This window comes from Streptomyces sp. NPDC048295, assembly GCF_040652135.1.
Classification (GTDB): domain Bacteria; phylum Actinomycetota; class Actinomycetes; order Streptomycetales; family Streptomycetaceae; genus Streptomyces.
The window spans coordinates 166203-223352 of record NZ_JBEZLL010000006.1; the positions used below are offsets into that span (position 1 = coordinate 166203).

Genomic DNA, 57150 nt, shown 5'->3' on the forward strand with positions numbered 1-57150 from the left:
CGATCTCCGGCTCCTCGCACGGACCGGCATCACCGTGGTGTGCGCGGGAGTGAAGTCGATCCTGGACGTCCCGGCGACGCTCCAGCGCCTGGAGACGCTGGGCGTCACGGTGCTCGGTTACGGCACCGGCCGCTTCCCCGGCTTCTATCTGACCAGTTCGGGCGAGCCGGTCGACTGGACGGTGCGGACGCCCGAGGAGGTCGCGGCGGTGATGCGGGCCCAGGACGAGCTCGGAGGCACGGGCTCCGCGCTGGTCGTCGCCAACCCGGTGGCCGCGGCGGACCAGTTGGATCCCGCGCTCCACGACCGTGTGCTGGCCGAGGCGCTGGAGGAGTGCCGGGAACGCGGCATCGTGGGCCAGGCCGTCACGCCGTTCCTGCTGGACCGGCTGATGCGGGGTACCGGGGGCGCCTCGCTGGAGGCCAATCTGGCGGCCGTGCGCGGAAACGTGTCGCTCGCCGCGCGGATCTCCGGCGCGTGGGCCGACGCGCCCCGGGACCCGGCGGCCGGACGATGACCGGGGGCGGACTGCTCGTCGTCGGGGACGTGGTCACGGACGTGGTGGCCCGGCACGGAACGGCACTGGTCCACGGTACGGACACCGTGGCCCGGATCCGTACCCTGCCCGGCGGCGCGGGGGCCAACGTCGCCTGCTGGGCGGCCCGTTCGGGGTGTGCCGACGTACGACTGCTGGCCAGGGTCGGCGCGGACAGTGCGGACTGGCACCGGGACGCGCTGCGGCGGGCGGGGGTGCGCTGCCTGCTGGCGGTGGACCACGACGTGCCGACCGCCACCGTCGTCGCGCTGGTCGACTCCGCGGCCGAGCGCACCTTCCTCACCGACAGCGGCGCCGTGCTCCGCCTCTCCCCCGACGACTGGTCGCCGTCGATGCTGGACGGCGTCGCCCATCTCCATCTCTCCGGCTACCTCCTCTTCGCCGCGACGAGCCGTGCGACCGCCCTGCTCGCCCTGCGGGAGGCGCGGCGGCGACGGATCCCGGTGAGCATCGATCCGGCATCGGCCGGCTTCCTCGCCGAGCTGGGCGCCGACCGGTTCCTGGCCGCCGCGGAGGGCGCCGGTCTGCTGCTGCCCAACGCGGACGAGGCCCGGCTGCTCACCGGACTGCCCGAACCGGCCGACGCGGCGGCCAAGTTGAGCCTCCAGGCCGGCCGGGTGGTGGTCACGCTCGGCAAGGGCGGGGCGCTGCTCGCCGCCGGCGGCGCGGTGACCCGGCGCGTCCCGGCCGTCCCGGTGCGCGGGGCGGTGGACTCGACCGGCGCGGGCGACGCCTTCACCGGCGGCTTTCTCGCGGCGTACCTGGCGGGGGCGGACGACGCCTCGGCCGTGGCGGCGGGCTGCCGGGCGGGCGCGGAGGCGGTCACCACCATGGGCGGCCGCCCCGGCCCATGACGAGGACACGGGCCCGCCGCCCCGGGCCGTGCCGGCGGCACCGGCCCACAACCCGGCCCACCCACCACCACACCGGCCCACGACCCGGCTCGTGATCAGGCGTCGGTTCGCGGCCCCGCCCACCCCGTCCAGGCCGGGTGCAGCGGATCGTCGGCCCGTACGACCGCGTCCGCGCGGTCGCCGGGGGCCGCCTCGTCCTCGTACCGCGCGAAAGCGGGCAGGGTCCACTGCTCGCTCTCCTCGGTGCGGCGCCGCAGCGCGCCCGGCGACAGCCGCAGGTGGACACTCAGATCGAACGGGAACCAGTGCCCCAGCAGCAATGGGCCGTGCACCACCAGCACTCCGCCCTCGGGCAGCGGCCGGTACGGGCTGCGGGTGGCCCGGTCGGTCGCCGGATCCCAGAGGTCGGGCAGCACCCGCCCGCTGCCGCCGGCCTCCAGCGGTCCGAAGACCTCGCGCCACAGCGCGCCCGTGTCGAACCAGCTGTCGTAGTACGAGTCGGGGTCCTCCTTGCCGTACTCGTACCGGAGGCTCGCCGGGCGCAGGAATCCCGCGGTGGACACGACCAGCACCGCACGGCCGCGGACCCGCAGCGCCTGCGCGACGCGCCCGGCCAGTTCCCCGGTCCGGGCCGCCGGAGCGCCGTCGACGGCGACCTTCAGCCAGGGTCCGCCGTCGGCGGCGTCGAGGGCGTCGGCATGCGCGGCGAAGGCTTCGGCCAGCCGCTCCCAGGTGATCGCTTCGAATCGCACCCCACCATCATCGCCTCGGGCCCGGCGCTCAGTCCCGGCCGTCCCACCAGCGGGGAGCGTCCTCGTCCGGTTCACCGGGGCTCGCGAAACGGAACGGGACACCCAGCCGCTCCGCCAGTTCGCGGCCCGTCCGCGCCGCCTCGCCGCTCCCCTCCGCACCGATCCGGAAGCGGGCCAGGGCAACGCCCTCCCACGGCCGGGCCAGCACGGCGGTCAGCACCACGGTCCAGCCCCGGGTGTCACCGTCCCAGACCGCCTCGACGGCCACGGGGTCGCGGGGCAGGGCGCCGGCCATGGCGGCCAGGGTGTCCACGTCGTGGCGGGGCGGGGGCGGCATGCGGTCCGCGAGCGCACGGTGGCGCCAGTCCAGCAGTTCCACGCACACGTGCAGCCCCGGACGGGGTTCGATGCCGCTCTCGCGCATCGCGTGGACGGCCTGGATGTCCCGGCCCGCCAGGACCAGTTCGTCGACCCGCTCAGGTACACCGGCGGGGAGCGCCCACCACAGGAGCTGTGCGTGGTGGCTCTCGGCGAGGCGCAGCACCCGGTCGGCGAGCGGGCGCAGGCCGGGTTCGCGGTCGGCCGCCGTCCCGGCGAGCCGGCGGATGTCGGCGGACCACTGTCCGGACAGACGGTCCGGCGCGTCGATGCGGCGGAAGCCGCGCTCCAGCAGCCCCCGGGCGTTCTCCGGCTGCCCGCGCAGTACAGCCTTCGTCGCGGCGACCGCGTTGGCCAGCGCGCTCGCGTACGGCGACCAGTCGTCACCGTGCGCCGCGACATGTCCCCGGCCGTCGGCGGCCGGGGACGCCACGATCTCCAGGTCCACCCGCCAGAACAGCGGAAGCCCGCGGAATGCGGCGAAGACCAGCCGCCGCTCCCGTGAGTTCCGCGACTCCGGGTCCGTACGCAGGGAGTCCAGCGGCCGCACCGCTTCGAGTACCTCGCGGACAGCGGCGAGGCAGTCGTCGAACCGGTCGCCGGGCACGGTCCAGGCGAGGTCGATGTCGCTGTACGGGTCTGCCGTCCCGCGGGCGAGCGAGCCCCGCAGTTCCACCCGCGAGCCGGGGCAGTGCGCGGTGAGCGCCCTCATCAGCTCCCGCGCGAACGCGGCGCGCCGCGCCGGGTCGAGTGCGCACGCGCCGTCCCGCGCGTCCTGCCCGTTCATGACCCCGTTCCCTCCCGTCGTCCGGAAAACGCTCCGCTCCCGGCGCGTCCCCCTCCTACGATCTTCCCCATGGATCTCGAATTCGCCCGGACGTTCGCCGCAGAGTGGCTGGACGGCTGGAACTGCCATGATCTGGAACGCATTCTGACGCACTATCACGAGGACGTGACGTTCAGCTCGCCCGTCATCGCGCAGATGACCGGTGACACCTCGGGCACGGTGCACGGCAAGGATGCTCTGCGCGCGTACTGGGCCACCGGACTGGCGCGCATCCCCGAGCTGCGGTTCGAGCTGGTGGACGTCCGGGTGAGCGTCCATGCCCTGGTGATCGACTACCGCAACCAGATCGGCGGCCGGGTCAGCGAGGTACTGACCTTCCGCGACGGGCTGGTGATCTCCGGCTTCGGGGCGTACGGGGAGACGCTCGCCAACTGACGTACGACCGACCGCCGCCGGTGGCCGAACGGGAGCCGGCGGCGGGAACCCCGCCGGGCCGGACCGTCACTCGCCGCGCAGCTCGACGGCGGGAACCCCGCCGGGCCGGACCGTCACTCGCCACGCAGCTCGGCGGCGAGCGGCCCGTCGCCCGACACCTCGACACGCCCTTCCTTGACGGCCTCGGCGAGGGTCAGCCCGCCCCGCGCCAGTTCCAGGCAGACCTCGACATCGAGTGCGATACGGGCATCGGCGCGGGCGGCGGGACCGTCCCCGTAGACCGCCGTTCCGCCCTGCGCACCACCGGCACGTACATGGAACTCGCCCTCGTCCAGGTGGACTTCGACGGTCCCCGCATGGGTCAGCCCGTCCAGCGCCCGCAGCAGCGGCAGGGCGAACCAGTGGGCCCGGACCGCGTCGGTGGCCCGCCGTTCGGCCAGCGCGGGCGCACCCCACTCGGCGAGCGCGGCGAGCACCGGCATCAGGCCGTGGCCGCGCGCGGTCAGTTCGTACACCGAGGCGGCGGCGGGCGGCGGGAGCCGGCGGCGGGTGGCGAGACCGTTCTGCTCCATGTCCCTGAGCCGGGAGGCGAGCACATCCGTGCTGACACCGGGCAGGTCGGCGTGGAGGTCGGTGTAGCGGCGGGGGCCCGCCAGCAGTTCACGGACGATCAGCAGGGTCCACCGGTCGCCCACGGAGTCGAGGGCACGCGCGGTGGCGCAGAACTGGTCGTAACTCCGGCGGCGGACCGGGCGCGTTGCGGGCTGTTGCTGACGTGGCATGCGACGCAGTCTAGACATGTTGTTGGACTTTCCAAGCCCGAGCTTGGTAAAACCAAGTATCGCAATCAGGTCGGGGAGGCCACCGCATGGAATTCCGGCAGTCCAGCAAGCTCGACGAGGTCTGTTACGAGATCCGGGGCCCGGTCATCGAGCACGCCAACGCCCTGGAGGAGGCGGGCCACAGCGTGCTCCGGCTCAACACGGGCAACCCCGCGCTCTTCGGTTTCGAAGCGCCGGAGGAGGTCGTCCAGGACATGATCCGGATGCTTCCGCAGGCCCACGGCTACACGGATTCGCGCGGCATCCTGTCCGCCCGCCGGGCGGTGGCGCAGCGCTACCAGGCGATGGGGCTCACGGACGTCGGGGTCGACGACATCTTCCTCGGCAACGGCGTCTCCGAGCTGATCTCGATGGCCGTGCAGGCGCTGCTGGAGGACGGCGACGAGGTGCTCGTCCCGTCCCCCGACTACCCGCTGTGGACCGCGGTGGTGACCCTCGCGGGCGGCAAGTCCGTGCACTACACCTGCGACGAGGCCTCCGACTGGAACCCCGACCTCGCCGACATCGCCTCGAAGATCACCGACCGCACCAAGGCCGTCGTGATCATCAACCCGAACAATCCGACCGGCGCCGTCTACCCGCGCGAGATCCTCGAAGGCATCCTCGATCTGGCGCGCAGGCACGGCCTGATGGTGTTCGCCGACGAGATCTACGACCAGATCCTGTACGACGACGCCGAACACCACGGTGTGGCGGCCCTCGCCCCCGACCTGGTCTGCCTCACCTTCAGCGGCCTGTCGAAGACCTACCGCGTGGCGGGCTTCCGCTCCGGCTGGATGGTGGTCTCCGGACCGCAACAGCACGCCCGCAGCTATCTGGAGGGGCTGACCACGCTCGCCTCCATGCGTCTGTGCCCCAACGCGCCCGCGCAGTACGCCATTCAGGCGGCGCTCGGCGGCCGGCAGTCGATCCGGGAGCTGGTCGCGCCGGGCGGCAGGCTGTACGAGCAGCGCAACCGGGCCTGGGAGAAGCTGAACGAGATCCCCGGGGTGTCGTGCGTGAAGCCGAAGGGCGCGCTGTACGCGTTCCCGCGCCTGGACCCGAAGGTGCACCGCATCGTCGACGACGAGAAGTTCGTACTGGATCTGCTGCTGCGGGAGAAGATCCAGGTCGTACAGGGAACCGGCTTCAACTGGCCGCGGCCCGACCACTTCCGCATCCTCACCCTCCCGTACGCTGACGACCTCGACGCGGCGATCAGCCGCATCGGCCGCTTCCTGACCGGATACCGCCAGTGATCGGATCCCCCGGTGACCTGCTCCACATGCAGCTTTCCCGTCCATACCCAGTTCGCCTCGTCCGAGCTGGTCGGCCCGATCGTGGAGGACGGGCTCGATCCGGCCACCGACCCGGCCTGGGCCGAGTCCGGGGCACGGTCACCCGCCGAGTACGCGCGCTGGGCCGGTCATCTGTGCGGTATGACCTGCCTGCGCATGGCGCTCGGGGCGGGGGCCCCGTCCCTGTTCGCGCTGCGCGACGGGGCGCTCCGGTACGGCGCGTACACCGAGGACGCGCAGGACGGGATCCGGGGTCTGGTCTACGCCCCGTTCGCCGCGTACGCGCGCGAGGTGCACGGCGTGGACGCCGTGGTGCACCGTCATCTCGCGCCGGAGGAGATCCTCGGTCTGCTGGACGGCGGCCGTACGGTCATGGCCTCGGTGCACTACGGAATCCGGTACCCCGGACAGCCCGCTCCGGGGCGGGGCGGGCATCTGGTGCTGCTGACGTCCCGTACGGCCGACGGCACGGGCGTCCACTTCCACAACCCGTCGGGCACGACGGCGGGGACGCGGGCCGCGGAGCTCGCACTGTCCGACTTCGAGCGCTTCTTCGCGGGGCGCGGGGTGTCGCTGCCCGCGCGGGTGTGAACGGCGCGCCGTGAGCGGTGCGTCGTCCGGAAAGGGAGCGGGCCCGGGGGTGTAGCCGACCCCCGAGCCCTGGTGTGCCACCCATACGGCACGCCGACACTTTTAAGGACCCGTGTCAGGTTGATGTCGCCGCGTCCTGCCTTTAGACGACCGCAGATCGAAGCTCCGCGGGCCGGAGTCGAACCGGCATCTCGACGCCCGTGGGCACGGGCCCGTTCGATTCGGCGATGGGTGGCGAATGCTGAGTCTGGAGCAAGAGTCTGAGATTGATCGCGGTCTGCCTCTTCCATTTGGGCTACCCCGGCCCGTTCGTGTGCGGGAGGCACTGAATGCCGGGGGGAGGACTCGAACCTCCACTGGAACCGCGTCGTCACGACAAGCTTCAGTTTCAGCTTGCGCTCCTCGCGCACCCCGGCCGAAATGAGTCGGCCGGGGAATCAATGGTCGGTCACCCGAAGAGGTAACCGAATACCGCATCACCCACCCGCTGGTCGGTGACGTCCGCGCCGTTGGCCTCCTCGCGGGCGTACTTCACGGCCTGCTGGAGCTTCTCCACCCGGTCCAGCAGTTCGTTGACGCGCCGCGCGGGAAGGGCGCCGGAGAACTTCACCGTCGTCCAGTACCCGATCGGGACGTCCTCGTAGTACACCTCGACCTGCGCCGGGTGCTTGTCGGTGGCCTCCGCCTTCACGTGGTTGCGGGGCACCTTCTTCGTACGGAGGGTCCGTACCGGCTCGGTCTTCCAGGAGTCCGTCGACGGGTCCTGGGTCCAGGCCTCCGCGGCGTCGAGCACCGGCAGCTTGCGGACAAAGGTGTTGAGGTCCGTCAACTGCTTCTCCAGGAAGAGCAGATACGAGACCGGAACGTCGCTCACGAGCACCCGCCCGTCGACCTTCACGTCCGCGCGGGCCGCGCAGTTGGCCCAGTCCTTCGTGGCGGTCACGTCGAAGAGCCGCGTCAGGGTCGCCGCGGTCTCCCGCAGCACGTCCTCGGCCTTGATCTGCACCAGCGTCGACTCGGGCGGCAGCTGCTCGCCCTCCTCGTCCTTCGGCTGGTACGTCCGGGAGATCCCGGCCAGCAGACCGGTCTTCTGGAGGCCGTGATGTGCCGCTGTCAGGTCCTGGTGGGCCTTGGACTTGACGCCCTTCTCCACTGCGATGATCTGATTGAGTTTCGCCACAACGAGGAAGCTAGCAACGCCGATCCGGCCAGGACAAACGCTTTTACCATCGTCCTATTCTTCCCGTACGGGTGGATTCCGCAGGACGCACCTGTCCTTGCCGCCGCCCGGCGGGAACCGCTTGCGACAGTGAGGCCCGCGCATTCGCGCCACCGGCCCGCAGGCTCCCTCGCTCGCGCACGGGCTCCGCCCGTGCGGGCTTCTCCCCGCCCGCGGCCGGACACCAGCCGTCACCGCCGTTCCCAGGCGCCGAACGAAGGTCCCCGCCGTGCCTCGTCTCCCCCGTTTCACCGTCCCGAAGGGTCTCACCGGCCCGAAGAAGAAGCGCACCGCGCTCACCACTGCGGCCGTAGCCCTGGCCGTACTGACCGTGTCGACGCCCGTCGCGTCCGCCGCACTCGGGGACGAGGCGCCCGCGGCATCGCGGTCCACGGCGCAGGCCGTCGCCTCGCGCGGGAAGGCGTACATCGAGACCCGGCTCCTCTTCGGCACCGAACGCCCGGACGGCGGACCTGCTGTGACCGACCGGCAGTTCCTGGCGTTCATCGACGAGGAGGTCACGCCGCGCTTCCCGAACGGGCTGACCATCCAGGACGGCCGGGGGCAGTGGCGCGACTCCCACGGGGTCATCGAACGGGAGCGCAGCTACGAACTGACCCTGCTCTACCCCGCGTCCGAGGCGCGCGTGCGCGACATCCGGATCGAGCGGATCCGCGACGCCTACGAGAAGGCCTACGCCCAGGACTCGGTGGCCCGGATCGAGGAGCGCACGACCGCCGACTTCTGACACCCGGGAGCAAACCGTCTGCCGCCGGCTTCCGACACCCGGGCACAGCCCCTCGGCCGCCGGCTCCTGACACCCGGGCACAGACCCTCGGCCGCCGGCTTCCGGCGCACGGCGGCCGCGCGGCCGTTCCTTCGGCCGGTCCGTCGGCCGGTCACGCCGCCGCGCGGGCCCTGCGCCCGCGCGGCCGGTTGATCCGGTGCGCCAGCGCGTGAACTCCCGCCACCGTCACCGGAAGAAGCGCCAGTGCCGCAACCGTCGCGCCGGCGCCGCCGCTCCTGATTCCGGCCGCCTTCAGCCGCCGCACGGCCCAGACCGAGTACGGGATGACGACCGCCGGCGCCGTGACCACCCCCGGCGTGTAGCCCCGGTACGCCAGCGACTGCGCCAGGTGCGCGGCACCGTGCACCCCGAAGCCGAGCAGCACGCTCCGGAAGAACGGGCTGCGGCCGCCGGTCCGCGCCCCGTCCGCCGACGCCGCCGCCATGACCCCGCCCATGAGGCCGATAGCGACACCGACGTCCCGCTGCGAGAGCTCCGTCCGCTTCCAGAGCGCCTCGGGCACTCGCGGGAGCCGCTCCTGAAGTCCGGGGCGGGCCGCCCGCGCCCAGCCGGCCATGGTGGCCAGCTCCTCCAGGTCATGGGCCACCCAGGCGGCGAACAGCCCCCAGGTCACCGCCTTGGAAACCGTTGCCTCCGCCATACCGGGCCCCCTGCGTCGCCGTACGAAGTACGATGACCGCACCTTACAACGCAACGTTGCGTTGCTCTTCCCGGGAGTACCGATGTCCGACCCGACCGTGAACCGCCGCCCGGGCCGGGGCCCCCGCGCCGCCGAGGCGATCTTCGACACCACGCTGCGCCATCTCGCGGAACGCGGCTACGCCCGGCTCACCATCGAGGCCGTCGCCCAGGAATCCGGGGTCAACAAGACGACGATCTACCGCTGGTGGCCCTCGAAACCGGCGCTCCTGCGGGCGGCCCTGATCCATGCCCGGGTCCTCGACATCGACATCCCCGACACGGGCAGCCTCCGCGGTGATCTGATCTCCCTCACCGAACAGATCACCCGCCTCCTCACCGACGGGCGTACCGGACCCGTGGCCCGCGCGATGACCTCGGGCACCGGCCTGCCCGACGACGAACTCACTCTCCTCGCCCACGACTTCTTCGCCGACCGCTTCTCCCGTGAACAGCCGGTCTTCGTCCGCGCCGCCGCCCGCGGCGAACTCCCCGCGGACGCCGACCCGATGCTGCTGCTGGACCTGATCGCGGGGGCGGTCTGGATGCGGGTGCTGCTCCGCCGCGAACCGGTGCCGCCGGACTTCGCCCGGGATGTCGTCGATGCCGTACTGCCTCGCTGACGGCGCCCGGAGCGGCTGCGACCCGGTCGGGTACCGTGCCGCGGCCGGGTACGGGACCGTACACACGCACCGAACGGGGAACGATCCACATGGGCACGCCAGTACGTCACTTCACGGCCACGGCACCGGACGGCCAGGTGTTCACGGTCAATATCGAACGGGACTTCCGGTACGACCCGTACCGCGACTTCCTTGTCTGCACCCACTGCGACTGGTCGCCGTCACTGCTGACGACGGAGCGGATCACCGACATGGCCTGGGAGCATCTGGCATCGGTGCACGGCGCCGACCGGGGCCGGACCGACCAGGAGGACGAGGGGTTCCGCAAGGCCCGGCTGATCATGCTGCCGATCGTCGCCGTGTTGCTGATCGGCCTCTTCGTCTATCTGCAGAGCTACTGAGGCAGAGCTGCTGGGCCCGGACCGGACCGGCGGGGGATCAGCCCCCGCTGAGCTCCATGAGCGCGCTCACCGGGTCGGGGTCCGGAGTGGCGCGGGGCCACCAGTCGTCCTCGCCGGGCTCGGACTCGTAGCCGTACCAACGGCCGTCGTGGCCGAAGCGGAGCTGGAGCGCGCCGCCGGGGTGGGTGAGGTGGTTGCGCCGCGGCTGGAAACGGGGGAAGCCTGCTGCCGCGAGTGCGGGGCGGGCCCGGTCGAAGGGACCGGCCGGGGGGTCCCAGGGGGTTTCGAGGACGGCCAGCCCGCCGGCGCCGCCCTGTCGCCAGGCCGCGACCGCCCTGGCCAGGTCGGTGGTGGTGCGGCCGGTGGCGTACGCCAGCTCGCGGTAGAGGGCGCGGGTGGTGGCGGTGAGCCCGGCGGTGGGACGGGACGCGGCCAGACGTACCGCGTCCTGCCAGGGGGTGAGTCCGGCGAGCGGGTCGGCGCCGGTGGTGAGGAGCGCGTGCGCGCGGGCCGCCGCGTCCGTGGCGAGGTGATCGAGGGCGAGCGGGTCCCCTGCACCGGGCAGGCCCGGGTACGAGGGTGGCTGTGCGGGATGCGGCAGCACCGGCAGCGGGGCGGGGAGCGGCGGGAGGTAGCGCCGGGCGAGGGCTTCGCGCGCCGGTACGGAAGGGGTGGCGGGGGCCGTGGGACGTTCCCGGGCGGAGTGCGCGGCGTTGCGGCGGCCCAGCTCTTCGAGGAGTTCCCGTTCGCCCCGGCCGCGCAGCAGCAGCAGGACGAACGGGTCGGCGTCCAGGAGCCGCGCCATCTGGTAGCAGAGCGCGGCCACGTGCTTGCAGGGCCAGCCGTGGTCCGGGCAGGAACAGACGGGGTCGAGGTCCCCGGCGGCGGGCAGCAGCCCGATGCCGGCCTCGGCCGCCGTGTCGGCCAGCGAGTGCGGCATCTCCTTGGTGAGCAGCGCGGCGAGATGACCGGGCCGGGCCGCGACCGCGTCCAGGAAGGTGTCCCAGTCGGGGTCGGCGAGGGTCCGCAGCCGCAGCTCGCAGCGGTAGGGGCGGGGGCGGCTGCCGTGGACGTAGGCGACGACCCGGCCGGGGGTGACGGTGATCGCGGCGACCTTGCCGCTGTCGGCGTACGCACGGCCGCGGGAGAGCCGGCCCTCGTCCATCGAGAGGGACTCCAGGGCGGCCACCCAGGCACGGCCCCACCAGCTGTCCGCGAAGGATCCCTCGCCGTCGCCGGTGCGGGGCGGCACGGCCTCGAAGGTGCGCCGCAGGTCGTCGGGGCCGGGGCGCGGGCGCGCCACCGGGCGCGGGTCGGGGCCGGTGTGCGGGCGGGGGCTCATGTTGGCCTCCGGAGCGAGACGAGATCGGCCAGGTCGCGGTCGCTGAGCTCGGTCAGCGCGGCCTCGCCGGTGCCGAGGACCGTGTCGGCCAGGGCGCGCTTCGCTTCCAGCAGCTCCCCGATCCGGTCCTCGACGGTGCCTTCCGCGATCAGCCGGTGGACCTGCACGGGCTGCGTCTGGCCGATGCGGTACGCCCGGTCCGTGGCCTGCTCCTCGACGGCCGGGTTCCACCAGCGGTCGTAGTGGATGACGTGGGCGGCCCTGGTCAGATTGAGTCCGGTGCCCGCCGCCTTGAGGGAGAGCAGGAAGACCGGGATCTCTCCGGACTGGAAGCGGTCCACCATCCGTTCCCGCTCGGCGACCGGTGTGCCGCCGTGCAGGAGCTGGGAGGGGATGGCACGCGAGGCGAGGTGGGCGGCGAGCAGCCTGGCCATCGTCACGTACTGGGTGAAGATCAGGACGGAGCCGTCCTCGGCGAGGATCGTGTCGAGGAGTTCGTCGAGCAGGGCGAGCTTTCCGGAACGGCCGACGAGGCGGGTCGGCTCCTCCTTCAGATACTGCGCGGGGTGGTTGCAGATCTGCTTGAGCGAGGCCAGCAGCTTCATGATCAGGCCGCGGCGGGCGATGCCCTCCGACTCCTCGATGAACGCCATGGTCTCGCGGACCGCCGCCTCGTAGAGCGTGACCTGCTCGCGGGTGAGGAAGACGGGGTGGTCGGTCTCCGTCTTGGGCGGCAGTTCGGGGGCGATGCCCGGGTCGGACTTCTTGCGGCGCAGGAGGAAGGGCCGCACCAGGCGGGCGAGCCGTTCGACCGCTTCGTCGTTGGCGAGCCCGGCGGCCGATCCGGTGTTCTCGACGATACGGGCGTGCCGGGCCCGGAATGCCTTGAGGGGGCCGAGCAGTCCGGGAGTGGACCAGTCGAGCAGGGCCCACAGCTCGGAGAGGTTGTTCTCCACCGGGGTGCCGGTGAGGGCGACCCTGGCCGGGGCCGGGATGGTGCGCAGCGCCTTCGCCGTGGACGACTGCGGGTTCTTCACGTGCTGGGCCTCGTCGGCGACGATCAGCCCCCAGCCGTGGCCCGCCAGTTGCGCGGCGCTGGAACGCATCGTGCCGTACGTGGTGAGGACGAAACCGCCGTCGGGCCCGGCGAGCGAGCGGTCGGTGCCGTGGAAACGGCGCACGGGGACACCGGGTGCGAAGCGGCTGATCTCGCGGTGCCAGTTGCCCAGGAGGGAGGCGGGGCAGACCACCAGGGTGGGTTCGGGGCGGGCCCGGTGCAGATGGAGGGCGATGAGAGTGATCGTCTTGCCCAGGCCCATGTCGTCGGCGAGGCAGCCGCCGAGGCCGAGCGAGGTCATCCGGTCCAGCCAGGCCAGGCCGCGCAGCTGGTAGTCGCGGAGCGTGGCGTCCAGGCCGGGCGGCGGGGCGATGGTGGTGTGGTCGGCGGTGATGCGCTCGCGGAGTGCGGCCAGCGCGCCGACGGGCACGGCTTCCACCTGTTCGCCGTCGACCTCGGCGGTGCCGGTCAGTGCGACGGCGAGGGCGTCGACCGGATCGAGCAGGCCGAGGTCGCGCTTGCGTGCCTTGCGTACGAGCGCGGGGTCGACGACGACCCATTGGTCCCGCAGGCGCACCACCGGCCGGTGGGCCTCGGCGAGGGTGTCCATCTCCGCCTCGGTGAGCCGCTCGTCGCCCAGCGACAGCTGCCAGTTGAAGGCGAAGAGCTGCTCGGCGTCGAAGAACGAGGTGCCGTCGGTGGCCGAGCCGGGCGCGGGCCGCACGACGGCGGAGGCGGTGAGCGAGCGGACGAGCTCCCTGGGCCAGTGGACGCCGACCCCGGCCGCCGCCAGCCGGGCTCCGGCGTCGCCGAGCAGCTCGTACAGCTCGTCCTCCGTCAGCGCGAGCACATCGGGCACCGGCTGGTCCAGCAACCGCTCCAGCGGCACCCAGACGCGGGCGGCGCGGCGCAGGGCGAGCACGGCGTCGATCCTGGCGCGCGGGCCGAAGGGCTCGCCCGCCCCGCCGTTCCAGAGCGCGGCGGCGTCGGTGACGTAGGTCGGGTCGGCGAGGCTGTGCACCTGTGTGACGGCAGCGGCGGCGTGCCGCGCGGCGGTGGCGTCGGCGGTACCGGTGGCACCGTCCCTGTCGTCGGCCGTGTCGAAGAGTTCGTACGCCGACAGGTCGAGGCGCAGCGACACCCGTACGCCCGCGTCGAGCCCGGCCGCGACCTCGACCGCCCAGTCACGGGCCCCCGGCAGGTGCTGGGCCTCGCGGGCCGCGAAGGGCGCCCCCATCGCGAACGCCGCGGCGGGCGTACGGGGCAGGGTGTCGGCGACCGCGTCGAGGAACGAGCCGAGCAGCCACTGCGGGTCGGGGACCCGGAGCGGGGTGCCGTGCGGGAGCGGGACCGCGTGGCCCTCGGCGGGCATGGCGGCGGCTATCGCGCGGAGGTGGGCGATGTCCTCGGCGTCGCGCGGACCGGCCCGCCAGGCGTCGTGGTCGTCGTCCGTCAGGCCGGGGAGCAGTCTGCCGCGCGCCGCCAGGTTGAGCGCCTGGAGCGCGGCGGCGCCCCAGCACCGCGTGGCGGGGTGGGCGGACTCCTGGTGCCGGGCCCGGACCAGCAGCGGGAGCGCGTCGGCGACGGGCAGCAGGACCGCGGGCACCGTATGCCGGCGGACGCCGTCCCCCTGGCCGTGCCGGCGGACGACGGTGATCTCCCCCGTACGCGCGCCGGGTGCCGGGCTCTCCGGGTCCGCGGGATGTGCGCAGACCGCGCCAGGCTCCGGGAGGGCACCGCCGTCGGGATCCCAGAAGGCGACGCTCCCGGCCCTCGGCAGCGGTGCGGGCAGGAAGACCGCGGCACAGCGCAGGAGGCGGGCAGCGGACGCGTCCTGCTGGTGTTGTGCCGTGGTCATCGGTCCCCCTCCCCTCCCGCGCCGGTCCTCTTGGCCGGCTCGATCCTCATGACTCCTGCGAGTCTAGGCGGGGGGTCCGACAACCGGTCCTCAGTGCTTGGCCAGCGGCTTCGGACGGGATGGCCGTGCGGGAACGGGTGCCGGGGGCGCGGGCATCGCGGCCGGGGGCGCGGGCATGGGCGCCGGTCCCACGGCCGACGGCTGCTGCGGCCCCGGCCGGGCCTGGGCCGCAGCCGGGCGCTGGGCCTGCGCGGGGCGCTGCGAGCGGTCGGCGGGGCGGGACGGCTGCGCATGGCGTTGCGGCGGTGCCGGCCGCGGCGGCTGGGCGCTCTGCTCCGGCGGGGTCAGCTGTTGCTGCGCGGGCTGCTGTGCCCGCTCCAGGAAGCGGAGCAGCTCCACCGGGAACGGCAGTACCAGCGTGGAGTTCTTCTCCGCCGCGACTGCCACCACCGTCTGCAGCAGACGCAGCTGGAGCGCGGCCGGCTCGGCGGACATCTGTCCCGCCGCCTCGGCGAGCTTCTTCGACGCCTGGAGCTCGGCATCCGCGTTGATGACCCGGGCACGCCGTTCACGGTCGGCCTCGGCCTGGCGGGCCATGGAGCGCTTCATCGTCTCCGGCAGCGAGACGTCCTTGATCTCCACCCGGTCGATCTGCACACCCCATCCGACCGCGGGGCTGTCGATCATCAGCTCAAGGCCCTGGTTCAGCTTCTCGCGGTTGGACAGCAGATCGTCCAGGTCGCTCTTGCCGATGATCGACCGCAGTGAGGTCTGCGCCATCTGCGACACCGCGAACCGGTAGTCCTCGACCTGGATCACGGCGCTCGCCGCGTCGACCACCTTGAAGTAGATGACCGCGTCCACCCGCACCGTCACGTTGTCCCGGGTGATCCCGTCCTGCGCCGGCACCGGCATCGTCACGATCTGCATGTTGACCTTGCGAAGCCGCTCGATGCCGGGGATCACCATGGTGAAACCGGGTGCCCGTACGTCGTCACGGAGCCTGCCGAGCCTCAGCACGACGCCCCGCTCGTACTGCTTGACGACCTTGGCCGCCGCAGCCAGGTACAGCGTGCCCACCGAGGCCGCCGCCACTATCGCGATCACGAGATCCTGGACCATGTCGGCCCCCTGAAAGCCGAAAACTGACTGAATCCAACTGAATCAAATGAATTGTACGATTCAGCCGCTAATACCACGGTATGCCCAGTCTCAATCAATAGGAACACGGACGGGACCCCGGTGCTGCGGCCGTCCCCCCGCCCGGCCGTGCCCCGGATGCCGGGGCGCCGCGCAGGGGGCAGGGTGTCCAGCGTCAGCACGTACCCCGTAGACGAGGACCCGCCCATGCCCGTGATCGCTCACCGACGCCGCCGCCTCGGCATCGCAGCCGGGACCGCGCTCCTGACACTCACCGTCGCAGGCTGTTCCGGCCTCGGCCGGACCGCGGTCGGGCCGATCACCTACACGACGGAGCGGGGTGCCGTGATCATGGTCAACAGCCCGTCCGTGAAGGGCTGCCACCGGCTCGCTCCCGCGGGCGCCAAGGCGGTGGACAACGGCACCCTGGTCGACATCATCCTGTATCGCACGCTCGACTGCACCGGTCCGGGGACGACGTACCTCGCGACGACGTTCAGCGATGTCAACGGGCTCTCCGCCCTGCCGTGGCGCAGCTTCAGCACGGTCCACTGACCGGTCACCGCGTCCGGCACGGCCCGCCGTCTACGCGGGCAGGGCGCGCACCCATGTCCCGTCGTCCGTGAGATACCGGTCGACGGTCAGACCAGCCGCCGCCAGATACCCCTCGAACCGATCCCTGGAGAGCTCCCGCGAGCGGAACGTCTGGGTCCAGCGCGCGTCGTCGAAGACGTACTCGACATGCACCGAGTCCACCCCGTCGCCCACGGGCTCCGCCGAGACGATCCGTACGGTGTACCCGCCCGGGTATCCGTCCGGATACGTCCTCTCCCGCGGCAGGTTCCTGCGGTAGTCGGCGCCCTCACGCTGGACGAGCACGGCTCCGTCGTCCTCGACGTGCTTGCGGCAGGTCCGCAGCAGACCTTCACGCACCCGGTCATCGCTCGTGTGCACCAGGAGCGAGGCGAGCATCACCACGTCGAACCTCTCCTCGCCCAGGTCCAGCGACTCGATGGGGCTGCACACGGTGCGGGCACCCCGGATGTGCTCCAGCATCCGCGCCGACTCGTCCACGGCGGTGACCTCGAAGCCGCGCCCGATCAGCGGATGGGTCACCCGGCCCACGCCGCAGCCCAGCTCCAGCACGCTCGCCCCGGCGGGCACGGCGGCGGCGATCACCTCCGGCTCGTCACCGACGGGCAGCCGGCGGTACAGCTCGACCGCGCAGCCGTCCGGCGTGATCTCGCCGGGACCAGTCCCTGAATGACCCTCACGCACCAGGTGTCCGCTCATGCACCGACGAACGAACGGCCGTTGACGGTGGTTCCGGTCATGGACACCGCCCCGCTCCCGTTTCACACCGCACGGCGGGCGACCAGTGCCGCGCTGATGTGCTGGAGATCGGCCGGGCGGGCCGGGGAGAGGCCGGTCAGCCGGTCGATGCGGCGGATGCGGTAGTCGACGGTGTTGGGATGGATGTGCAGCGCGGCGGCGGTGGCGCGCCGGTCCAGGCCCAGTTCGAGATACGTCTCCAGGGTGCGCAGCAGCTCCGGCTTCACCTCCAGGGGCCGCAGCAGCTGGGCGAGCCCGTGCAGGGCCTCGCTGGGCCGGCTGAGCTGGTACTCCAGCAGGACGTCGGCCAGCCGGTACAGGCCGGGCGGCCGGCCCGTACGGGCGATCAGGTCGACGATCTCGGTGTTGCGGGCCACCGCGGCCGGCACCGCCTCCGGCTCCGCGGTCTCCGCCGCGGCGGTGATGGGCACACCCGCCGCGCGGGCCGCCTCCTCGATCAGCGCGCACAGGCCGTCCGGTCCGCGCCACGGCGGTGGTGGTTCGGCGGCGGGCAGCAGCACCGTGCCGCCGGAGGCGTCGAGCGCGGTGAGCGCCGGCGTACCGGCGAAGTGGTCGAGGGCCGTGCGCACGCGGCGGATCTTGCGCCGGGCCGCGACACCCGCGCCCGGCCCCGGTGACTGGCTCAGCTCGTCGGGGTGCGGGGCGAGCGCGAGCGTCATCGTGAGGTAGCGGGCGGCCGGGCGCAGTCCGGTGCGGTGGGTGAAGCGGTCCAGGGGTTCGCCGGTCAGCAGGGCGGCCATCAGGGCGTGCCGGCCGCCGTGTTCCTGGCTGTCGAGGATCCGCCGCGCCTCCAGGTACGCGCTGCTGACGGCGGTGGTCAGCTGCTGCTGGAGGACCATGATCCGGTCCATGATCTCCAGCACGGTGGGGAGGTCACCGGGGAGCGCCCCCTTCGCGGTCTCCTGCCAGCACATCGCCGTGCCTACCTGGTAGGCGGTGAGGATGGCGTCCAGTGGCACACCCTCCTCGGCGCGCTGGGCCGCCGAGTCGCGCTGCTGGGCGAGTTCGGCGTCCGTGGCGGGGCGGCGGTGCTCGACGACGTCGGCGAAGAGCCGCAGGTTGTGCTGGACGATGTCGGCGATGTCGCCGGAGATCTCCTCGTGCGGCAGCCCGGCGTAGACCGGCAGATCGGCCAGCAGCCGGGCGACGACACGGCCGGTCAGGGCCGGGACGCGGGCGCGCAGATGCGCGGCCACCGGGCGTCCGGCGATGGACAGCGGCCGTTCCTCCGGCCCTTCCGGGGCGCCGTGCTCCCCCGTGACGACGAGCGGCCGATTGTCACGCGTCACAAGTTCCCCCGCAGAAGTCTGCGTTACCCACCAGTTAAACGACGGCTGTTGAGTCTGCATGATGACCGGCGTCACACGCCATGCCACGTCCCGCCCCCCACCGTCGGAGGATTCCGTGAACATGCCGCAGCACAAGGGTTTCTGTCGATCCGTCAGGACTGTCGTGGGCGCGCTCGCCCTGGCCGGTCTGGCCGTGGGGACCGGCGCGGTTCCGGCATCCGCCGCCCAGGACGGCACCACGTCCTATGTCGCGCTCGGCGACTCCATGGCCTCCGGGCCGCTCATCCCGGACATCACGGGGCCGGTGGCCTGCGGCCGCTCGACGCACAACTACCCGCACGAGCTCGCCGAGCGCCTCGGCGCGTCGCTGCGCGACGTCACCTGCAGCGGTGCCGCGTCCAAGCACATGACGGAGAAGCAGTCGCTGTCGCTGCTCGACATCCCGATGGGTTCGGCCCCGCCGCAGTTCGACGCGCTGCGCCCGGACACCGACCTGGTGACTCTGACCATCGGCGGCAACGACGCCGGCCTGGTCGGCATCGCGCAGAAGTGCACCACCCTGGACCCGAACGCCACGCCGTGCAAGGAGAAGTACAACGAGGGCGGTGTCGACCAGGTCGGTCAGCGCATCGCGGAGTTCGCGCCGAAGCTGGGCGTCGTACTGGACTCGATCCACCAGCGCTCACCGCACGCCCGGGTGATCGTCACGGGTTACGGCCTGTACATCAAGCCCGGCGGCTGCTGGCCGCTGCAGCCGGTCCTCCCGGTGGACGCCGACTTCCTCCAGGGCAGCGTCGACCGGATGAACGCGGTGATCGCCGAGCAGAGCGCGGCGCACGGCGCCGAGTACATCGACCTCGCCACGCCCAGCAAGGGCCACGACTCCTGCCAGGCCCCGTCGGACAAGTGGGTGGAGGGGTACGTGCCGACGGCGGCCGCCGCCCCGCTGCACCCCAACCGGAACGGTGAGGCGAACTACGCCGCCATCATCGGCGCGCACCTCCAGGGGAGCTGACCGGAGTTGTTCCCCCGCCTGCTGCGCGGGCTGCTGGCGGCGGCGCTCGGCGCCGCCGCCCTGCTCGTCCCGGACGCCCCCGCGGCACGGGCCGCCGGGTCGTCCGGGCCCGGCTGCGACCCGCTCGCGCCCGTCGAGTGCCTGCTCCCGTTCCCGAACGACTGGTACACCCGGGCCGACCCGGCCACCGACACCGGCCGCCGGGTGTCCTTCGGCTCCGCCACGCTGCCGCGCGCCGCGGCCGGCCGGCCCGTCGACCCGACGGCCTGGAACCGGTCCGACGGCTTCTCCCCCGGCTCGACGCTCATCGCGCACGTTCCCGGCCTCGACCCGGCGGCGAGCGGCACCGCCCCGCTCACCGACATCGGCCGCTCCCTCGCCCCCGACGCACCCGTGGTGCTGATCGACACCCGGACCGGGGAGCGGTGGCCGTACTGGGCCGAGGCGGACGCCAACGCCACCGACCCCGCGCGCCGGGCCCTGCTGATCCACCCCGCGCGCAACTTCCGCGACGGCCACCACTACGCCGTCGCCCTGAGGCACCTCGAGGACGGGGCGGGCCGCACGATCCCGGCCGCCGGGCCGTTCGCCGCCGTCGCCGGGAGACCGCTGCCCGCCGGGCATCCGCTGCACGCCCGGCAGCGTCAGCTCCGCCCGGCCCTGAACGCCCTGCGCAGGGCCGGGGTGCGGTCCGAGGAGACGTATCTCGCCTGGGACTTCACCGTCGCGAGCACCCGCAGCCTCACCGGCGACCTCTTCACCGTCCGCGACGACGCGTTCCGCCGGCTCGGCGGCCGTTCGCCCGCGTTCGCCGTCACCGGTGTCACCGACTTCACGGCCGAGCAGGACTCCCGGATCGCCCGGGAGGTGACCGGCCGGATCAGCGTGCCCGGCTATCTGGACCTGCCCGGCGGCCCGCCCGGCTCCGTACTGCACCGCGGCCGCGACGGCCTGCCCCGGCGGCTCCCGGGGAGCAGCCGACCCGCCGAGTTCCGCTGCGAGATACCGCGCTCCGCCTTCCGTACCCCCTCGCACCCCGCGCTCTACGGGCACGGCCTCCTCGGCCGCCGCTCCGAGGTCGGCGCGGGCAATGTCAAGGCGATGGCGGCGGAGCACGACTTCACGTTCTGCGCGACGGACTGGATCGGGATGGCGGAGGAGGACATCCCCGTGGTCCTCGGCGCGCTCGCCGACCCGAACCTCTTCCCCGCCGTTCCCGAGCGCAGCGAACAGGGCATGCTGAACGCCCTCTTCCTCGCCCGCGCACTGATCCACGCCGACGGACTGACCACCGACGCGGCCTTCCGCGACGCGGACGGCCGCCCGCTCGTCGACCTCCGGCACGGCATCGGGTACGACGGGAACAGCCAGGGCGGAATCCTCGGCGGCGCCCTGGTCGCCGCCTCGCCCGACATCCGGCGCGGGGTCCTCGGCGTCACCGGCATGAACTACGGCCTGCTCCTCAACCGCAGCGTCGACTTCGCGCCGTTCCAGCAGGTCCTGGACCTCGCCTACCCGGACAAGCTGCGCCAGCAGATCGTCCTCCAGCTGTTCCAGATGGTGTGGGACCGCGGCGAGACCGACGCGTACGCGAACCACCTCACCGACCGCCATCAGGTGCTGATGCACATCGCGTACGGGGACCACCAGGTCGCCAACGCGGCGGCCGACGTCGAGGCGCGCACCATCGGCGCGCGGCTGATCACCCCGGTACTCGCACCGGGCCGCAGCCCGGACACCGTCCCGTACTGGGGCATCAAGACCGTAGCGTCCGGGCAACTGCCCTACCGGGGCTCCGCGATGACGGTGTGGGACAGCGGCACGCCCACCCCGCCGCTCACCAACACCCCGCCCGCCGGGCCGGTCTACGGCCACGACCCGCACTCGGACCCTCGCAATTCGCCGGCCGCCCGTCAGCAGAAGGCCGCCTTCCTGACCACCGGCCGTGTCATCGATGTCTGCGGCGACACGCCGTGCACCGCCGCCCCCACCTCCTGACACCCCCACCCCCGACAGGGATGCAGACAAGGAGCACCATGCGCACGCACCGCATCACCCAGGCAGCCGTCGCGGCCGTCCTGCTCGCCGGTACGGTCCTCGTCCTGCCCGCCCTCGCCGCCACTCCCGCCGGCGCACCCGCGGCGAGCGCCGAAGCCCGTGCGCGGGCCGCCGCCGTACCGTTCACCGCGGCCACCGCCGCGCGCGCCGCCGACGGCGGCTACACGCTCTCCTGGTCCTCCGCCGCCGGCTCGGTGACCGTCACCGCCGTGACCGCCCCCGACGCCACCACCGGCACCCCGGTGGGCACCGCTCCCGGCACCGGTTCACTGACCGTCCCCGCCGGAACACTCGCCGAAGCGGGACGCTGGTACTTCCGGCTGGTGCCGGACATCGGTTCGCCGCTCGTCGTCGCCGAACGCTCGCTCGGGATCGGGTCGGCCCGCAACTTCCGGGACATCGGCGGCTACCGCACCGCCGACGGGCGCTGGGTGCGCCCGGGGCTGGTCTACCGTTCCAACAAGATCAACAGCCTCACCGACGCCGAGCAGCAGCGCCTGCTCTCCCAGCGGCTCACCCTCGACGTGGACCTGCGCAACGCGGTGGAGCGGCACGACGACCCGGACCGGCTGCCCGCCGGTGTGAAGTACCAGGTCGCCGATGTGGTGTCGCTCAGCCACGGCATCCGCTTCCACGACTCGGCGCTGATGACACTGGCCGAGGCCGTCGCGGCCGGGCTGTTCTCCGGCTCGTCCGACCTCGGCCAGTCCATCGGCTACCCGTTCATGGTCAACTTCGTGGGCGCCGACTACGCCTTCCGCGACCTGCTCACGGCCGTCGCGACGAACGGCTCCGGCGCGACGGTCTTCCACTGCAGCTCCGGCAAGGACCGCACCGGCTGGAGCACGGCCGTCCTGCTCACCCTGCTCGGCGTCCCGCGCGGGACCGTCGAGGCGGACTTCCTGGCCAGCAACGACTACCTGGGCAACCCGAAGGCCGTCGAACTGAGCTGGCTGCGCGCGGCGTTCGACGAGGTGGACCACCTGTACGGCGACTTCGACACCTACGTACGCGAGGGCCTGAAGCTCGACGACGCCACGGTGGCCGCCCTGCGCGACAAGCTGCTGACGGACTGACGCACCGCCGGCACCCGGTGTACTGACGAGCGGTGCTCCCGCCGCTCACCGGCGGGGCCCGCCGTCAGTACGCCGGGTAGCGGTCGGCCGGCCAGGCGACGGTGTGCTCGAACTCCACGCACAGATCGTCGGCCAGCTCGGTGATCACGCCCCGGCCCTCGGTCGCCACCAGCCAGGCCGCCGGAAGGTGCACGTCCCCGTGGCGCGCGCCGAGCAGGTTGCCGCAGATCGCACCCGTGGAATCGCTGTCGCCCGAGTGGTTGACCGAGAGCAGCAGCGCCCCGGCCACCTGATCGGCGCGGGGCAGCACGAGGGCGCTGTACACGGCGATGGCGAGGGCCTCCTCGGCGACCCAGCCCGCACCCAGCGTCTCCACCTTCTCGCCGGCCGGCGCGCCCTGCGCGGCCAGGTCGACGGCGGCACGCAGCGCCGAGGAGGTCTCCTCGTGCCCCGGGTGGCGGCGCAGCAGCTCCATGGCCCGCAGTACGGCGCCCTCCGTCGAGTCTCCCTCCAGGAGGTACGCGACGATCGCGGCGAAGGCCCCGGCGGCGTACGCACCGGTGGGGTGGCCGTGGGTGATCTGCGCGCACCAGTAGGCGAGCCGGAAGGACGCCTCGGCATCCTCCCCCACCAGGCCGAAGGGGGCGGACCGCATCACCGTGCCGCATCCCTTGGACCCGGTGTTGACGGGTCCGGGCTCACCGAGCCGGCCCTTCGGTTCGGGGACGTGACCGGTCGCGAGCCCGGTCAGGCAGGCGTTGCCGGGGGCGCGGCGCGCGTAGAGCCAGGGCTGACGCCTGAGCCGGCCGGTACGCACCGGGTTGTCGCCGCCGCGGGCCGGCGGTGCGGGGTGGTTCTGGGTGTCCAGCCAGCGCAGATAGGCGTTCCGCACGATCCGGGTCTCGGAGCCGCCGTCCTCGGAGCCGCCGTTCTCGGTGCCGCCCTTCGACATCGCCCGGGCATGGGCCCTGATCAGCCCTTCGGCGGTGAACAGGGTCATCTGCGTGTCGTCCGTGACCCGCCCGACGACGCCCTCGTCGTCCGGGACCAGCCCCTGTACGCCGTACTCACCGTGCGCGCGGCGGATACCGGCCAGGGACAGGAACTCCACCGGGTTGCCCAGCGCGTCCCCGATCGCCCCGCCCAGCAGACAGCCCCGGACCCTCGACCTGCGGCCGGTGCGGTCCTCCCACGATGTCCCGTTCACGCACGCTCTCCCAAATCCGGTGTCGACAGGTCGTCCAAAAAACCGCCGCGGGTCCATCCTGGTAGGAGAGGCGATCGCCATGCGTACCGGCAATGAACCGACGACTGCCCGCAGTCCGCTGAGGCTGCGGCTCTGGCTGAGTCTATGGGGGCTGGCCTGGGCCGTCTTCGGCCTGGCCGCCTTCACGATGACCGACCGGCCGGGCTGGGCCGCCGCCTGCGGCCTGCTGCTCGTGCTGGTCCTCGTGGACCTGACGGTGATCGTCCACCACATCCACCAGGGCCCGCACTACCAGCCCGGCCGCGATGTACCGCCGTACGAACCCGACCACGGCGGGCGCGGCAGATACGGGCACTGAACCGGGCCGGGCGCGCGCTCTACCCGCCCGGCGCCGTCCTCTCAGTCCTGGGCGGGGAAGCGGGCCGCCTTCAGATACTCCGGGTTCGGGTCGAGCGCGGCGGCCAGCCGGAAGTGGCGGGCGGCCCGGTCGGTGCGGCCGGCGCGCTCGAAGGTGCGGGCCAGCGCGAAGTGCGCGAAGGCGTTGTCCGGTTCGCGTTCCAGGACGAGTTCGAATTCGAGTTCCGCGGGGCGCAGCTGGGCGGCGGCGAAGAACGCACGGGCGCGCAGCAGCCGGGCGGCGGTGTTCTCCGGATGCGCCGCGATCACCGAATCGAGCAGCTTCACCGCGCCACGGGGGTCGCGCGCGGCCAGCAGGTGTTCGGCGGCGCGGAAATCGATGACGTCGGTCTCCGGGGTCCTCTCGGGCACGGTCTCGTCCTTCCTTTCGTCACCGGGTCCACAACGTCCGGCCGGGGGCCGGTATTCCGCGCCGGGGCCGGCGGACCGGCCGCCCGGGTCAGCCGGCCGCGGCCCGCTCGGCCAGCTCCGCCCAGACCTTGCGGACCTGGGGCTCCAGGCCCTCCAGCGGTCCGTCGTTGTCGATGATCAGGTCGGCCACGGCCCGGCGCTGCTCCCGGCTGGCCTGGGCGGCCATCCGGGAGCGGGCCTCGGGCTCGGTCATGCCGCGCAACCGTACCAGCCGGTCGAGCTGGGTCGCGGGGCTCGCGTCCACGACGACGACCAGGTCGTAGAGCGGTGCCAGGCCGTTCTCGGTGAGGAGGGGTACGTCGTGGACGACGACCGCGTCGGGCCCCGCGGCCCGCTCCAGTTCGGCGGAGCGGGCGCCGACCAGCGGGTGGACGATCGCGTTGAGCGCGGCGAGCCGGTCGGCGTCGGAGAAGACGATCGAGCCGAGCTTCGGCCGGTCCAGGGTGCCGTCGGCGGTGAGGACGTCGGCGCCGAACTCCTCGACGACGGCCGCGAGCCCGGGTGTCCCCGGCTCGACGACCTCGCGGGCGATCCGGTCCGCGTCGATCAGCACGGCTCCGTATCCGGTGAACAGCCGTGACACTTCACTCTTGCCGGCGCCGATCCCACCGGTCAGGCCCACTTTCAGCATGACCGGCAGCCTAGTACGCGCGCGGAGCGGCGGAAGGAGTCAGATGTCTCCCTCGCGCTCCGCGAGGAACCGCTCGAATTCGAGGCCGATCTCGTCGGCGGACGGCAGGTCCACCGGCTCGGCCACCAGATTGCCGCGGGTCTCGGATCCGGCGACCGCGTCGTACTGGTGCTCAAGGCCCTCGACGAGCGAGACGAGCTCCTCGTCCCCCTCGTCGATCTGCCGGTCGATCTCGGTCTGGGTGCGGTGCGCCTCCGTGCGCAGCGCATGGGCGACGGCCGGCAGCACCAGGCCGGTCGCGGCCGTGATCGACTCCAGCGCGGTGAGCGCCGCGTCCGGGTACGCGGAGCGGGCGACGTAGTGCGGCACATGGGCGGCGACACCGAGGACGTCGTGTCCGGCCTCCATCAGCCGGTACTCCACCAGGGCTTCCGCGGAACCGGGCACCTGTGCCTCGTCGAAGGGGCTGCGGTGGCCGGGCATGAGGTCCGTGCGGTTGCCGTGCGGGGTGATGCCCACGGGGCGGGTGTGCGGGACGCCCATCGGGATGCCGTGGAAATTCACCGCGAGGCGGACGCCGAGGCGCTCGACGATCTGCTCGACCGCGGCGGCGAAGCGCTCCCACTCCACATCGGGCTCGGGCCCGGACAGCAGCAGGAAGGGCGCTCCGGTGGCGTCCTGCACGACCCTGACGTCGAGCGTCGGGGTCTCGTAGGCGGCCCAGCGGTCGCGCCGGAAGGTCAGCAGCGGGCGGCGTGCGCGGTAGTCGACGAGACGGTCGTGGTCGAAGCTGGCCACGACCTGGTGCGGCAGCGTTTCGAGCAGGCCGTCCACGATCTGCTCGCCGGCCTCGCCCGCGTCGATGTATCCGTCGAAGTGGTAGAGCATGACCAGGCCGGCCGACTCCTGGGCGAGCGCCATGTCGACGACGGCCAGGCCCTTCGGCTCCCATTCGTACAAACTCTGCGGATCAGCCACGGTTACCGCTCCTCCTCGTGTTCCTGGAGAAGAACGTCCGGCAGGGCACATGCATTCCCGGACTGTGCCCTTTCAGCCACCGGTTCATGCCGGAACGAGTGCGGGAACCCGGGTCCCGTCGGCGGCGGCGGACACCCGCCCGTCCGCCGGGAACACCGGCATCGGCCCCAGGGACACGGGCGTTGGTGTTCACGTCGGTGAACACCCGTGCGGAAAAGCCGAGTTCACGGCAGGTCGGGGACCGCCGGGATCCTCGCCGGGGGACATCACAGGGTGTCGGATTCCCATGCATCCTACAAGCGTTCCCCCGTTCACCCGCCCCTCTCTCCCACGCCTCTCCCCCGCCCGGCGGGCATTGGTCCAGACATTGACACGGCCGCACCGCGTCCCTACCGTCACTGGGCAGCACGTTCAGAGACTCGCCCCACATTCATGTACGAGAATCTCGAACATCTCGACGGGAAGGCACCCCCATGCGCACCCGCACGCTGTTCCCCGCCCTGCTGGCCATCGCGCTCACCACCGGCGGGCTCGCCCTCGCCTCCGCCACCACGGCGGGTGCGGCCACGGTCATCGACGTGAGCACCGCCGCCCAGCTCAAGTCCGCCCTCACCGCCGCGGCCCCCGGCGACACGATCCGGCTCGCCGACGGCACCTACACCGGCAACTTCAAGGCGACCGTCCCCGGCACGGCCTCCGCCCGGATCACCCTCGCCGGCTCCGCCAAGGCGGTCCTCACGGCCGGCGGGGGTTACGGACTGCACCTCAACGGCGCCTCCTACTGGACCGTCGAGGGCATCACCGTCACCGGCGGCCAGAAGGGCATCATGGCCGACACCGCCACCGGCGTCGTCATCGATTCCGTGACCGTGCACGATCTGGACATGGAGGGCGTCCACTTCCGCAAGTCCAGCAAGGACGGCGTCATCAGGAACTCACGGATCTACGACACCGGGCACGACGGCCGCGGCATGGGCGAGGGCGTCTACGTCGGCACGGCCGGCGATCTCTCCGACCGGAGCGACCGGGTCCAGATCCTCGACAACACGATCGGTCCGGGCGTCGGCGGCGAGAACGTCGACATCAAGGAAGGCACCACCGGGGCGAGGATCATCGGCAACACCTTCGACGGCAGCGGGCTGACCGGCGCCAACTACGACGACTCCTGGGTCGATGTGAAGGGCAACGCCGTCCTGGTCGAGGGCAACAAGGGTTCCCGTACGACCAACAACGGCTACGAGACCCACACCCAGCAGAGCGGCTGGGGCTGCGGCACCGTCTTCCGCGACAACACCTCGGACCTGACCGGCGCCAAGGGCGACAAGCAGATCGCGATCAACGTCACCAACTACGGCGCGGGCTGCCCGACCACCGTCCACAGCAGCAACACGGTGACCGGCGGCAAGGGCCTCACCAATATCGCCGTCACGCCGTAGCCGCCCGGCGGAAACGAGTGAGGCCCGCCCCCCGAAGGGAGCGGGCCTCACTTTTCAGCTACTGCGGTCGATCATCGACCGGAGGGGGTGCAGAGCGTCAGCTCTGGCCGCCCGCCAGCTTCTCGCGCAGGGCAGCCAGGGCCTCGTCCGACGCCAGGGCGCCGGAGTTGTCCGCGGACTCCGAGGAGTACGAGCCGCCACCGCTGCCGCCGGAGGCAGCCGGGGCGCCACCGGCCGGGGCGGCAGCGCCCTCGGCAGCAGCGGCCTCGTCGGCCTCGCGGGACTTGATGACCTGGGCCTGGTGCTGCTCGAAGCGCTGCTGCGCCTCGGCGTACTGCGTCTCCCACGCCTCGCGCTGGGTCTCGTAGCCCTCGAGCCAGTCGTTGGTCTCGGGGTCGAAGCCCTCGGGGTAGATGTAGTTGCCCTGGTCGTCGTAGGACGCGGCCATGCCGTACAGGGTCGGGTCGAACTCGACCGAGGCCGGGTCGGCACCGAAGGACTCGTTGGCCTGCTTCAGCGAGAGGCTGATGCGACGGCGCTCGAGGTCGATGTCGATGACCTTGACGAAGATCTCGTCGTTGACCTGGACGACCTGCTCCGGGATCTCCACGTGGCGCTCGGCCAGCTCGGAGATGTGGACCAGACCCTCGATGCCCTCGTCGACGCGCACGAACGCACCGAACGGAACGAGCTTGGTGACCTTACCGGGAACGACCTGCCCGATCTGGTGCGTGCGGGCGAACTGCTGCCACGGGTCTTCCTGCGTCGCCTTGAGCGACAGGGAGACGCGCTCGCGGTCCATGTCCACGTCGAGAACCTCGACGGTGACTTCCTGGCCGACCTCGACAACCTCGGAGGGGTGGTCGATGTGCTTCCAGGAGAGCTCGGAGACGTGCACGAGACCGTCGACGCCGCCGAGGTCCACGAACGCACCGAAGTTGACGATCGAGGAGACGACGCCGGAGCGGACCTGGCCCTTCTGCAGGGTCGTGAGGAACGTCTGGCGGACCTCGCTCTGGGTCTGCTCCAGCCAGGCACGGCGGGACAGGACCACGTTGTTGCGGTTCTTGTCCAGCTCGATGATCTTGGCCTCGAGCTCCTTGCCCACGTAGGGCTGGAGGTCGCGGACGCGGCGCATCTCGACGAGGGAGGCCGGCAGGAAGCCACGGAGGCCGATGTCGAGGATGAGACCACCCTTGACGACCTCGATGACGGTACCGGTGACGATCCCGTCCTCTTCCTTGATCTTCTCGATCGTGCCCCAGGCACGCTCGTACTGAGCGCGCTTCTTGGACAGGATGAGACGGCCTTCCTTGTCCTCCTTCTGGAGAACCAGGGCCTCGATCTCGTCGCCGACCTTGACGACCTCGTTCGGGTCGACGTCGTGCTTGATCGAAAGCTCGCGGGAGGGGATGACGCCTTCGGTCTTGTAACCGATGTCGAGCAGGACCTCGTCCCGGTCGACCTTCACGATGACGCCGTCGACGATGTCGCCGTCGTTGAAGTACTTGATCGTCTCGTCGATCGCGGCGAGGAAGGCTTCCTCGTTACCGATGTCGTTGACCGCTACCTGCGGGGTGGTGGCGGTGGTCTCGGTGCTGCTCGTCATGTGGGAAAGGGCTCCGGTACGGACAGTGAGTCGTAGGTACTGCTACGCCGGGAGCCCGTATCACCTCTGCAGAAGCCGGACAGCTCGGGAAGCGCCGACCCCGTCGGACGGGAGGCGCCTCGTGAACCGAGGGGACATACAACAGATGCGAGCGCGGCCTGCTAGGTCTGAGGCGCGCAGGCTCGCAGCGCAACTTGTAGCATACGGGGGCAGCCGGGCACGGTCAATGCGCGAAGGCGCACACCGGGGGCGCAACGGCTCATATCCGGCGCAACTCGTGTTCCCCGAGGCCAGATCGGCCCAGGAGACATTCCATGGGCACGGGAGCCGTACTCACAGGTGCCCCGAGCCGCATACCGCGCGCGGCGGGGTACGGGCAAACTACAACGACGGACACGATGAGCCAAGAGATCTACGCGGCCGAACCGGAAGCGACCCGTCGCGAGGCGTCGGAGGCCGAGAGCAGCCGCGCCAGTCGCGGCTGGTGGGACCGGAACGCCGACGAGTACCAGAGCGACCACGGCACCTTCCTCGGCGACGACCGTTTCGTCTGGGGCCCCGAGGGGCTCGACGAGGCGGAGGCCGGCCTGCTGGGTACCGCCGCGTCGCTGCGCGGCCTGGACGTCCTGGAGATCGGTGCGGGTGCCGCGCAGTGCTCCCGCTGGCTCGCCGCGCAGGGCGCCCGTCCGGTGGCCCTGGACCTCTCGCACCGGCAGTTGCAGCACGCGCTGCGGATCGGCGGCAGCGATGTGCCGGCGGTCCGACTGGTGGAGGCGGACGCCGGGGTGCTGCCGTTCCGGGACGGCTCCTTCGACCTGGCGTGCTCCGCCTACGGCGCGGTGCCCTTCGTCGCCGACCCCGTGCAGGTCTTCCGCGAGGTGCACCGGGTGCTGCGTCCCGGGGGCCGCTGGGTCTTCTCGGTGACGCACCCGGTCCGCTGGGCGTTCCCGGACGAGCCGGGGCCGGAGGGCCTCTCGGTCGCGGCCTCCTACTTCGACCGCACCCCCTATGTCGAGCAGGACGAGCGGGGCGACGCCGTGTACGTCGAGCACCACCGCACGCTGGGCGACCGGGTGCGGGACGTGGTGGCCGGCGGCTTCCGGCTGGTCGATCTCGTCGAACCGGAGTGGCCCGCCTGGAACCACCAGGAGTGGGGCGGCTGGTCCCCGCTGCGCGGCAACCTCATCCCCGGCACGGCGATCTTCGTCTGCGAACGGGACTGATCCCGTACCGCCACCGGGGTGAGTCGGCGGGCGCGCGCCGTACGAGACTGGGGGCGTGATCCGTACCGACGCCCTGGACCAGTTGCCCGTACGCACCGCTGTGCCCGCCCTGGAGCGGGCGCTCGACGACCGCGGCGTGGCGGTGCTGTGCGCGCCGCCCGGCACCGGCAAGACGACACTCGTACCGCTGGTCCTGGCCGGTCTGGCCGGGGGCGGCCCGGTGCGCAGGGTGGTGGTGGCCGAGCCGCGGCGGATCGCCGCGCGGGCGGCGGCGCGGCGGATGGCGTGGCTCGTCGGGGAGCAGGCCGGCGGCCGGGTGGGGTTCACGGTCCGCGGGGAGCGGGTGGTGGGGCGCGACACGGTGGTGGAGGTGGTGACAACCGGTGTGCTGCTGCAGCGGCTCCAGCGCGACCAGGAGCTGGCCGGGGTCGACGTGGTGATCATCGACGAGTGCCACGAGCGGCATCTGGACGCGGACACGGTCGCCGCGTTCCTGCTCGATGTGCGGGAGGCGATCCGGCCCGATCTGCGGCTGGTCGCCGCGTCCGCGACGACCGACGCGCAGGGCTGGGCACGGCTGCTGGGCGATGCCCCGGTGGTCGAGGCGCAGGGTGTCTCCCATCCGGTGGAGGTGGTCTGGGCGCCGCCGGCCGCCGCGGTGCGGCCGCCGCACGGGATGAGGGTCGATCCGGCGCTGCTGGCGCATGTCGCCGCGACGGTGCGCCGGGCGCTCGCGGAGCGGGACGGCGACGTGCTGTGCTTCCTGCCGGGTGTCGGCGAGATCGGCCGGGTGGCGGGGCAGCTGGCCGGGGTGGGTGCCGAGGTGCTCCAGGTGCACGGGCGGGCTCCGGCGGCGGTGCAGGACGCGGTGCTGGCCGGGTCGTCCGGCGAGGGACGGCGGGTGGTGCTGGCGACCTCGGTGGCGGAGTCGTCCCTGACGGTGCCCGGGGTGCGGGTCGTGGTCGACTCGGGGCTGGCCAGGGAGCCGCGCACCGATCACGCCCGGGGGCTGAGCGCGCTGACGACGGTGCGGGCCTCGCAGGCGGCGGGGAGGCAGCGTGCGGGCCGGGCCGGGCGGGAGGCGCCCGGGGCGGTGTACCGGTGCTGGGCCCGGGCGGAGGACGGGCGGCTCGCCCGGTTCCCGTCCCCGGAGATCAAGGTCGCCGACCTGGCGGCGTTCGCGTTGCAGGCGGCGTGCTGGGGCGACCCGGACGCCTCCGGGCTGGCGCTGCTCGACCCGCCGCCGGCGGGTGCGATGAGTGCGGCGCGCGAGGTGCTGACGGCGGTCGGCGCGGTGGACGCGGACGGGCGGGTGACCGACCGGGGCGTCCGGATGTCCCGTCTCGGCCTGCATCCCCGGCTGGCGCGGGCACTCCTGGACGGCGCCGCCGAGGTGGGCGGGCGGCGGGCGGCCGAGGTGGTGGCGCTGCTGAGCGAGGAGCCGCCGCGGGAGTACGGGGACGATCTGGCGGCCGCGCTGCGCAGCGCCCGGCGGGGCGGGGACGGGTACGCGGCGCGCTGGCGGCAGGAGGTGCGGCGGCTGTCCTCGTCGGTGCGGGACGTGGCCGGGGGTTCCGGGCCGGACGACGCGGCCGTCGGCCTGGTGGCGGCGCTGGCGTTCCCGGAGCGGGTGGCGCGGGCCCGGGGCGAGGGGGTGTTCCTGATGGCGTCGGGGACGGGTGCGGAGCTGCGGGACGGTTCGGGGCTGCGCAGCGCGCCCTGGCTCGCGGTCGCGGTCGCCGACCGGCCCGCGCACTCGGCGTCCGCGCGGGTGCGGCTCGCGGCCGTCATCGACGAGGACACCGCGCGGGCGGCCGCCGGGCATCTGCGGTTCGCGGGCGAGGAGGTCCACTGGTCGGGCGGCGACGTGGTGGCCCGCCGGGTGGAGCGGCTGGGCGCCGTCGAGCTGTCGGTGCGTCCGCTGAAGCAGCCGGCGCCCGGGCTGGTGCGTGAGGCGCTGGTCGAGGGTCTGCGGCGGGAAGGGCTCGGGCTGCTGCGCTGGACGCGGGAGAGCGAGCAGTTGCGGGAGCGGCTCGCCTTTCTCCACCGTGAGCTGGGCGCGCCCTGGCCGGATGTGTCGGGGGACGCGCTGCTGGAGCGTACCGGGCAGTGGCTGGAGCCCGAGCTGTCGCGGGCCCGGCGGCGCTCCGATCTGGCGCGGATCGACGCGGGGCAGGCGCTGCGGCGGCTGCTGCCGTGGGCGACGGGCGAGGCGGTGCGGCTGGACGAGCTGGCGCCGGAGCGGATCGAGGTGCCGAGCGGTTCCCGTATCAGGGTGGAGTACGGCGGGGCGCAGCCCGTACTGGCGGTGAAGCTCCAGGAGCTGTTCGGCCTGCGGGAGACCCCGAGGGTGGCCGGGGTGCCGGTCCTGGTCCATCTCCTCTCCCCGGCCGGCCGTCCCGCGGCCGTCACCGCCGATCTGGCGTCGTTCTGGCGGGACGGCTACCGGGCCGTGCGGGCGGAGCTGCGCGGCCGCTACCCGAAGCATCCGTGGCCGGAGGATCCGACGACCGTGGAGGCGACCCGGTTCACGAAAGCGCGGCTCAAGCGGGAGCGGGGGCAGGAGTAGGGGCGGGGTCCGGTGTTCCGTCCGGGCGGCGGGAGCGGGCCTCCAGCCACAGGGCGAGGGCGAGCAGTCCTGCGCCGAGTACCAGGAAGCCCCATGGCAGGTACGAGGTGAGCAGCAGGACCAGCAGGCGCTGGGACCTGACCAGGTCGACGATCGATTCCACGTAGTCCGGGCGCATCTTCACATGCCCGGCGAACACGGTCATGGTGTCCTGCGGCATTCCCATCTTCCTGGCGTTGCGCAGCTCCTCCTTGTGGATCTCCTCGCCGTTGACCGGTGCTCCGGTGACCGGGTCCACCCAGAACATCCGCTTGGTGGTGTACCAGCGGGTCATGCCCGTCTTCGCGATCTGTTCCGGGGTGACGCCCTTGATCGGCATCTTCTTGGGCATCGGGACCCTGGTCCACGGGATGGTCTGCTCGAAGTAGTAGACGTCCATGCCGTGGAAGGTGCGGGTGCCCTTGTAGTGGATGGGCGAGCTGGTGCGGGCCTGGGCGTCGAAGTACTCGTAGTCGCGCTTCTCGGTGAGGAAGGGCCACTTGAACTCGATGCCCTCGCGCCGGACCGGGTCGCCGTCGACGGATTCGCCGGTGGCGTGGACGGGGGCCTGGCTGTGGGCGTCGAAGATGTAGCGCTCGGGGATCTCGGAGACCATCTTGCCGTCCGGGCCGGCCACGAAGCTGAGGGCGTCCCAGACGACGACGTCGCGTCCGGCGCTGCGTTCGATCTTCTCGGACTCCTCGACGTTGCCCTTGAGGGTCTGCACGATGGTGACCTTGGGGACCTTCTTCACCTTCATGTTGTCGTTGTAGTCGAGGAGGGTGGCGGGCTTCGCCTCCAGCACCGTCTCCTGGTACTGACTGGGCGGGATCTTCGCCAGCCTGGGGAAGGCGTACCAGCGCAGCAGTGGCGACATGGCGGCGAAGAAGACGGCGAACGCCAGGAGTACGAGGCTGGCTCGGCGGCGCATGGTGGTGCCCTCCCTCGGCTTCGGTTGCTTCTTGCGGTGGTCAGTGCCGCAGGGGCCCTAGTTCTTGGGGCCCGGGATGGTGGTCAGCAGGGGTTTGGGCGAGGTCTCTCCCGGCGGGGCGCCGACCGCGCTGATGGTGAGGACGAGCGCGAGGGCTGCGGCCAGCCCGATGGCGGCGGCGACGAGAGCACGCATGCCGGTCCTCCCGGAGAGCATGGATCTGATGGGTCGTCAGGGTTGGGGCACCGTAGCAACGCGGGCGCGAGATGAGAACACGTAGAACAGCCCCTCTGCCGGGTGGTGGCGGAGGGGCTGCTGTTCCGTGCGGTCGGGCGGGGTCAGACGGCGGGGGCCTCGGGGGCCTCGGGGGTCTCGGGGGCCTCGACCTTCAGCTCGATGACGATCGTGGCGCCGCCCTCGGTGGTGAGGCGCAGCTTGTAGGTGCCGGCGTTGTCGTCGGCGTAGATCCTGGGCAGCTTCAGGGTGCCGTCGGCGCCGGTCCTCAGCTCGGTGAGGGTGCGGACCGGCTTGTCGTCGGCGTCCTTGAAGTAGGGGCCCTTGTCGTTCTCGGCCGGTTCCTCGGCGTCGGTGATCATGGTGGCGGTGACGGCGACACCGGCCGCGAGCGCGCCCTTGTAGGTGGCCTCGACCTCGACGGTGTCGGCGAACTCGGTGCCGGGCGCCGCGGTCAGTGCCTTGTCGTCGGTCCTGGTGATCGCGTCGGCCTGACGGGCGGTGACGGTCGCGGTGTAGATGACGGGGGGCAGCGCACGGCCGGTGGCGGTGGCCCGCACCGTGAACTTCCCTGCCTTCTCGCCCGCCTTGAGCACCGGGGCGGTGACGGTGCCGTCGGCCGCGGTGGGAAGGGTGACGGCGGTCTTCCCGCCGTCGAAGGCGGCGTCGGTGTCACCGGCGACGGTGAAGGTCACGGACACCTTGGCGAGCGGGCCGCCGAGGCTGTTCCTGGCCCGCACCTTGATCCGCTCGGCGAAGGCGTCGCCCGCGGTGGCGGTGAGCGTGCCGGTACCGGCGTTCTCCACGCCCGCGAGGGTCCGGGCCGGCGGGGTCGTCGGCGTGGTCGGGCCGGTCGTTCCGCCGCCACCCGGCTTCGTCGGGTCCGGGCTCGGCTCGGGCTTCGGCTTGGTCGTCCCGGACGGCGAGGGGGACGGGCTCGGGCTGCCGGAGCCGTGGTCCGTACCTCCGCCGAGGACGGGCGGCACGGCGCCGGTTCCGTCGGGGATCTCGTGGGTGCCGCGGTTGTAGTAGTCGAACCACGAGCGGACGGTGCGCAGATAGGCGTCCGAGTGGTTGTAGCTCAGGACCGCCCGGTCGAGGTCCGCGGCGAGGGACAGATCGCGGGAACCGGCGCAGAGATAGCGTCCGGCGGCGAGCGCCGCGTCGTAGATGTTGTTGGGGTCCTTGCGGCCGTCGCCGTTGCCGTCCTGGCCCCAGGTCGCCCAGGTGGACGGGATGAACTGCATCGGGCCGACGGCACGGTCGTGGGTGGAGTCCCCGTCGTACTCCCCGTTGTCGGTGTCCTTGATCATGGCGAAGCCCCGGCCGTCGAGGACCGGGCCGAGGATCGGCGAGAACGTGGTGCCGTTCGCGTCGACCCTGCCGCCGCGGGCCTGGCCCGACTCGACCTTGCCGATGGCGGCGAGCAGCTGCCAGGGCAGCCGGCAGGCGGCGTCGGTGTCGGCGACGGTCCGCTCGGCCTTCCTGTACGCGGCCAGGATCGAGGCCGGGATGCCGGATTCCGCGCTGCCGGTGACGGGCAGATTCGTGGACGTACCGGGCTTGTTGGGGGTGTGCAGCGGGGGCAGGTCCGTGTAGTACGGCGAGTTGCCGGTGGCCGCGCTGTCGTCGGGCGGAGGGGTCGTCCCGGTGGACTGCTGGTCTCCGCTGTCGGTGACCAGCGTGGCACCGGGGGCCCCCGATGCGGAGAGCGCCGCCACGGCGACGGCGGCCACAGCGGTGGTGGTCGCCCCCTTGCGAAGTCGGCGACCGAATTGCGCTGCCATAACCTCTGGCCCCTCCCCTTCGTCGACTGTCCGCGCTCCCCAGCAGCAGGACTCAGGCGACCCTACGGCAACTTGTGCCGCCGGGACACTGTGCACTGACCGGTTCTTACCTCTTTTTCACGTTCCGGACGGCAAGTTGTACGGCGGTGGTCGGGCGGGCGACGACGGCTCACCCATACTTGCCGCCATGCCGTTCACACTGAGTCATGCCGCCGCCGTTCTCCCCGGGATGCGGCGGAACGGGACGGCGCGCGGGCCGCTGTTCGCCTCGGCCCTCGTCGCGGGATCGTTCGCCCCCGACATGACGTACTACGCGGACACCGCGGTTCCCGGCGCCATGGAGTTCGGACGGGTCACCCACTCGGTGTGGGGCGTGTTCACGGTCGACGTGCTGATCACCGCGGCCGTGGTGGCGCTGTGGCTGCTGCTGCGCGAACCGCTGGTGGCGCTGCTGCCGGAAGCCTGGCAGGGGCGGGTGCACGCGTTCCTGCGGGGGCGGCCCGGGGCCCGGGGTGTCCGGGAGGCCGCCGGGTTCGTGCTGTCGGCGGTGACCGGGGCCGCCACCCATGTCGTGTGGGACGCCTTCACCCATCACGACCGGTGGGGTGTGCGCCTGGTGCCGCTGCTCGACGGGAGCTTCGGCGGACTTCCGGTGTTCCAGCTGGTGCAGTACGGCAGTTCGGCGGTGGCCCTGGCGGTGCTCGTCTGGTTCACGGCGTCGGGGCTGCGGCGGACCGGGGCGCGCCCGGCCCCGCCGTCCGTGCCGGTGCTGGACCGCCGGGCGCGTCGGTCGGCCGGAGTGCTGCTGAGCGTCTGCGTACTGCTCGGTGTCGCCCACCGGTGCGCACGCTGGTACGCGTACTTCGGGCACATCGACACCCCGCTGGACATCATCCCGACCGCCTGCTTCGGCGCCGGGGCGGGGCTGGTGGTGGGCCTGGTGCTGTACGGAGCGTGGATGCGGCTGCGGCGACCGCGCACAGCCGCACCGGCGACCGCCGGACGGGCGTAGCGTCTTTCGTCCGGATCGGCCCGGCATCATCCGGACGAGAGGCCCTGGCCAGGAGCGGGTGGCGGTCGCGCAGCTGTCGCCCGCGGCCCTCGTGCCGTTGCTCTTGTCGACCGGCTTGCTGCGGTCGTACGGATCGACCCGGTGGGCCCCGTCGGCGGGCTGCTCGTCGGCCGTGCCGAAAGGTGGCACGAAATAGCCGGTCGGTGCGGAGCAGCCGCCGTTGACCATGTCGAGCGCGTACGAGACGAGGGACATCGTGCCCGGTTCGGTGATGACCTCGGCCGGGTCGTCCCGGCTCATCACCACCTCGCGCCGCACGACCGTACGGACGGCCTCGGCGCCCCGCCCGCCGTCACCCCGCCGTCGCCCGCCGGGGTGACCGGGTACACGAAGGTGACATCCGCCGCCACCTCGACCGCCCCCGTTTCCCCTCCCGGTACGTGAGCCGGCCACGTGTCCTGACCACGTCACCGACCAGCCGGGACTGCTCCGGCCGGAAACGGCTGAACAACAGCAGCGGGCCGGTCCTGTCGGTGGGCTCCGCCGACGACAGGGCGGTACGGAGATACTCCTGGACGTCCTGCTGATGCGGGTTCAGCAGCGCGATCGCCTTCGTGGGCCGCTCACCGCGCAGCACACGGGAGTCGAGCCCCGCGGCCACCAGGAAGTCCCGGCTCCGTCGCAGTGCCCGCTCGACCTGGGCGCCGTCCATCCAGCCGGTCGCCTCGGCCGGCGGGACCGTGATCCCTGCCGCTCCGTCGGCCCAGCGGGCGGCGGGCGAACCCCGGAAGGGCTCGGCGAGGGTGGGGCGCAGATCCCGCTCGGCGCCGGGAGCCTCCCGCGGACGTTGCGACTCCGCGGCCAACGGCGCCCTGTCCTGTCCGTCGTCGTCGCCGCCGCCGAACCATCCGACGACCTGCTGCGGGAAGAGCGCCACGACCAGGAGGGCCAGGACCGCCACCAGCCCGGTCACGTACCGGCCCGTCCTGCGCCGGGGCCGGGCCGGTGAGTACGTACCCGGCCTTCCGGCTGCCCCGAACCCTCCCGCAACCGCCGCTCCACCTCACGGGCGCGCGCCGACGGCTCCACAGGAGCCCCGGCCGCACCCGTCACCGATTCACGGAGGAACCGCTCCCACTCCTCGTCGGACAACGACGAGCCGCCCTGCCCCCGGCCCCGCTCACACCGCACCCCCGCTCTCGCTCGATCGCTCGACGGCCCCATCGCCCGGCCGTCCGGTCAACCGACTGTGCAACGGCCCGACGAGAGCCGCCCCCAAGATCGCATGAGCAGGCCACAGGCCCGGACGGGCCCGGAGCACACTGCGCTCCGGGCCCGTCCCACACCTTTGGCAGATCAGTGCGCCGCGGACTCCCAGTCCGCACCGACACCCACCGAGACATCCAGCGGGGCGCGCAACTGCACGGCCGTGGACATCTCGTGGCGCAGGATCTCCTCCACCTGGGCCCGCTCGCCCCCGGCGATCTCCAGCACGATTTCGTCATGGACCTGGAGCAGCATCCGGGACTTCAGCTTCGCCTCGGTCAGCGCCCGGTCGACCTGCAGCATGGCGACCTTGACGATGTCCGCGGCCGTGCCCTGGATCGGGGCGTTGAGCGCCATCCGCTCGGCCATCTCGCGGCGCTGGCGGTTGTCGCTGTTGAGGTCGGGCAGGTACCGGCGGCGACCGAAGACCGTCTCCGTGTATCCCGTGGCCCTGGCCTCCTCGACCACCCGGTGCAGATAGTCACGCACTCCGCCGAACCGCTCGAAGTAGGTGTCCATCAGGCCGCGTGCCTCGCCCGCCTCGATGTTCAGCTGCTGGGACAGACCGAACGCGGAGAGCCCGTACGCCAGTCCGTAGCTCATGGCCTTGATCTTGCGGCGCATCTCCGGATCGACGGCCGACTTGTCGACGCCGAAGACCTGCGAGGCGACCGTCGTGTGCAGGTCCTCGCCGGAGGTGAAGGCCTCGATCAGGCCCGCGTCCTCCGAGAGATGCGCCATCACCCGCAGCTCGATCTGGCTGTAGTCGGCCGTCATCAGCGTCTCGAAACCCTCGCCGACGACGAAGCCGCGGCGGATGGCCCGGCCCTCGTCCGTACGGACCGGGATGTTCTGCAGGTTGGGGTCGGTGGAGGACAGCCGGCCCGTCGCCGCCACGGTCTGGTTGAACGTGGTGTGGATACGGCCGTCCGCCGCGATCGTCTTGACCAGGCCCTCGACCGTGACCCGCAGCTTGGCCTGCTCACGGTGGCGCAGCATGATCACCGGCAGCTCGTGCTCGGTCTGCGCGGCGAGCCAGGCCAGCGCGTCTGCGTCCGTGGTGTACCCGGTCTTCGTCTTCTTCGTCTTCGGCAGGCCCAGCTCGCCGAAGAGGACCTCCTGGAGCTGCTTGGGCGAACCGAGGTTGAACTCACGGCCGACCGCGGCGTGCGCCTCCTTCACCGCCTGCTGCACCGCACCGGCGAACTGCTGCTCCATACCCTCCAGGTGAGCCCGGTCGGCGGCGATGCCGTGCCGCTCCAGACGCGCCAGCAGCGCGGACGTCGGCAGCTCCATGTCGTGCAGCAGCTCCGCCGCACCGACCTCCGCGAGCCGGGTGGTGAACGCGTCGCCCAGGTCCAGCACCGCCCGGGCCTGCGCCATCAACGACTCGGCCTCGGCCTGGTCGTCCGCACCGAAGGCCAGCTGCCCGTCGGACGCCGCGGCGGGCGCCAGCTCACGGCCCAGGTACTCCACCGCCAGCGCGTCCAGCGCGAAGGAACGGCGGCCGGGCTTGACCAGATACGCGGCCAGCGCGGTGTCCATCGTGACGCCGCCGACCTGCCAGCCGTGCTCGGGGAAGACCCGCATGGCGCTCTTCGCGTTGTGCATCACCTTGGGCCGGTCCGCGTCGGCGATCCAGGCGGCGAACGCCTGCTCGTCCCCCCCGTCCAACAGGGCCGGGTCGAACCAGGCCGCCGCGCCGTCCGCCGCGGCCAGCGCGATCTCGGTGACCGCGCCGCTGCCCACCGCCCAGGTGTCGACCGTGGCCACACCGAGCGGCTGCCCGCCGTGCTCGGCGAGCCAGGGCGCGAGCCCGCCCGCGCCCAGCACCACACCGTCCAGCTCGACACCCGCGGCGGGCGCCGGGGCCTCCCCCTCGGCCGCCCCCGGATCGACGGCGAGCAGCCGCTCACGCAGGCTCGGGTTACGGATCTCCAGAACATCCAGCACACCCGTCACCGCGGTGCGGTCGTACGGTGCGCGCTCCAGGTCCTGCGGGGCCTTCGGCAGCTCCACATCACGGACCATCTCGGTCAGCCGGCGGTTCAGCCGCACCGCGTCCAGGTGGTCCCGGAAATTCTGCCCGGCCTTGCCCTTGACCTCCTCGGCACGCTCGACCAGCTCGTCGAACGAACCGAACTGATTGATCCACTTCGCGGCGGTCTTCTCACCCACACCGGGAATGCCCGGCAGGTTGTCCGACGGGTCACCGCGCAGCGCCGCGAAGTCGGGGTACTGCTGCGGCGTGAGCCCGTACTTCTCCTCGACCTTCGCCGGGGTGAAGCGCGTCAGCTCCGAAACACCCTTGGTCGGGTACAGCACGGTGACATTGTCCGTGATCAACTGGAACGAATCCCGGTCACCGGTGACGATCAGCACCTCGAAACCGGCCGCCTCGGCCTGCGTGGCCAACGTGGCGATGACATCGTCCGCCTCGAAGCCGTCGACCGCGAAACGGTCCGCGTGCATCGCGTCCAGCAACTCGCCGATCAGCTCGACCTGGCCCCGGAACTCGTCCGGGGTCTTCGAACGGTTCGCCTTGTACTCCGGGAACTCCTGCGAGCGCCAGGTCTTGCGCGAGACGTCGAACGCCACCGCGAAATGCGTCGGCGCCTCATCACGCAGCGTGTTCGCGAGCATCGACGCGAAGCCGTACACCGCGTTCGTCGGCTGCCCCGACCCTGTCGTGAAATTCTCCGCAGGCAGCGCAAAGAACGCCCGGTAAGCCAGGGAGTGCCCGTCCATCAGGAGCAGGCGCGGTCGGTTGTCTGCCGTCTTCTTCGATGCCGTCTCAGCCACGCCCCCGATCCTGCCACGGACCACTGACAATCCCGACCGGCCCCGCTGGCCGCCCTCCCCGTCCGTGCCGCCCCCCGACACCGCGTGACAGGATCGCACGAGGAACACGGACAGCCTCGACGCACACCGCGCACCGCAAGGCTTCGCAGTCGGCTCGAAGGGGAGCACGCAATGGCCACCAAGCCGCCCACAGGAGATCCGGTCCAGGACGCACCGCGGGTCGAGCCGGCGCACCACGCCGCCGCCGGCCTCCCCGCCGTCGCCCACAGCCTGCGCATCGCCCAGCAGCAGATGGGCGTACGCCGCACCGCAGAGACCCTCCTCAAGGTCAACCAGAAGAACGGCTTCGACTGCCCCGGCTGCGCCTGGCCCGAGGGCGACAAACGGCACACGGCCGAGTTCTGCGAGAACGGCGCCAAGGCCGTCGCGGAGGAAGCGACGCTGCGCCGGGTCACCCCCGACTTCTTCGCCGCACACCCCGTCGCCGACCTCGCCACCCGCAGCGGGTACTGGCTGGGCCAGCAGGGCCGGATCACCCAGCCGATGTACCTCCCCGAGGGCGCCGACCGGTACGAGGCGGTGACCTGGGAACGCGCCTTCGCCGTCATCGCCGAGGAACTCAACGCCCTCGCCTCCCCCGACGAGGCCCTCTTCTACACCTCGGGCCGCACCAGCAACGAGGCCGCGTTCCTCCTCCAGCTGTTCGCCCGCGAATTCGGCACCAACAACCTCCCCGACTGCTCCAACATGTGCCACGAGTCCTCCGGCTCGGCACTGACGGAGACCATCGGCATCGGCAAGGGCAGCGTCTCCCTGGAAGACCTCCACCAGGCGGACCTGATCATCGTCGCCGGACAGAACCCCGGCACGAACCATCCCCGGATGCTCTCCGCCCTGGAGAAGGCCAAATCGGCCGGCGCGAAGATCATTTCGGTGAATCCGCTCCCCGAAGCCGGCCTGGAACGCTTCAAGAACCCCCAGACCCCCCTCGGCATGCTCAAGGGCGCCGCACTCAACGACCTCTTCCTCCAGATCCGGATCGGCGGCGACCAGGCCCTCTTCCGGCTCCTGAACAAAATGATCCTGGAGACGAAGGGCGCCGTCGACGAAACCTTCGTAGAGGAACACACCCACGGCTACGAGGAATTCGCCCGGGCCGCCCGCGAGGCCGACTGGGAGCAGACCCTCACCGCCACCGGCCTCGACCGCGCCGCCATCGAGCAGGCCCTCGCCATGGTCCTCGCCTCGAAACGCACCGTCGTCTGCTGGGCCATGGGCCTCACCCAGCACAAGCACTCCGTACCCACCATCCGCGAAGTCGTGAACTTCCTGCTGCTGCGCGGCAACATCGGCCGCCCCGGCGCCGGAGTCTGCCCCGTCCGGGGCCACTCCAACGTGCAGGGCGACCGCACCATGGGCATCTTCGAACGCCCCGCCCCCGCCTTCCTCGACGCCCTCGACCAGGAATTCGGCATCACCTCACCACGCCACCACGGCTACGACGTCGTCCGCTCCATCCAGGCCCTGCGCGACGGCGACGCCAAGGTCTTCTTCGCCATGGGCGGCAACTTCGTCGCGGCCACCCCCGACACCGACGTCACCGAGGCCGCCATGCGCCGCGCCCGCCTCACCGTCCACGTCTCCACCAAGGTCAACCGCTCCCACGCCGTGACCGGCACCCGCGCTCTGATCCTGCCGACACTGGGACGCACCGACAAGGACATCCAGGCGAGCGGCAAGCAGTTCGTCACCGTCGAGGACTCCATGAGCATGGTCCACGCCTCACGCGGCAACCTCACCCCCGCCGGCCCCCACCTGCTCTCCGAACCCGCCATCGTCGCCCGCCTCGCCCGCGCCGTCCTCGGCCCCGCGTCGACCACCCCCTGGGAAGAGTTCGAGAACGACTACGCGACGATCCGCGACCGCATCTCCCGCGTCGTCCCCGGCTTCGAGGACTTCAACGCCCGCGTCGCACGACCCGGCGGCTTCACCCTCCCCCACGCCCCCCGCGACGAACGCCGCTTCCCCACCACGACCGGCAAGGCCAACTTCACCGCCGCACCCGTCGAGTACCCCGAACTCCCCGAAGGCAGACTGCTGTTGCAGACCCTGCGCTCCCACGACCAGTACAACACCACCATCTACGGCCTCGACGACCGCTACCGCGGCATCAAGGGCGGCCGCCGCATCGTCCTGGTCAACCCCGACGACGCCCGCACCCTCCACCTCCCCGACGGCGCGCACACCGACCTCGTCGGCGAATGGAAGGACGGCGTGGAACGCCGCGCCCCCGGCTTCCGCATCGTCCACTACCCCACCGCCCGGGGCTGCGCCGCCGCCTACTACCCGGAGACCAATGTGCTGGTCCCCCTCGGTTCCACCGCCGACACCAGCAACACCCCGGCCAGCAAGTCCGTCGTCATCCGCTTCGAGAACACCACCGCGGGACCGACCCCGCAGGACGGCCTAAGCGTCCGCTCAGTCGTCTGATAAGAACGACGCACACGGCATCGAAGCCGTGAACCACCGCAGACGATCGGAGCCGGCCCATGGGCGAGCACACCGCACCCAAGTTCCCCCAGGAGATCATCGACGAGTACGCCGCACTCGGCGTCGACCTGCCCGCCCTCTTCTCCGCCGGCCACCTCGGCGAACGCATGGGCGTCACCATCGTCGAAGCCTCCGCGGACCGCGTCGTCGGCACCATGCCCGTCGAGGGCAACACCCAGCCCTACGGACTCCTCCACGGCGGCGCCTCCGCCGTCCTCGCCGAGACCCTCGGCTCCATCGGCTCCATGCTCCACGGCGGCGCCACCAAGCTCGCCGTCGGCGTCGACCTGAACTGCACCCACCACCGCGGCGTACGCAGCGGACTCGTCACCGGCACCGCCACCCCCGTACACCGCGGCCGCTCCACCGCCACGTACGAGATCACCATCACCGACGAACAGGACAAGCGGGTCTGCACCGCACGCCTCACCTGCATGCTCCGCGACGCCCCCCGGCCCGACCCCGCCTGACGGACCCGGACACGCACACCGAACACACCGCGACACCACTGCCCGGCCGGAACACAATCCGGCCGGGCAGTGCCATACCCGCCCGCAACCACGCACCCACGAAAGGGAATTGGCAAAGGAAAACACCAACTCCCTTGACCCCGAACACCGTTGTGTGGCCCACTCGGCACCCCACACACACCGGCCCCGCACTCCACGCACACAACACCGCGTCGACCACATCACCGCCGATGTGACACTGCGTAACCGGCACCCGATCCGCGGACGCCCCCACGCAGCCCCCGAACCCGGCCCCCACAGCCGCCGGGCACCTCGCCATGCCCTCGCACACCACACCCCTCCCCACCAGGCGCGACAGCACCATGATCGGCTCAAGCCCCTTAGCAGAGCTGGGCGTTCTCAGCATGCGGTCACTTCACCGTCCGGTAAAAAGCCGTACATGTCCGCACAGCCACCTCAAGCCTTGCTCAACGGCATAACAAGACAGTCACATCCTGCGGCGGACCCACCCGCGACGCCCGCACCTGCGCCTAGAGTCACGGCCAGTCACCGCGCCGCCGGGCGCGTCTGCAAGCACGGCCCTGTACCAACCCAGTACGGCCCGGCGAACGTCACGGCACCTCAAGCAGAGGAGGCCGCGCCAGGGAAAGGACCTTTCGTGCGACACCGTTCTTTGCTCATACTCACCACCGTGCTCACCACCGGAGCACTGACGCTCACCGCCTGCGGGTCGCGCGACGACAGCAAGAAGGGCGGAGACAGCGGCGGCACCCAGACCGTCGTCATCGGCGTCGACGCGCCCATCACCGGCGACCTGTCCGCCCTCGGCCTCGGCATCAAGAACTCCGCCGACCTCGCCGCCAAGACGGCCAACAAGGAAAACACCGTCCCCGGCATCAAATTCGAGGTCAAGCCCCTCGACGACCAGGCACAGCCCTCCGTCGGCCAGCAGAACGCCCAGAAGTTCATCGACGACGACACCGTCGTCGGCGTCGTCGGCCCCCTGAACTCCGGCGTCTCCCAGTCGATGCAGAAGCCGCTCAACGACGCCAACCTCACCCAGGTCTCCCCCGCCAACACCGGCACCGAACTCACCCAGGGCGAGAACTGGAAGACCGGCGACAAGAAGCGCCCCTTCAAGACCTACTTCCGCACCGCCACCACGGACCAGATCCAGGGCGCCTTCGCAGCGAAGTACCTCTTCAACAACGCGAAGATCAAGCAGGTCTACCTCATCGACGACCAGAAGCCCTACGGCGCCGGCCTCGCCGCATCCTTCAAGAACACCTTCACCACCCTCGGCGGCAAGATCGTCGGCTCCGACCACGTCAACCCCGACGACCGCGACTTCAACGCCGTCGTCACCAAGGTCAAGAAGTCCGGCGCCAAGGCCGTCTACTACGGCGGCGAATACCCCGCCGGCGCACCCCTGAGCCAGCAGCTCAAGGACAGCGTCCAGATCCCCCTCATGGGCGGCGACGGCATGTACAGCGCCGACTTCATCAAGCTCAACAAGAAGGCCCAGGGCGACATCGCCACCTCCGTCGGCAAGCCCGTCGAGGAACTCGACTCCGCCAAGAAGTTCATCGCCGACTACAAGACCGCCGGATACAAGGACGCCTACGAGGCCTACGGCGGCGGCACCTACGACGCCACCTGGTCCATCATCGAGGCCGTCAAGATCGCCGTCGCCGACAACGGCGGCAAGCTCCCCACCGGCGACGACGCCCGCACCAAGGTCCTCGCGGCCATGGCCAAGGTCAAGTTCGACGGCGTCACCGGCCCCGTCTCCTTCGACGAATACGGCGACACCACCAACACCATGATGACCGCCTACCAGGTCGACGGCGGCAAGTGGACCTCCAAGCTCAGCGAGGCCTACAAGCCGTAACAAGCTCCCGGGCCCACGCCTGACCCACCCAGACCGCGCGGGAGCGCCACCAGCGCCCCCGCGCGGTGCCATATCCGAACCACTCCACGGAGGCCCTGCGGTGAACGAACTGCCGCAACAGCTGGCCAATGGACTCATCCTCGGCGCGATGTACGGACTCATCGCGATCGGCTACACGATGGTCTACGGAATCATCCAGCTCATCAACTTCGCCCACGGCGAGATCTTCATGATCGGAGGCTTCGGAGCTCTCACCGTGTACCTCTGGATGCCGGCCGGTGTCTCCCTCCTCGCAATCATCCCCCTCATGATCATCGGCGGCGTCATATGCTCCGTCGCCGTCAGCACAGCCGCCGAACGCTTCGCCTACCGGCCCCTGCGCAACGCACCCCGACTGGCCCCGCTGATCACCGCGATCGGACTCTCCCTCGCACTCCAGCAGGCCATCTGGAAGTGGTACCCCGACGCCAAGAAGGACCGCTCCTTCCCCCAGTTCAAGGGCGAAGCGATCGACATCTTCGGCGCCCACATCCAACGCGGTGACCTCTTCGTCCTCATCACGGCACCCATCTGCATGATCGCCCTCGGGCTCTTCGTCTCCAAGACCCGCTCCGGCCGCGGCATGCAGGCCACCAGCCAGGACCCCGACACCGCCAAGCTCATGGGCATCAACACCGACCGCATCATCGTCATGGCCTTCGCCATCGGTGCCGCGTTCGCCGCCGTCGCCGCCGTCGCCTACGGGCTCAAGAACGGCCAGATCGGCTTCAAAATGGGCTTCATCATGGGCCTCAAGGCCTTCACCGCAGCCGTACTCGGCGGCATCGGCAACATCTACGGCGCCATGCTCGGCGGCGTCGTACTCGGCATCGCCGAATCCCTCGCCACCGGCTACATGAGCAACGTCCCCGGCATGGACCTCTTCGGCGGCGGCGCCTGGAAGGACGTATGGGCCTTCGTCCTCCTCATCATCGTCCTGCTCCTGCGCCCCCAGGGCCTGCTCGGCGAACGCGTCGCGGATCGGGCGTGATACGGATGACCACCAACCACACCACCGCACCCGGCCCCGCCTTCCTGCCGATCCCCGCCGCAGCGGCCCGCATCGGCACCACCGCAGGCGCCACCGTCGCCCTCGCCGGCACCTTCCTCGCCTGGACCTGGACCGACGAATTCCCCGGCGACCTCACCGTCACCGGCTACCCCGGCGGCCTCCAGGTCCTCACCCTCATCAGCGCCGCACTCACCCTGCTCCTCACCCTGTCCGGGTACGGCATCCGAGGCCTGCACTGGCTCACCCCCGGCGGCACCAACAGCCCCGTCCGCCTCCTCGCCCTCGGCACCCTCGGCACCACCGGCTACACCATCGGCGCCATCGCCTACGACCTCGGCGGCATCGTCAACCTGGAACCCGGCGCCTGGGTCAGCGGCATCGGCGCACTCATCGCCGCAGCCGCCGCACTCGGACTCCCCGGCGACCAGCCACTCACCGACACCGAGGCCACCGCCTGGCAGCGCTTCCGCAACAGCCTCGGCGCCCCCCAGGCCCCCCGCCCCAAGCCCCTCCCCTCCTGGGCCGAAATCCTCATCATCGTCGCCGCGTTCGGCATCGGCCTCTACGTCTTCGCCTACGGCATCGACACCGACTACACCGAACTCTTCATCGGCTTCCTCATCACCGTCGGCTTCGCCTTCACCGCACTCCACCGGGCCGGACTCGTCTCCCGCCTCACCGCACTGACCGCGAAGCACCGCAACATCACCCTCGCCGCAGCCCTCGTCGCAGCCGTCTGCTTCCCCTTCACCCAGCAGAAAGAGGAATACGCGCTCATCGGCGCCAACATCCTCATCTTCGGCACCGTCGCACTCGGCCTCAACGTCGTCGTAGGCCTCGCCGGCCTCCTCGACCTCGGATACGTCGCCTTCCTCGGCGTCGGCGCCTACGCCGCCGCCCTGGTCTCCGGCTCCACCATGTCCGCCATCGGCGTCGAGTTCCCCTTCTGGGCCGCAGTCCTCACCGGCGCCGGAGCATCACTCGTCTTCGGCGTACTCATCGGCGCACCAACCCTGCGACTGCGCGGCGACTACCTCGCCATCGTCACCCTCGGCTTCGGTGAAATCTTCCGCCTCACCGTCAACAACCTCAACGGCAACAGCGGACCCGACCTCACCAACGGCTCCCAAGGCATCCCCAGCATCCCCGACCTCGACTTCTTCGGCTTCGACTTCGGCCTCAAGCACAACATCCTCGGCTTCGACCTCGGCAGGTCCGCCAACTACTACCTGCTGATGCTCGTCTTCACCGCCGTCGTCGTGCTCGTCTTCCGCCGCTCCGGAGAATCCCGCATCGGCCGCGCCTGGGTCGCCATCCGCGAAGACGAAACCGCAGCCACCGCCATGGGCATCAACGCCTTCCGGCTCAAACTGCTCGCCTTCGCCCTCGGCGCCACCCTCGCCGGACTCGCCGGAACCGTCCAGGCACACGTCAACTACACCGTGACACCCGAGCAGTACCAGTTCGCCGGCTCCGTACCCCCCAACTCCGCCTTCCTCCTCGCCGCCGTCATCCTCGGCGGCATGGGAACCCTCAGCGGACCCCTCGTCGGCGCCGCACTGCTCTACCTCATCCCGGCCAAACTCCAGTTCATGCAGGACTACCAGCTCTTCCTCTTCGGCATCGCACTCATCCTCCTGATGCGCCTGCGCCCCGAAGGACTGGTCGCCGACCGCCGGAAGCAGCTCGAATTCCACGAGAACGACCAGCCCGACGTACCGGAACCACGACAGTCCGAAGAGACCGGCGCCGGCGTCGCCAAGGCGGGGGCGTGACCACCATGACCACCACGAAGACCGCCACCACCGTCCTCGACGCCAGCGGCGTCACCATGCGCTTCGGCGGCCTCACCGCCGTACGCAACGTCGACCTCACCGTCGACGCAGGCGAGATCGTCGGCCTCATCGGCCCCAACGGCGCCGGCAAGACCACCTTCTTCAACTGCCTCACCGGCCTCTACATCCCCACCGAAGGCACGGTCAGCTACAAGGACACCGTCCTGCCGCCCAAGCCCCACCTCGTCACCCAGGCAGGCATCGCCCGCACCTTCCAGAACATCCGGCTCTTCGCCAACATGACCGTCCTGGAAAACGTCCTCGTCGGACGCCACACCAGGACCAAGGAAGGCCTCTGGTCCGCCCTCCTGCGCCTCCCCGGCTTCACCAGAGCCGAACAGGCCAGCCGCGAACGCGCCATGGAACTCCTGGAGTTCATCGGCCTCGCCGACAAGGCCGACCACCTCGCGCGCAACCTCCCCTACGGAGACCAGCGCAAGCTGGAAATCGCCCGCGCCCTCGCCAGCGACCCCGGACTCCTCCTCCTCGACGAGCCCACCGCCGGCATGAACCCGCAAGAGACCCGCGTCACCGAAGAACTCATCTTCGCCATCCGCGACCAAGGCATCGCCGTCCTCGTCATCGAGCACGACATGCGGTTCATCTTCAACCTCTGCGACCGCGTCGCCTGCCTCGTCCAGGGCGAAAAGCTCGTCGAAGGCACCCCCGACGTCGTCCAGAGCGACGAACGCGTCGTCGCCGCCTACCTCGGCACCCCCTTCGAAGGCGCCCCCGGCGCCGAAGAAGCCGCCGAGGTCGCAGCCGCCGAAGCCGACGCCGCAAAAGACACCGCAAAAGACGCCACGAAAACAGCCACCACCAGCACCGAGGAGGAGGACACCCGATGACCGCACTTCTGGAGGTCGAGGACCTCCGCGTCGCCTACGGCAAGATCGAAGCCGTCAAGGGCATCTCCTTCACCGTCGAGGCCGGCCAGGTCGTCACCCTCATCGGCACCAACGGCGCCGGCAAGACCACCACCCTGCGCACCCTCTCCGGCCTGCTCAAACCGGCCGGCGGCCGCATCGTCTTCGACGGCAGACCACTCACCGACGTACCCGCACACAAGGTCGTCTCCCTGGGCCTCGCCCACTCCCCCGAGGGACGCCACATCTTCCCCCGGCTCACCATCACCGAGAACCTCCAGCTCGGCGCCTACCTCCGCAACGACAAGGCAGGCATCGAGAAGGACATCCAGCGCGCCTACGACCTCTTCCCCATCCTCGGGGAACGCCGCAAGCAGGCCGCCGGAACCCTCTCGGGCGGCGAACAGCAGATGCTCGCCATGGGCAGGGCCCTCATGTGCCAGCCCAAACTCCTGATGCTCGACGAACCCTCCATGGGCCTCTCCCCGATCATGATGCAGAAGATCATGGAGACCATCGTCGAGCTCAAGGCGCAGGGCACCACCATCCTGCTCGTCGAGCAGAACGCCCAGGCCGCACTCTCCCTCGCGGACCAGGGCCACGTCATGGAGGTCGGCAAGATCGTCCTCTCCGGCACCGGCGCGGACCTCCTCCACGACGAGTCCGTCCGCAAGGCGTATCTCGGCGAGGACTGACACACGAGGAAGGCCCGCGCCCCGGACATCCGGGACGCGGGCCTTCCTCGTACTCGCATACGGCCTACTCGGCCGCCTTCTTCTTCTCCTCGGCATCCTCGATCAACGCCTCGGCGAGCTGCTGCATCGACAGCCGGCGGTCCATCGACGTCTTCTGGATCCACCGGAACGCGGCCGGCTCGGAGAGCCCATAATCCGTCTGCAGAATGCTCTTCGCCCGGTCCACCAGCTTCCGCGTCTCCAGCCGCTGCGCGAGATCCGCGACCTCGGACTCCAGCGCCTTCAGCTCCGCGAACCGCGACACCGCCATCTCGATGGCCGGCACCACGTCGCTCTTGCTGAACGGCTTCACCAGATACGCCATCGCCCCGGCGTCCCTGGCCCGCTCCACGAGATCGCGCTGCGAGAACGCGGTCAGCATCAGTACCGGCGCGATGGACTCCTCGGCGATCTTCTCCGCCGCGGAGATCCCGTCCAGGACCGGCATCTTCACATCGAGGATGACCAGATCCGGCCGGTGCTCCCGAGCCAGCTCGACGGCCCGCTGCCCGTCCCCTGCCTCTCCGACGACCGCGTAGCCCTCTTCCTCCAGCATCTCTTTGAGGTCGAGACGGATGAGCGCCTCGTCCTCGGCGATGACGACGCGGGTCGTCAGCGGCGGAACGTGCGACTTGTCGTCGTCGGCGGCGGGCTGGGGCGACTCGGGGGCGGTCACGGGGGACTCCTCGTTCCAAGGGCAGGTACAGCTTCCATGAGCCTACCTAGCAGCGGAGCGGACATGTCACCCGGTACACTTTCCGGCAGCAACCTTGCCGGGTTGGTGGAATGGCATACACGGATGTCTCAAACACATCTGCCCGAAAGGGCTTGCGGGTTCGAATCCCGCACTCGGCACACACAAGGAAAGTGGATGCTCACGTTCTCGTGAACATCCACTTTCTGCTGCTCGCAGTGGTGAATGGTCACCCATAGTGTTCGCATGAACTTCCATGGACCTGAGTTACGGCAGAAGGCACTCACCCTTCTGCGTGGCGGGGCGAGGAACGCGGATGTGGCGCGGAAGCTGAACGTGCCCGCAGGCACGATCAGCTACTGGAAGCACATGGACCGCGCCAAGCGCGGCGAATGCCCCGGGGCGCATCGTTCGCTCTGCCCCCGATGCGACGGTGAACTGGATCAGTCGGCGTACGCCTACCTGCTCGGCCTCTACCTCGGCGATGGATACATAGTCCAGAACAGGAGCATGCGGACTCCGAGCCTGTCCGTCACCTGCGCCGACTCATGGCCTGGCCTCATGGATTTGTGCGAAGAGGCCATGCGCGACGTCTTTCCCGAGAACTCCGTGTGCAGAGTCCGCCGGGCCGGCTGCCGCGAAGTAAAGATGAGCTCGAAACACCTCTGGTGCCTCTTCCCCCAGCACGGCCCCGGCAAAAAGCACGAACGCCCCATCGTTCTGGCCTCCTGGCAGCAGGAGATCGTCGACGCCCATCCCTGGGACTTCGTCCGTGGACTCATCCACTCCGACGGCTGCCGGAACATGAACTGGACCACCAGGGTGGTCGGGGGCGTGAAGAAGCGCTACGAGTATCCGCGGTACTGGTTCACCAATGTCTCGGACGACATCCGGCAGCTCTACACCGACACCCTCGACAAGCTCGGCATCGAGTGGAAACACTGCACCCGCGCCGGAAAGCACTACAACATCTCCGTCGCCCGACGGGCGTCCGTCGCGCTGATGGACGCCCACGTCGGGCCGAAGTACTGACGACCGCCCTACTTCGGGCTGTCGTCCTCACCGATGTGGTGCACCCGCACCAGGTTCGTCGAGCCCGGGACGCCCGGCGGGGAGCCGGCCGTGATGACGACGACGTCGCCCTTCCGGCAGCGGCCGATCCTCAGCAGCTCCTCGTCGACCTGGGCGACCATCGCGTCCGTCGAGTCCACGTGCGGGCCGAGGAAGGTCTCGACGCCCCAGGTCAGGTTCAGCTGGGAGCGGGTGGCCGGGTCCGGGGTGAAGGCGAGGAGCGGGATGGGCGAGCGGTAGCGGGAGAGACGCCGGACCGTGTCGCCGCTCTGGGTGAAGGCGACCAGGAACTTCGCGCCGAGGAAGTCGCCCATCTCGGCCGCCGCGCGGGCCACCGCGCCGCCCTGGGTGCGGGGCTTGTTGCGGTCGGTCAGGGGCGGGAGGCCCTTGGTGAGAATGTCCTCCTCGGCGGCCTCGACGATGCGGGACATCGTGCGGACCGTCTCGATCGGGTGCTTGCCGACGCTGGTCTCGCCGGAGAGCATCACCGCGTCCGTGCCGTCGATGACCGCGTTGGCGACGTCGGAGGCCTCGGCGCGGGTGGGGCGGGAGTTGTCGATCATCGAGTCGAGCATCTGGGTGGCGACGATGACCGGCTTGGCGTTGCGCCTGGCGAGTTTGATCGCGCGCTTCTGGACGATCGGCACCTGTTCCAGGGGCATTTCGACGCCGAGGTCGCCGCGGGCGACCATGATGCCGTCGAAGGCGGCGACGATGCCGTCGATGTTCTCGACGGCCTGGGGCTTCTCCACCTTGGCGATGACGGGGAGGCGGCGGCCTTCCTCGTCCATGATGCGGTGGACGTCCTCGATGTCGCGTCCGCTTCGTACGAAGGAGAGGGCGATGATGTCGGCGCCGGTGCGCAGGGCCCAGCGGAGGTCTTCGATGTCCTTTTCCGAGAGTGCGGGGACGGAGACGGCGACGCCGGGGAGGTTGAGGCCCTTGTGGTCGGAGACCATGCCGCCTTCGATGACGGTGGTGTGGACGCGGGGGCCGTCGACTTCGGTGACTTCGAGGGTGACGCGGCCGTCGTCGACGAGGATGCGTTCGCCGGTGGTGACGTCGGCGGCGAGGCCGTCGTAGGTGGTGCCGCAGGTGTGGCGGTCGCCTTCGACGGGTTCGACGGTGATGGTGAAGCTGTCGCCGCGTTCAAGGAGTACGGGGCCTTCGAGGAAGCGTCCGAGGCGGATCTTCGGGCCTTGAAGGTCGGCGAGGATGCCGACGCTGCGTCCGTTCTCGTCGGAGGCCTTGCGTACGCGGTGGTACCGCTCTTCGTGTTCGGCGTAGGTGCCGTGGCTGAGGTTGAGGCGGGCGATGTCCATTCCCGCTTCGACCAATGCCTTGATCTGGTCGTATGTGTCGACGGCGGGGCCCAGGGTACAAACGATTTTTGCTCGGCGCATGGTTCGAGCCTAGACCTTACCTACGGGTAGTTGATTGGCGTGCGGTGACTGCTCAACGACCTTTGGGTGAAGGGATATTGACAAGTGTTGAATTGTGCGGCGGGGTGCTCGGATGAGCATTTATTTCTGGAGTTTTGGCGGTGACATGAGGAAGCGGGCGTTGACCTGGGCATGGACGGTCTGGCGTTGTGGTTCGAGGTCGAGGGTGGGTGGGGGTTCGGGTGCGGTTGCTCCGTAGGCGGCGCGGCCTCGTGTGGCGCCGGGTGTGGGGAGGGTGGTGGGGGTGGTGTTCTCCGCGCCGAGGTCGGTGAGTTCGAGGAGGGCGGTGAGGTGGGAGCCGAGGGCGTCGGCGTATTCGCGGGCGCGTTGGACGGCTTCGTGGACGGCTTGGCGGCGGGCGGTGGCGTGGGCGGGTGAGTCGGGGCGCAGGCCCCACCAGGGGCCGTTGATCCGGGTCATGTCGAGGTCGGCGATGGTGGTGGTGAATTCGCCCAGTGCGGTGAAGTCGTTGAGGACGGCGGTGATGTGGACGCGGCCGTGGTAGGCGTGGATTTGTTCGTTGCGGCCTTTCTTGGTGAGTTCGGGTGTGATGGAGAATGTGCCGGTTTCGAGTTTTTCTATGGATTGTCCGTAGGTGCGCGCGAGTTCGAGTACGTGGTTGTTGCGGCGGGTGAGGTCTTCGAGGGCGTGGCGGCGGTCCTTGCCGCGGGTGGTGACGGTGATGGTGATGCGGGCGGTTTCGGGGTCGACTTCGTGGTGGGCTTCGCCGCGGACGGCGATGCGGGGGTGTTCGGGGGTGCCGTAGGGCGGTGGGGTGGTGGTCATGGGTTCACTGTCGCATCCGGGTCGGACAGCGGACCGGGCAACGGACCGGACAGCGGGTGGTCATCAGATCGAAACCCGCAGGGGGTGTTGCCGGGTGTGGCTGGTGGGTCATTATCTACGCGCGTTGTGCGTGGTGGTCGTGTTTGTCGGGGTGCCGCGTCGTGCGAGTGCAGAGCTGCGTGAGAACTGAGATGTGGGAGACGAAATGCCGCTGAACCGTAGGACGTTCCTGGGTACATCGGCGGTCGCCGGTGCGGGTGTGGCGATCGCGGGGGGTTCCGCGGTGCCTGCCGTGGCCCAGGGTCATGGCCATGGTCATGGGCACGGGCGTCCGCCGAAGCGGTACTCGTTCACCGTGATGGGGACGACGGACCTGCATGGGAATGTCTTCAACTGGGACTACTTCACCGACAAGGAGTTCGACGACAAGGCGCACAACGATGTCGGTCTGGCGAAGATCTCGACTCTGGTGGAGCAGGTGCGCCGGGAGAAGGGTCGTCGTAACACGTTGATGATCGATGCGGGTGACACGATCCAGGGCACGCAGCTGTCGTACTACTACGCGAAGATCGATCCGATCACGGCGAAGCGTGGTCCGGTGCATCCGATGGCGCAGGCGATGAACGTGATCGGGTACGACGCGGCGGCGCTGGGCAATCATGAGTTCAACTATGGTATTCCGGTGTTGCGGAAGTTCGAGGAGCAGTGTGATTTCCCGCTGCTGGGTGCGAACGCGCTGGATGCGAAGACGTTGCGGCCGGCGTTCGCTCCGTATGTGATCAAGAAGATGCGTACTCCGCATGGTCCGGATGTGAAGGTGGCGATTCTGGGTCTGACGAATCCGGGTATCGCGATCTGGGACAAGGCGAATGTCGGCGGGAAGATGGTGTTTCCGGGGCTGGAGGAGCAGGCGGCGAAGTTCGTGCCGCGGCTTCGTTCGATGGGTGCGGATGTGGTGATCGTTTCGGCGCATTCGGGGAACAGTGGTACGTCGTCGTACGGTGATCAGATCCCGTACGTGGAGAATGCGGCGGGTCTGGTGGCCGAGCAGGTGCCGGGTATCGATGCGATTCTGGTGGGGCATGCGCATCTGGAGATTCCCGAGTATTTCGTGGAGAACAAGCAGACCGGCAAGAAGGTGGTTCTTTCGGAGCCGTTGAAGTGGGGGCAGCGGTTGACGCTGTTCGACTTCGATCTGGTGTGGGAGAAGGGCCGCTGGGTGGTGGAGAAGGCGGGTTCGCAGGTGTTGAACTCCAACACCGTGGAGGAGGATCCGCGGATCACGGGGCTGCTGGCGGACGAGCACAAGAAGGTGGTGGCGTACGTCAATCAGGTGATCGGTACGTCGACGGCGGCGATGACGACGGCGGAGGCGGCCTGGAAGGACGAGCCGATCATCGATCTGATCAATGTCGTCCAGGCGGAGACGGTGAAGGCGGCGTTGGCGGGTGGCGCGTACGCGGCGCTTCCGGTGCTCTCGCAGGCGTCGTGTTTCTCGCGTACGGCGCAGATTCCGGCGGGTGATGTGACGATCAAGGATGCGGCGGGTCTGTATCCGTTCGAGAACACGCTTGAGGCGCGTCTGCTGACGGGTGCGCAGCTGAGGGATTATCTGGAGTTCTCGGCGCGGTATTACGTGCAGACTGCGGTGGGTGCTCCGGTGGACACGGCAAAGTTGACGAATGCGGACAATACTCCGGATTACAACTATGACGCGGTGTCGGGTCTGACGTACGAGATCGATATTGCGAAGCCGAATGGTTCGCGGATCGTGAATCTGTCGTTCGGGGGGAAGCCGATCGATCCGGCGGCGGAGTTCGTGCTGGCGGTGAACAACTACCGGGCGAGTGGTGGTGGGAACTTCCCGCATGTGGCAGGTGCCAAGCAGTTGTGGGCGAATTCGGAGGAGATTCGTAACACGATCATTGCCTGGGTGCAGGCGAAGGGTTCGGTGGATGGTGCGGAGTTCGCTTCGGTGGACTGGCGTCTGACGCGTGAGGGTACGCCGGTGTTCTAGCCGGTTGTTCTTGGTGGGCGGCCGTCTTCTCCTTGGGGAGGGGGCGGCCGCCTTCTGTGTGTGGTGGGGTCAGGTGTTCTGGGTGAGGGGGATGAGGTCGGGGTTCTGGGTGGGGAGGCCGGGGTGTTGGGGGGTGAGGCCGAAGGTGGTGAAGGCGGTGCGTTCGGGGAGGGGGTAGGGGTTGGTGCCGGTGAGGTCGTTGAGGATGGTGGCGCTGCGCCAGGCGGCGAGCCCGAGGTCGGGGGCGCCGACGCCGTGGGTGTGGCGTTCGGCGTTCTGTACGTAGACGTTGCCGGTGACGGTGGGGTCGAGTACGAGGCGGAACCGGTCGTCGATGCGGGGGCGTCGGGAGGCGTCGCGGCGCATGTAGGGGTCGAGGCCGGTGAGGATGCGGTCGAGGGAGCGTTCGCGGTACCCGGTGGCGAGGACGACGGCGTCGGTGGTGAGTCGGCTGCGGGTGTTCTGCTGGGTGTGTTCGAGGTGGAGTTCGATGCGGGTGTTGGCTACGCGTCCTGCGGTGCGTACGGAGACGCCGGGGGTGAGGGTGGTGTCGGGCCAGCCGCCGTGGAGGGTGCGGCGGTAGAGCTCGTCGTGGATGGCGGCGATGGTGTCGGCGTCGATGCCTTTGTGGAGTTGCCATTGGTGGGGGACGAGTTCGTCGCGTACGGATTCGGGGAGGGCGTGGAAGTAGCGGCTGTAGTCGGGGGTGAAGTGTTCGAGGCCGAGTTTTGAGTACTCCATGGGTGCGAAGGCCTGGGTGCGGGCGAGCCAGTGGAGGTTTTCGTGGCCGGTGGGGCGGGCG

The 57150-nt window shown here is 70.8% G+C and carries 49 protein-coding genes, 1 tRNA gene and 2 pseudogenes (2 of these 52 running past the window's edge); 27 read left to right on the forward strand and 25 right to left on the reverse strand.

Annotation, left to right across the window (positions count from 1 at the left end; genetic code table 11):
* Together AB0D53_RS11240 and AB0D53_RS11245 are read left to right on the forward strand one after the other, a co-directional pair.
* On the forward strand, nt 1–517 hold the 3' portion of the coding sequence (locus AB0D53_RS11240; protein WP_362443432.1) for a pseudouridine-5'-phosphate glycosidase. 449 nt of this gene lie to the left of the window's left edge; only the last 517 of its 966 coding nucleotides appear in the window; its start codon lies beyond the left edge, outside the window; the stop codon is at nt 515–517.
* Complete coding sequence (locus tag AB0D53_RS11245; RefSeq protein WP_362443435.1) at nt 514–1410, forward strand: PfkB family carbohydrate kinase; 897 nt, start codon at nt 514–516, stop codon at nt 1408–1410. The genes AB0D53_RS11240 and AB0D53_RS11245 overlap by 4 nt, the downstream gene beginning before the upstream one ends.
* Nucleotides 1411–1505: 95 nt before the next feature.
* Here AB0D53_RS11245 and AB0D53_RS11250 read toward each other — a convergent pair whose 3' ends face one another.
* Both AB0D53_RS11250 and AB0D53_RS11255 read right to left on the reverse strand, forming a co-directional pair.
* Nucleotides 1506–2162, reverse strand: a complete 657-nt coding sequence (locus AB0D53_RS11250; protein WP_362443438.1) for a uridine kinase — start codon at nt 2160–2162, stop codon at nt 1506–1508.
* A 28-nt stretch (nt 2163–2190) separates the two neighbouring features.
* Nucleotides 2191–3327, reverse strand: coding sequence for a nucleotidyltransferase domain-containing protein (locus AB0D53_RS11255; protein ID WP_362443441.1), 1137 nt, complete (start codon nt 3325–3327; stop codon nt 2191–2193).
* 69 nt (nt 3328–3396) lie between these two features.
* On the opposite strand from AB0D53_RS11255, the gene AB0D53_RS11260 reads away from it, so the two are divergent.
* Complete coding sequence (locus tag AB0D53_RS11260) at nt 3397–3762, forward strand: nuclear transport factor 2 family protein (protein ID WP_362443444.1); 366 nt, start codon at nt 3397–3399, stop codon at nt 3760–3762.
* A 113-nt stretch (nt 3763–3875) separates the two neighbouring features.
* Here AB0D53_RS11260 and AB0D53_RS11265 read toward each other — a convergent pair whose 3' ends face one another.
* A complete protein-coding gene (locus AB0D53_RS11265) occupies nt 3876–4544 on the reverse strand; it encodes a winged helix-turn-helix transcriptional regulator (RefSeq protein WP_362443448.1) in 669 nt (222 codons plus the stop codon).
* An 86-nt stretch (nt 4545–4630) separates the two neighbouring features.
* Between AB0D53_RS11265 and AB0D53_RS11270 the strand changes: the two genes are divergently transcribed.
* Nucleotides 4631–5842: a pyridoxal phosphate-dependent aminotransferase gene (locus AB0D53_RS11270; protein WP_362443451.1), complete on the forward strand. Its 1212-nt coding sequence runs from the start codon at nt 4631–4633 to the stop codon at nt 5840–5842.
* A 12-nt stretch (nt 5843–5854) separates the two neighbouring features.
* Complete coding sequence (locus tag AB0D53_RS11275; RefSeq protein ID WP_362443454.1) at nt 5855–6472, forward strand: peptidase; 618 nt, start codon at nt 5855–5857, stop codon at nt 6470–6472.
* Nucleotides 6473–6802: 330 nt separating this feature from the next.
* Here AB0D53_RS11275 and AB0D53_RS11280 read toward each other — a convergent pair.
* Both AB0D53_RS11280 and AB0D53_RS11285 read right to left on the reverse strand, forming a co-directional pair.
* Nucleotides 6803–6888: pseudogene (locus AB0D53_RS11280) on the reverse strand.
* 32 nt (nt 6889–6920) lie between these two features.
* Nucleotides 6921–7652: a hypothetical protein gene (locus AB0D53_RS11285; RefSeq protein ID WP_329816956.1), complete on the reverse strand. Its 732-nt coding sequence runs from the start codon at nt 7650–7652 to the stop codon at nt 6921–6923.
* A 268-nt stretch (nt 7653–7920) separates the two neighbouring features.
* Between AB0D53_RS11285 and AB0D53_RS11290 the strand changes: the two genes are divergently transcribed.
* Entirely contained in the window at nt 7921–8439 is a 519-nt protein-coding gene (locus tag AB0D53_RS11290; protein ID WP_362443457.1) for a DUF3574 domain-containing protein, read from the forward strand.
* Between the two features lie 151 nt (nt 8440–8590).
* On the opposite strand, the gene AB0D53_RS11295 is transcribed toward AB0D53_RS11290, so the two are convergent.
* Complete coding sequence (locus AB0D53_RS11295) at nt 8591–9139, reverse strand: HXXEE domain-containing protein (RefSeq protein ID WP_362443460.1); 549 nt, start codon at nt 9137–9139, stop codon at nt 8591–8593.
* An 82-nt stretch (nt 9140–9221) separates the two neighbouring features.
* Here AB0D53_RS11295 and AB0D53_RS11300 point away from each other — a divergent pair, with 82 nt between their 5' ends.
* Together AB0D53_RS11300 and AB0D53_RS11305 are read left to right on the forward strand one after the other, a co-directional pair.
* Complete coding sequence (locus AB0D53_RS11300) at nt 9222–9800, forward strand: TetR/AcrR family transcriptional regulator (protein ID WP_362443463.1); 579 nt, start codon at nt 9222–9224, stop codon at nt 9798–9800.
* An 89-nt stretch (nt 9801–9889) separates the two neighbouring features.
* Nucleotides 9890–10201, forward strand: coding sequence for a hypothetical protein (locus tag AB0D53_RS11305; protein ID WP_362443466.1), 312 nt, complete (start codon nt 9890–9892; stop codon nt 10199–10201).
* A gap of 37 nt (nt 10202–10238) precedes the next feature.
* Here the strand turns inward: AB0D53_RS11305 and AB0D53_RS11310 are convergent, their stop codons facing one another.
* The 3 genes from AB0D53_RS11310 to AB0D53_RS11320 all read right to left on the reverse strand — a co-directional run bounded on the left by AB0D53_RS11310 (nt 10239) and on the right by AB0D53_RS11320 (nt 15580).
* Nucleotides 10239–11543 (reverse strand): SWIM zinc finger family protein, encoded by a 1305-nt coding sequence (locus AB0D53_RS11310; RefSeq protein WP_362443469.1) that lies wholly within the window; start codon nt 11541–11543, stop codon nt 10239–10241.
* Nucleotides 11540–14458 (reverse strand): DEAD/DEAH box helicase, encoded by a 2919-nt coding sequence (locus AB0D53_RS11315; protein ID WP_362443472.1) that lies wholly within the window; start codon nt 14456–14458, stop codon nt 11540–11542. Before AB0D53_RS11315 ends, AB0D53_RS11310 begins: the two co-directional genes overlap by 4 nt.
* A gap of 90 nt (nt 14459–14548) precedes the next feature.
* Nucleotides 14549–15580 carry a slipin family protein gene (locus AB0D53_RS11320; protein WP_362443475.1) on the reverse strand — a complete coding sequence of 344 codons (1032 nt, stop codon included), beginning with the start codon at nt 15578–15580 and terminating at the stop codon, nt 14549–14551.
* A gap of 225 nt (nt 15581–15805) precedes the next feature.
* Here AB0D53_RS11320 and AB0D53_RS11325 point away from each other — a divergent pair, with 225 nt between their 5' ends.
* Nucleotides 15806–16153, forward strand: a complete 348-nt coding sequence (locus AB0D53_RS11325; RefSeq protein WP_362443478.1) for a hypothetical protein — start codon at nt 15806–15808, stop codon at nt 16151–16153.
* 30 nt (nt 16154–16183) lie between these two features.
* Here the strand turns inward: AB0D53_RS11325 and AB0D53_RS11330 are convergent, their stop codons facing one another.
* Together AB0D53_RS11330 and AB0D53_RS11335 are read right to left on the reverse strand one after the other, a co-directional pair.
* Nucleotides 16184–16891, reverse strand: a complete 708-nt coding sequence (locus AB0D53_RS11330; protein WP_362443481.1) for a methyltransferase domain-containing protein — start codon at nt 16889–16891, stop codon at nt 16184–16186.
* 62 nt (nt 16892–16953) lie between these two features.
* Nucleotides 16954–18168 carry a helix-turn-helix domain-containing protein gene (locus AB0D53_RS11335; protein ID WP_362443930.1) on the reverse strand — a complete coding sequence of 405 codons (1215 nt, stop codon included), beginning with the start codon at nt 18166–18168 and terminating at the stop codon, nt 16954–16956.
* A 187-nt stretch (nt 18169–18355) separates the two neighbouring features.
* Here AB0D53_RS11335 and AB0D53_RS11340 point away from each other — a divergent pair, with 187 nt between their 5' ends.
* From AB0D53_RS11340 to AB0D53_RS11350, 3 genes are read left to right on the forward strand one after another with little or no spacing between them, the layout of a single operon-like run.
* A complete protein-coding gene (locus AB0D53_RS11340) occupies nt 18356–19255 on the forward strand; it encodes an SGNH/GDSL hydrolase family protein (RefSeq protein ID WP_362443484.1) in 900 nt (299 codons plus the stop codon).
* Between the two features lie 6 nt (nt 19256–19261).
* The gene (locus AB0D53_RS11345; RefSeq protein ID WP_362443487.1) at nt 19262–21253 is read left to right on the forward strand and encodes a hypothetical protein; all 1992 of its coding nucleotides are present in this window, start codon (nt 19262–19264) and stop codon (nt 21251–21253) included.
* A 38-nt stretch (nt 21254–21291) separates the two neighbouring features.
* Nucleotides 21292–22389 (forward strand): tyrosine-protein phosphatase, encoded by a 1098-nt coding sequence (locus AB0D53_RS11350; RefSeq protein ID WP_362443490.1) that lies wholly within the window; start codon nt 21292–21294, stop codon nt 22387–22389.
* A 64-nt stretch (nt 22390–22453) separates the two neighbouring features.
* On the opposite strand, the gene AB0D53_RS11355 is transcribed toward AB0D53_RS11350, so the two are convergent.
* Nucleotides 22454–23596 (reverse strand): ADP-ribosylglycohydrolase family protein, encoded by a 1143-nt coding sequence (locus tag AB0D53_RS11355; RefSeq protein WP_362443493.1) that lies wholly within the window; start codon nt 23594–23596, stop codon nt 22454–22456.
* Nucleotides 23597–23675: 79 nt separating this feature from the next.
* Here AB0D53_RS11355 and AB0D53_RS11360 point away from each other — a divergent pair, with 79 nt between their 5' ends.
* Nucleotides 23676–23954, forward strand: a complete 279-nt coding sequence (locus AB0D53_RS11360; protein WP_266420800.1) for a DUF6343 family protein — start codon at nt 23676–23678, stop codon at nt 23952–23954.
* A gap of 41 nt (nt 23955–23995) precedes the next feature.
* Here AB0D53_RS11360 and AB0D53_RS11365 read toward each other — a convergent pair whose 3' ends face one another.
* The 3 genes from AB0D53_RS11365 to AB0D53_RS11375 form a co-directional block, all read right to left on the reverse strand.
* The gene (locus tag AB0D53_RS11365) at nt 23996–24364 is read right to left on the reverse strand and encodes a tetratricopeptide repeat protein (protein ID WP_329816973.1); all 369 of its coding nucleotides are present in this window, start codon (nt 24362–24364) and stop codon (nt 23996–23998) included.
* An 88-nt stretch (nt 24365–24452) separates the two neighbouring features.
* The gene (gene coaE, locus AB0D53_RS11370; protein WP_362443498.1) at nt 24453–25055 is read right to left on the reverse strand and encodes a dephospho-CoA kinase; all 603 of its coding nucleotides are present in this window, start codon (nt 25053–25055) and stop codon (nt 24453–24455) included.
* Between the two features lie 39 nt (nt 25056–25094).
* Complete coding sequence (locus tag AB0D53_RS11375; protein ID WP_362443501.1) at nt 25095–26033, reverse strand: PAC2 family protein; 939 nt, start codon at nt 26031–26033, stop codon at nt 25095–25097.
* Between the two features lie 473 nt (nt 26034–26506).
* Here AB0D53_RS11375 and AB0D53_RS11380 point away from each other — a divergent pair, with 473 nt between their 5' ends.
* Complete coding sequence (locus AB0D53_RS11380) at nt 26507–27469, forward strand: right-handed parallel beta-helix repeat-containing protein (RefSeq protein ID WP_362443504.1); 963 nt, start codon at nt 26507–26509, stop codon at nt 27467–27469.
* 97 nt (nt 27470–27566) lie between these two features.
* On the opposite strand, the gene rpsA is transcribed toward AB0D53_RS11380, so the two are convergent.
* The gene (gene rpsA, locus AB0D53_RS11385; RefSeq protein WP_072483117.1) at nt 27567–29078 is read right to left on the reverse strand and encodes a 30S ribosomal protein S1; all 1512 of its coding nucleotides are present in this window, start codon (nt 29076–29078) and stop codon (nt 27567–27569) included.
* A gap of 398 nt (nt 29079–29476) precedes the next feature.
* Between rpsA and AB0D53_RS11390 the strand changes: the two genes are divergently transcribed.
* Nucleotides 29477–30301, forward strand: coding sequence for a class I SAM-dependent methyltransferase (locus AB0D53_RS11390; protein WP_362443507.1), 825 nt, complete (start codon nt 29477–29479; stop codon nt 30299–30301).
* A 55-nt stretch (nt 30302–30356) separates the two neighbouring features.
* Nucleotides 30357–32870, forward strand: coding sequence for an ATP-dependent helicase HrpB (gene hrpB / locus AB0D53_RS11395; protein ID WP_362443510.1), 2514 nt, complete (start codon nt 30357–30359; stop codon nt 32868–32870).
* Here the strand turns inward: hrpB and AB0D53_RS11400 are convergent.
* The 3 genes from AB0D53_RS11400 to AB0D53_RS11410 form a co-directional block, all read right to left on the reverse strand.
* A complete protein-coding gene (locus AB0D53_RS11400; protein ID WP_362443513.1) occupies nt 32845–33840 on the reverse strand; it encodes a DUF3068 domain-containing protein in 996 nt (331 codons plus the stop codon). The two genes, hrpB and AB0D53_RS11400, sit on opposite strands and share 26 nt — an antisense overlap.
* A 57-nt stretch (nt 33841–33897) precedes the next feature.
* Nucleotides 33898–34035: an SPW_0924 family protein gene (locus tag AB0D53_RS11405; RefSeq protein ID WP_362443516.1), complete on the reverse strand. Its 138-nt coding sequence runs from the start codon at nt 34033–34035 to the stop codon at nt 33898–33900.
* A 143-nt stretch (nt 34036–34178) separates the two neighbouring features.
* On the reverse strand, nt 34179–35861 hold the full coding sequence (locus tag AB0D53_RS11410; protein WP_362443519.1) for a lytic murein transglycosylase: 1683 nt from the start codon (nt 35859–35861) through the stop codon (nt 34179–34181).
* A 187-nt stretch (nt 35862–36048) separates the two neighbouring features.
* Between AB0D53_RS11410 and AB0D53_RS11415 the strand changes: the two genes are divergently transcribed.
* Entirely contained in the window at nt 36049–36873 is an 825-nt protein-coding gene (locus AB0D53_RS11415) for a DUF4184 family protein (protein WP_362443522.1), read from the forward strand.
* A 51-nt stretch (nt 36874–36924) separates the two neighbouring features.
* On the opposite strand, the pseudogene AB0D53_RS11420 reads toward AB0D53_RS11415, so the two are convergent.
* Nucleotides 36925–38025: pseudogene (locus AB0D53_RS11420) on the reverse strand (hypothetical protein); the annotation flags it as partial.
* Nucleotides 38026–38229: 204 nt separating this feature from the next.
* Nucleotides 38230–40941: a DNA polymerase I gene (gene polA, locus AB0D53_RS11425; protein WP_362443525.1), complete on the reverse strand. Its 2712-nt coding sequence runs from the start codon at nt 40939–40941 to the stop codon at nt 38230–38232.
* 171 nt (nt 40942–41112) lie between these two features.
* On the opposite strand from polA, the gene AB0D53_RS11430 reads away from it, so the two are divergent.
* From AB0D53_RS11430 to AB0D53_RS11460, 7 genes are all read left to right on the forward strand, one after another.
* Nucleotides 41113–43431: an FdhF/YdeP family oxidoreductase gene (locus tag AB0D53_RS11430; RefSeq protein WP_362443528.1), complete on the forward strand. Its 2319-nt coding sequence runs from the start codon at nt 41113–41115 to the stop codon at nt 43429–43431.
* A gap of 59 nt (nt 43432–43490) precedes the next feature.
* Complete coding sequence (locus AB0D53_RS11435) at nt 43491–43961, forward strand: hotdog fold thioesterase (protein ID WP_362443531.1); 471 nt, start codon at nt 43491–43493, stop codon at nt 43959–43961.
* 673 nt (nt 43962–44634) lie between these two features.
* Entirely contained in the window at nt 44635–45852 is a 1218-nt protein-coding gene (locus AB0D53_RS11440; protein ID WP_329817153.1) for a branched-chain amino acid ABC transporter substrate-binding protein, read from the forward strand.
* A 100-nt stretch (nt 45853–45952) separates the two neighbouring features.
* The gene (locus AB0D53_RS11445) at nt 45953–46882 is read left to right on the forward strand and encodes a branched-chain amino acid ABC transporter permease (protein ID WP_329816998.1); all 930 of its coding nucleotides are present in this window, start codon (nt 45953–45955) and stop codon (nt 46880–46882) included.
* A gap of 5 nt (nt 46883–46887) precedes the next feature.
* Nucleotides 46888–48678: a branched-chain amino acid ABC transporter permease gene (locus AB0D53_RS11450; RefSeq protein ID WP_362443535.1), complete on the forward strand. Its 1791-nt coding sequence runs from the start codon at nt 46888–46890 to the stop codon at nt 48676–48678.
* Complete coding sequence (locus tag AB0D53_RS11455; protein WP_362443538.1) at nt 48675–49586, forward strand: ABC transporter ATP-binding protein; 912 nt, start codon at nt 48675–48677, stop codon at nt 49584–49586. The genes AB0D53_RS11450 and AB0D53_RS11455 overlap by 4 nt, the downstream gene beginning before the upstream one ends.
* Nucleotides 49583–50299 (forward strand): ABC transporter ATP-binding protein, encoded by a 717-nt coding sequence (locus tag AB0D53_RS11460; RefSeq protein ID WP_329817003.1) that lies wholly within the window; start codon nt 49583–49585, stop codon nt 50297–50299. The genes AB0D53_RS11455 and AB0D53_RS11460 overlap by 4 nt, the downstream gene beginning before the upstream one ends.
* Nucleotides 50300–50363: 64 nt before the next feature.
* Here the strand turns inward: AB0D53_RS11460 and AB0D53_RS11465 are convergent, their stop codons facing one another.
* Nucleotides 50364–51014: a response regulator gene (locus AB0D53_RS11465; RefSeq protein WP_362443542.1), complete on the reverse strand. Its 651-nt coding sequence runs from the start codon at nt 51012–51014 to the stop codon at nt 50364–50366.
* A gap of 96 nt (nt 51015–51110) precedes the next feature.
* Here AB0D53_RS11465 and AB0D53_RS11470 point away from each other — a divergent pair.
* Nucleotides 51111–51193: transfer RNA gene (locus AB0D53_RS11470), tRNA-Leu, on the forward strand.
* Nucleotides 51194–51278: 85 nt separating this feature from the next.
* Entirely contained in the window at nt 51279–52064 is a 786-nt protein-coding gene (locus AB0D53_RS11475; RefSeq protein ID WP_362443545.1) for a helix-turn-helix domain-containing protein, read from the forward strand.
* An 8-nt stretch (nt 52065–52072) separates the two neighbouring features.
* Here the strand turns inward: AB0D53_RS11475 and pyk are convergent, their stop codons facing one another.
* Nucleotides 52073–53506, reverse strand: coding sequence for a pyruvate kinase (gene pyk, locus AB0D53_RS11480; RefSeq protein WP_362443548.1), 1434 nt, complete (start codon nt 53504–53506; stop codon nt 52073–52075).
* Between the two features lie 120 nt (nt 53507–53626).
* A complete protein-coding gene (locus tag AB0D53_RS11485) occupies nt 53627–54331 on the reverse strand; it encodes an SIMPL domain-containing protein (protein ID WP_362443551.1) in 705 nt (234 codons plus the stop codon).
* A 205-nt stretch (nt 54332–54536) separates the two neighbouring features.
* On the opposite strand from AB0D53_RS11485, the gene AB0D53_RS11490 reads away from it, so the two are divergent.
* Nucleotides 54537–56348, forward strand: a complete 1812-nt coding sequence (locus AB0D53_RS11490) for a 5'-nucleotidase C-terminal domain-containing protein (protein ID WP_362443554.1) — start codon at nt 54537–54539, stop codon at nt 56346–56348.
* A 69-nt stretch (nt 56349–56417) separates the two neighbouring features.
* Here AB0D53_RS11490 and AB0D53_RS11495 read toward each other — a convergent pair whose 3' ends face one another.
* Nucleotides 56418–57150, reverse strand: the 3' portion of a protein-coding gene (locus AB0D53_RS11495) for a SidA/IucD/PvdA family monooxygenase (protein ID WP_362443556.1). The gene runs 686 nt beyond the window's last position; the window shows 733 of its 1419 coding nt (coding positions 687–1419); its start codon lies beyond the right edge, outside the window — the gene reads right to left on this strand; the stop codon is at nt 56418–56420.

What these genes read in the sequence shown, in the direction of transcription:
- AB0D53_RS11245 (WP_362443435.1), top strand. Translation starts at nt 514, where the DNA reads ATGACCGGGGGCGGACTGCTCGTCGTCGGGGACGTGGTCACGGACGTG.
- AB0D53_RS11255 (WP_362443441.1), bottom strand. Translation starts at nt 3,327, where the DNA reads ATGAACGGGCAGGACGCGCGGGACGGCGCGTGCGCACTCGACCCGGCG.
- AB0D53_RS11260 (WP_362443444.1), top strand. Translation starts at nt 3,397, where the DNA reads ATGGATCTCGAATTCGCCCGGACGTTCGCCGCAGAGTGGCTGGACGGC.
- AB0D53_RS11265 (WP_362443448.1), bottom strand. Translation starts at nt 4,544, where the DNA reads ATGCCACGTCAGCAACAGCCCGCAACGCGCCCGGTCCGCCGCCGGAGT.
- AB0D53_RS11270 (WP_362443451.1), top strand. Translation starts at nt 4,631, where the DNA reads ATGGAATTCCGGCAGTCCAGCAAGCTCGACGAGGTCTGTTACGAGATC.
- AB0D53_RS11295 (WP_362443460.1), bottom strand. Translation starts at nt 9,139, where the DNA reads ATGGCGGAGGCAACGGTTTCCAAGGCGGTGACCTGGGGGCTGTTCGCC.
- AB0D53_RS11300 (WP_362443463.1), top strand. Translation starts at nt 9,222, where the DNA reads ATGTCCGACCCGACCGTGAACCGCCGCCCGGGCCGGGGCCCCCGCGCC.
- AB0D53_RS11305 (WP_362443466.1), top strand. Translation starts at nt 9,890, where the DNA reads ATGGGCACGCCAGTACGTCACTTCACGGCCACGGCACCGGACGGCCAG.
- AB0D53_RS11310 (WP_362443469.1), bottom strand. Translation starts at nt 11,543, where the DNA reads ATGAGCCCCCGCCCGCACACCGGCCCCGACCCGCGCCCGGTGGCGCGC.
- AB0D53_RS11315 (WP_362443472.1), bottom strand. Translation starts at nt 14,458, where the DNA reads ATGACCACGGCACAACACCAGCAGGACGCGTCCGCTGCCCGCCTCCTG.
- AB0D53_RS11320 (WP_362443475.1), bottom strand. Translation starts at nt 15,580, where the DNA reads ATGGTCCAGGATCTCGTGATCGCGATAGTGGCGGCGGCCTCGGTGGGC.
- AB0D53_RS11325 (WP_362443478.1), top strand. Translation starts at nt 15,806, where the DNA reads ATGCCCGTGATCGCTCACCGACGCCGCCGCCTCGGCATCGCAGCCGGG.
- AB0D53_RS11330 (WP_362443481.1), bottom strand. Translation starts at nt 16,891, where the DNA reads ATGAGCGGACACCTGGTGCGTGAGGGTCATTCAGGGACTGGTCCCGGC.
- AB0D53_RS11350 (WP_362443490.1), top strand. Translation starts at nt 21,292, where the DNA reads ATGCGCACGCACCGCATCACCCAGGCAGCCGTCGCGGCCGTCCTGCTC.
- AB0D53_RS11360 (WP_266420800.1), top strand. Translation starts at nt 23,676, where the DNA reads ATGCGTACCGGCAATGAACCGACGACTGCCCGCAGTCCGCTGAGGCTG.
- coaE (WP_362443498.1), bottom strand. Translation starts at nt 25,055, where the DNA reads ATGCTGAAAGTGGGCCTGACCGGTGGGATCGGCGCCGGCAAGAGTGAA.
- AB0D53_RS11380 (WP_362443504.1), top strand. Translation starts at nt 26,507, where the DNA reads ATGCGCACCCGCACGCTGTTCCCCGCCCTGCTGGCCATCGCGCTCACC.
- rpsA (WP_072483117.1), bottom strand. Translation starts at nt 29,078, where the DNA reads ATGACGAGCAGCACCGAGACCACCGCCACCACCCCGCAGGTAGCGGTC.
- AB0D53_RS11390 (WP_362443507.1), top strand. Translation starts at nt 29,477, where the DNA reads ATGAGCCAAGAGATCTACGCGGCCGAACCGGAAGCGACCCGTCGCGAG.
- AB0D53_RS11400 (WP_362443513.1), bottom strand. Translation starts at nt 33,840, where the DNA reads ATGCGCCGCCGAGCCAGCCTCGTACTCCTGGCGTTCGCCGTCTTCTTC.
- AB0D53_RS11405 (WP_362443516.1), bottom strand. Translation starts at nt 34,035, where the DNA reads ATGCGTGCTCTCGTCGCCGCCGCCATCGGGCTGGCCGCAGCCCTCGCG.
- AB0D53_RS11410 (WP_362443519.1), bottom strand. Translation starts at nt 35,861, where the DNA reads ATGGCAGCGCAATTCGGTCGCCGACTTCGCAAGGGGGCGACCACCACC.
- AB0D53_RS11415 (WP_362443522.1), top strand. Translation starts at nt 36,049, where the DNA reads ATGCCGTTCACACTGAGTCATGCCGCCGCCGTTCTCCCCGGGATGCGG.
- AB0D53_RS11430 (WP_362443528.1), top strand. Translation starts at nt 41,113, where the DNA reads ATGGCCACCAAGCCGCCCACAGGAGATCCGGTCCAGGACGCACCGCGG.
- AB0D53_RS11435 (WP_362443531.1), top strand. Translation starts at nt 43,491, where the DNA reads ATGGGCGAGCACACCGCACCCAAGTTCCCCCAGGAGATCATCGACGAG.
- AB0D53_RS11450 (WP_362443535.1), top strand. Translation starts at nt 46,888, where the DNA reads ATGACCACCAACCACACCACCGCACCCGGCCCCGCCTTCCTGCCGATC.
- AB0D53_RS11460 (WP_329817003.1), top strand. Translation starts at nt 49,583, where the DNA reads ATGACCGCACTTCTGGAGGTCGAGGACCTCCGCGTCGCCTACGGCAAG.
- AB0D53_RS11475 (WP_362443545.1), top strand. Translation starts at nt 51,279, where the DNA reads ATGAACTTCCATGGACCTGAGTTACGGCAGAAGGCACTCACCCTTCTG.
- pyk (WP_362443548.1), bottom strand. Translation starts at nt 53,506, where the DNA reads ATGCGCCGAGCAAAAATCGTTTGTACCCTGGGCCCCGCCGTCGACACA.
- AB0D53_RS11485 (WP_362443551.1), bottom strand. Translation starts at nt 54,331, where the DNA reads ATGACCACCACCCCACCGCCCTACGGCACCCCCGAACACCCCCGCATC.
- AB0D53_RS11490 (WP_362443554.1), top strand. Translation starts at nt 54,537, where the DNA reads ATGCCGCTGAACCGTAGGACGTTCCTGGGTACATCGGCGGTCGCCGGT.